The organism is Alteromonas sp. ABE4_545, from assembly GCF_056161325.1.
This window is the reverse complement of record NZ_JBSWYY010000005.1, coordinates 1-57,671: the sequence shown is the minus strand read 5'-3', so window position 1 is coordinate 57,671 and position 57,671 is coordinate 1. Positions and strand designations below refer to the sequence as shown.

Annotated in this window: 44 protein-coding genes (1 of these 44 running past the window's edge); 21 read left to right on the top strand and 23 right to left on the bottom strand. The window is 45.9% G+C overall.

The genetic code is table 11. From position 1 onward, the window contains the following. Positions 1–302, bottom strand: the beginning of a protein-coding gene (ccoG, locus tag ACXAH6_RS06635) for a cytochrome c oxidase accessory protein CcoG (protein WP_474875860.1). Its footprint begins 1,138 nt before the window's first position; the window shows 302 of its 1,440 coding nt (coding positions 1–302); it begins with the start codon at positions 300–302; the stop codon falls past the left edge of the window. A gap of 220 nt (positions 303–522) precedes the next feature. Here ccoG and ACXAH6_RS06630 point away from each other — a divergent pair, with 220 nt between their 5' ends. Both ACXAH6_RS06630 and ACXAH6_RS06625 read left to right on the top strand, forming a co-directional pair. After that, positions 523–897, top strand: coding sequence for a hypothetical protein (locus ACXAH6_RS06630; protein ID WP_474875859.1), 375 nt, complete (start codon positions 523–525; stop codon positions 895–897). 147 nt (positions 898–1,044) lie between these two features. Beyond that, positions 1,045–1,569 carry a DUF3016 domain-containing protein gene (locus ACXAH6_RS06625; RefSeq protein ID WP_474875858.1) on the top strand — a complete coding sequence of 175 codons (525 nt, stop codon included), beginning with the start codon at positions 1,045–1,047 and terminating at the stop codon, positions 1,567–1,569. A gap of 68 nt (positions 1,570–1,637) precedes the next feature. On the opposite strand, the gene ACXAH6_RS06620 is transcribed toward ACXAH6_RS06625, so the two are convergent. Next, positions 1,638–3,398, bottom strand: a complete 1,761-nt coding sequence (locus tag ACXAH6_RS06620; protein ID WP_474875857.1) for an acyl-CoA dehydrogenase family protein — start codon at positions 3,396–3,398, stop codon at positions 1,638–1,640. A 128-nt stretch (positions 3,399–3,526) separates the two neighbouring features. Further along, positions 3,527–4,129, bottom strand: coding sequence for an NUDIX domain-containing protein (locus ACXAH6_RS06615; protein WP_474875856.1), 603 nt, complete (start codon positions 4,127–4,129; stop codon positions 3,527–3,529). A gap of 57 nt (positions 4,130–4,186) precedes the next feature. Between ACXAH6_RS06615 and ACXAH6_RS06610 the strand changes: the two genes are divergently transcribed. Both ACXAH6_RS06610 and ACXAH6_RS06605 read left to right on the top strand, forming a co-directional pair. After that, the gene (locus ACXAH6_RS06610) at positions 4,187–5,248 is read left to right on the top strand and encodes an efflux RND transporter periplasmic adaptor subunit (RefSeq protein ID WP_474875855.1); all 1,062 of its coding nucleotides are present in this window, start codon (positions 4,187–4,189) and stop codon (positions 5,246–5,248) included. Positions 5,249–5,251: 3 nt separating this feature from the next. Then, positions 5,252–8,359 carry an efflux RND transporter permease subunit gene (locus tag ACXAH6_RS06605; RefSeq protein WP_474875854.1) on the top strand — a complete coding sequence of 1,036 codons (3,108 nt, stop codon included), beginning with the start codon at positions 5,252–5,254 and terminating at the stop codon, positions 8,357–8,359. 111 nt (positions 8,360–8,470) lie between these two features. On the opposite strand, the gene ACXAH6_RS06600 is transcribed toward ACXAH6_RS06605, so the two are convergent. Then, positions 8,471–10,027: a sodium:solute symporter family transporter gene (locus tag ACXAH6_RS06600; RefSeq protein ID WP_474875853.1), complete on the bottom strand. Its 1,557-nt coding sequence runs from the start codon at positions 10,025–10,027 to the stop codon at positions 8,471–8,473. A gap of 289 nt (positions 10,028–10,316) precedes the next feature. Between ACXAH6_RS06600 and ACXAH6_RS06595 the strand changes: the two genes are divergently transcribed. Continuing rightward, positions 10,317–12,203: an RICIN domain-containing protein gene (locus ACXAH6_RS06595; protein WP_474875852.1), complete on the top strand. Its 1,887-nt coding sequence runs from the start codon at positions 10,317–10,319 to the stop codon at positions 12,201–12,203. A 63-nt stretch (positions 12,204–12,266) separates the two neighbouring features. On the opposite strand, the gene rpoD is transcribed toward ACXAH6_RS06595, so the two are convergent. The 4 genes from rpoD to rpsU all read right to left on the bottom strand — a co-directional run bounded on the left by rpoD (position 12,267) and on the right by rpsU (position 16,959). Continuing rightward, entirely contained in the window at positions 12,267–14,102 is a 1,836-nt protein-coding gene (gene rpoD / locus ACXAH6_RS06590; protein WP_474875851.1) for an RNA polymerase sigma factor RpoD, read from the bottom strand. A 252-nt stretch (positions 14,103–14,354) separates the two neighbouring features. Continuing rightward, positions 14,355–16,130, bottom strand: coding sequence for a DNA primase (gene dnaG, locus ACXAH6_RS06585; protein ID WP_474875850.1), 1,776 nt, complete (start codon positions 16,128–16,130; stop codon positions 14,355–14,357). 83 nt (positions 16,131–16,213) lie between these two features. After that, a complete protein-coding gene (locus tag ACXAH6_RS06580; protein ID WP_474875849.1) occupies positions 16,214–16,660 on the bottom strand; it encodes a GatB/YqeY domain-containing protein in 447 nt (148 codons plus the stop codon). Positions 16,661–16,743: 83 nt separating this feature from the next. After that, positions 16,744–16,959 (bottom strand): 30S ribosomal protein S21, encoded by a 216-nt coding sequence (rpsU, locus tag ACXAH6_RS06575; protein WP_012517258.1) that lies wholly within the window; start codon positions 16,957–16,959, stop codon positions 16,744–16,746. Positions 16,960–17,190: 231 nt separating this feature from the next. Here rpsU and tsaD point away from each other — a divergent pair, with 231 nt between their 5' ends. Next, positions 17,191–18,204 carry a tRNA (adenosine(37)-N6)-threonylcarbamoyltransferase complex transferase subunit TsaD gene (gene tsaD / locus ACXAH6_RS06570; RefSeq protein WP_474875848.1) on the top strand — a complete coding sequence of 338 codons (1,014 nt, stop codon included), beginning with the start codon at positions 17,191–17,193 and terminating at the stop codon, positions 18,202–18,204. Between the two features lie 120 nt (positions 18,205–18,324). Continuing rightward, positions 18,325–19,548 carry an alkaline phosphatase family protein gene (locus ACXAH6_RS06565; RefSeq protein WP_474876043.1) on the top strand — a complete coding sequence of 408 codons (1,224 nt, stop codon included), beginning with the start codon at positions 18,325–18,327 and terminating at the stop codon, positions 19,546–19,548. Here the strand turns inward: ACXAH6_RS06565 and ACXAH6_RS06560 are convergent. After that, on the bottom strand, positions 19,545–20,018 hold the full coding sequence (locus tag ACXAH6_RS06560) for a hypothetical protein (RefSeq protein ID WP_474875847.1): 474 nt from the start codon (positions 20,016–20,018) through the stop codon (positions 19,545–19,547). The two genes, ACXAH6_RS06565 and ACXAH6_RS06560, sit on opposite strands and share 4 nt — an antisense overlap. Further along, complete coding sequence (locus ACXAH6_RS06555) at positions 20,018–21,181, bottom strand: PepSY-associated TM helix domain-containing protein (protein WP_474875846.1); 1,164 nt, start codon at positions 21,179–21,181, stop codon at positions 20,018–20,020. Before ACXAH6_RS06555 ends, ACXAH6_RS06560 begins: the two co-directional genes overlap by 1 nt. A 306-nt stretch (positions 21,182–21,487) precedes the next feature. On the opposite strand from ACXAH6_RS06555, the gene ACXAH6_RS06550 reads away from it, so the two are divergent. Further along, positions 21,488–23,626 carry a TonB-dependent siderophore receptor gene (locus ACXAH6_RS06550; RefSeq protein ID WP_474875845.1) on the top strand — a complete coding sequence of 713 codons (2,139 nt, stop codon included), beginning with the start codon at positions 21,488–21,490 and terminating at the stop codon, positions 23,624–23,626. Positions 23,627–23,698: 72 nt separating this feature from the next. Here the strand turns inward: ACXAH6_RS06550 and plsY are convergent, their stop codons facing one another. Then, on the bottom strand, positions 23,699–24,301 hold the full coding sequence (gene plsY / locus ACXAH6_RS06545; RefSeq protein ID WP_474876042.1) for a glycerol-3-phosphate 1-O-acyltransferase PlsY: 603 nt from the start codon (positions 24,299–24,301) through the stop codon (positions 23,699–23,701). Between the two features lie 127 nt (positions 24,302–24,428). Here plsY and folB point away from each other — a divergent pair, with 127 nt between their 5' ends. From folB to ACXAH6_RS06525, 4 genes are all read left to right on the top strand, one after another. Then, positions 24,429–24,779 (top strand): dihydroneopterin aldolase, encoded by a 351-nt coding sequence (folB, locus tag ACXAH6_RS06540; RefSeq protein ID WP_474875844.1) that lies wholly within the window; start codon positions 24,429–24,431, stop codon positions 24,777–24,779. Positions 24,780–24,908: 129 nt separating this feature from the next. Beyond that, on the top strand, positions 24,909–25,709 hold the full coding sequence (locus tag ACXAH6_RS06535) for an undecaprenyl-diphosphate phosphatase (RefSeq protein WP_474875843.1): 801 nt from the start codon (positions 24,909–24,911) through the stop codon (positions 25,707–25,709). A 39-nt stretch (positions 25,710–25,748) separates the two neighbouring features. Continuing rightward, positions 25,749–26,117 (top strand): histidine triad nucleotide-binding protein, encoded by a 369-nt coding sequence (locus tag ACXAH6_RS06530; RefSeq protein WP_474875842.1) that lies wholly within the window; start codon positions 25,749–25,751, stop codon positions 26,115–26,117. A 686-nt stretch (positions 26,118–26,803) separates the two neighbouring features. Continuing rightward, on the top strand, positions 26,804–29,461 hold the full coding sequence (locus ACXAH6_RS06525) for a TonB-dependent receptor plug domain-containing protein (RefSeq protein ID WP_474875841.1): 2,658 nt from the start codon (positions 26,804–26,806) through the stop codon (positions 29,459–29,461). 245 nt (positions 29,462–29,706) lie between these two features. On the opposite strand, the gene ACXAH6_RS06520 is transcribed toward ACXAH6_RS06525, so the two are convergent. The 9 genes from ACXAH6_RS06520 to ACXAH6_RS06480 all read right to left on the bottom strand — a co-directional run bounded on the left by ACXAH6_RS06520 (position 29,707) and on the right by ACXAH6_RS06480 (position 40,195). Next, complete coding sequence (locus ACXAH6_RS06520; RefSeq protein WP_474875840.1) at positions 29,707–30,633, bottom strand: AraC family transcriptional regulator; 927 nt, start codon at positions 30,631–30,633, stop codon at positions 29,707–29,709. Between the two features lie 93 nt (positions 30,634–30,726). Beyond that, positions 30,727–32,088, bottom strand: a complete 1,362-nt coding sequence (locus tag ACXAH6_RS06515; RefSeq protein ID WP_474875839.1) for a tetratricopeptide repeat protein — start codon at positions 32,086–32,088, stop codon at positions 30,727–30,729. After that, the gene (locus tag ACXAH6_RS06510; protein WP_474875838.1) at positions 32,085–32,759 is read right to left on the bottom strand and encodes an energy transducer TonB; all 675 of its coding nucleotides are present in this window, start codon (positions 32,757–32,759) and stop codon (positions 32,085–32,087) included. The genes ACXAH6_RS06515 and ACXAH6_RS06510 overlap by 4 nt, the downstream gene beginning before the upstream one ends. 2 nt (positions 32,760–32,761) lie before the next feature. After that, on the bottom strand, positions 32,762–33,169 hold the full coding sequence (locus ACXAH6_RS06505) for an ExbD/TolR family protein (RefSeq protein WP_474875837.1): 408 nt from the start codon (positions 33,167–33,169) through the stop codon (positions 32,762–32,764). Continuing rightward, a complete protein-coding gene (locus tag ACXAH6_RS06500; protein WP_474875836.1) occupies positions 33,169–33,576 on the bottom strand; it encodes a MotA/TolQ/ExbB proton channel family protein in 408 nt (135 codons plus the stop codon). The genes ACXAH6_RS06505 and ACXAH6_RS06500 overlap by 1 nt, the downstream gene beginning before the upstream one ends. Then, positions 33,576–34,922: a MotA/TolQ/ExbB proton channel family protein gene (locus ACXAH6_RS06495; protein ID WP_474875835.1), complete on the bottom strand. Its 1,347-nt coding sequence runs from the start codon at positions 34,920–34,922 to the stop codon at positions 33,576–33,578. The genes ACXAH6_RS06500 and ACXAH6_RS06495 overlap by 1 nt, the downstream gene beginning before the upstream one ends. Continuing rightward, the gene (locus ACXAH6_RS06490) at positions 34,922–35,758 is read right to left on the bottom strand and encodes a DUF3450 family protein (RefSeq protein ID WP_474875834.1); all 837 of its coding nucleotides are present in this window, start codon (positions 35,756–35,758) and stop codon (positions 34,922–34,924) included. Before ACXAH6_RS06490 ends, ACXAH6_RS06495 begins: the two co-directional genes overlap by 1 nt. A gap of 100 nt (positions 35,759–35,858) precedes the next feature. Next, positions 35,859–38,204, bottom strand: a complete 2,346-nt coding sequence (locus tag ACXAH6_RS06485; protein WP_474875833.1) for a TonB-dependent hemoglobin/transferrin/lactoferrin family receptor — start codon at positions 38,202–38,204, stop codon at positions 35,859–35,861. A gap of 302 nt (positions 38,205–38,506) precedes the next feature. Further along, on the bottom strand, positions 38,507–40,195 hold the full coding sequence (locus tag ACXAH6_RS06480; RefSeq protein WP_474875832.1) for a dipeptidyl-peptidase 3 family protein: 1,689 nt from the start codon (positions 40,193–40,195) through the stop codon (positions 38,507–38,509). Positions 40,196–40,576: 381 nt separating this feature from the next. Here ACXAH6_RS06480 and ACXAH6_RS06475 point away from each other — a divergent pair, with 381 nt between their 5' ends. Beyond that, positions 40,577–41,413: an HDOD domain-containing protein gene (locus ACXAH6_RS06475; protein ID WP_474875831.1), complete on the top strand. Its 837-nt coding sequence runs from the start codon at positions 40,577–40,579 to the stop codon at positions 41,411–41,413. Positions 41,414–41,468: 55 nt separating this feature from the next. On the opposite strand, the gene ACXAH6_RS06470 is transcribed toward ACXAH6_RS06475, so the two are convergent. After that, positions 41,469–42,656: a benzoate/H(+) symporter BenE family transporter gene (locus ACXAH6_RS06470; RefSeq protein WP_474876041.1), complete on the bottom strand. Its 1,188-nt coding sequence runs from the start codon at positions 42,654–42,656 to the stop codon at positions 41,469–41,471. Between the two features lie 85 nt (positions 42,657–42,741). Here ACXAH6_RS06470 and ACXAH6_RS06465 point away from each other — a divergent pair, with 85 nt between their 5' ends. Both ACXAH6_RS06465 and ACXAH6_RS06460 read left to right on the top strand, forming a co-directional pair. Continuing rightward, the gene (locus ACXAH6_RS06465; protein WP_474875830.1) at positions 42,742–43,272 is read left to right on the top strand and encodes a helix-turn-helix domain-containing protein; all 531 of its coding nucleotides are present in this window, start codon (positions 42,742–42,744) and stop codon (positions 43,270–43,272) included. Between the two features lie 59 nt (positions 43,273–43,331). Continuing rightward, complete coding sequence (locus ACXAH6_RS06460; protein WP_474875829.1) at positions 43,332–44,564, top strand: DUF418 domain-containing protein; 1,233 nt, start codon at positions 43,332–43,334, stop codon at positions 44,562–44,564. 59 nt (positions 44,565–44,623) lie between these two features. Here ACXAH6_RS06460 and rdgC read toward each other — a convergent pair whose 3' ends face one another. Continuing rightward, complete coding sequence (gene rdgC, locus ACXAH6_RS06455; RefSeq protein ID WP_474876040.1) at positions 44,624–45,529, bottom strand: recombination-associated protein RdgC; 906 nt, start codon at positions 45,527–45,529, stop codon at positions 44,624–44,626. A gap of 283 nt (positions 45,530–45,812) precedes the next feature. On the opposite strand from rdgC, the gene ACXAH6_RS06450 reads away from it, so the two are divergent. Beyond that, entirely contained in the window at positions 45,813–47,735 is a 1,923-nt protein-coding gene (locus tag ACXAH6_RS06450; protein WP_474875828.1) for a methyl-accepting chemotaxis protein, read from the top strand. Positions 47,736–47,741: 6 nt separating this feature from the next. Here ACXAH6_RS06450 and ACXAH6_RS06445 read toward each other — a convergent pair whose 3' ends face one another. After that, entirely contained in the window at positions 47,742–49,466 is a 1,725-nt protein-coding gene (locus tag ACXAH6_RS06445; protein WP_474875827.1) for a sensor histidine kinase, read from the bottom strand. Positions 49,467–49,937: 471 nt separating this feature from the next. On the opposite strand from ACXAH6_RS06445, the gene phoB reads away from it, so the two are divergent. From phoB to ACXAH6_RS06420, 5 genes are all read left to right on the top strand, one after another. Further along, entirely contained in the window at positions 49,938–50,627 is a 690-nt protein-coding gene (gene phoB, locus ACXAH6_RS06440; RefSeq protein WP_474875826.1) for a phosphate regulon transcriptional regulator PhoB, read from the top strand. Positions 50,628–50,703: 76 nt separating this feature from the next. After that, a complete protein-coding gene (phoR, locus tag ACXAH6_RS06435; RefSeq protein ID WP_474875825.1) occupies positions 50,704–52,005 on the top strand; it encodes a phosphate regulon sensor histidine kinase PhoR in 1,302 nt (433 codons plus the stop codon). Positions 52,006–52,025: 20 nt separating this feature from the next. Next, complete coding sequence (locus ACXAH6_RS06430; protein ID WP_474875824.1) at positions 52,026–52,982, top strand: PstS family phosphate ABC transporter substrate-binding protein; 957 nt, start codon at positions 52,026–52,028, stop codon at positions 52,980–52,982. Positions 52,983–53,184: 202 nt separating this feature from the next. Then, the gene (locus tag ACXAH6_RS06425) at positions 53,185–54,786 is read left to right on the top strand and encodes a hypothetical protein (protein WP_474875823.1); all 1,602 of its coding nucleotides are present in this window, start codon (positions 53,185–53,187) and stop codon (positions 54,784–54,786) included. Positions 54,787–54,853: 67 nt separating this feature from the next. Then, the gene (locus tag ACXAH6_RS06420; protein ID WP_474875822.1) at positions 54,854–57,529 is read left to right on the top strand and encodes a TonB-dependent receptor domain-containing protein; all 2,676 of its coding nucleotides are present in this window, start codon (positions 54,854–54,856) and stop codon (positions 57,527–57,529) included. Positions 57,530–57,671: the final 142 nt, after the last annotated feature.

Genomic DNA, 57,671 nt, shown 5'->3' with positions numbered 1-57,671 from the left:
ACAATAAAAATATAGGCTAGCAGGGTTAAGTCTTGGGGCCACAAGGTCAGGCTAAAAATAGTAAAGCGCTGTTCCACTAAGTCGAGTAACACGGCTTGTTCGCCTTGATATTGAATCCAAGGAATACACACAAAAAGAGCAATAAAGAAAAAACCGAAGAATCGACGGAAGGTTTCCAGTGGGCCTTTTACCGCACGAACATAAATACTGTTGCGGGTGCCATCCTGCTTGTCGTTAGGTGACTTTCTCGGTTTGTGTACTTTCACCGGTGTTACATTTTTTACCGGAACTTGCTCATTCATTGCTTACCCTTAAGCAGACTAAAATGATACTGCGCTTTCTAGTATAGCAACCAAGCCGGTTCAAGTATTAATATGGATCAATCAAATATCGAGCGCTTAGACCAAAGTGTAACGAGCCAGCCGTGCTAGGGTTTTGTATAACTGAGTATAAATACGAACCTTGAGGCTGAAAAAAAAGCCAACTACATTCTACACATAAGCTGATGATCATGTGGTGGGTATGTTTCGTTCTTTCGCTGTGATTGCTGAGATATTGCTGTTAGTTTTTTTATTGCAATCACCTTTTGTTCATTATTTTTTGGCAGATGTGCATCACACGCTGTCTAATGCCATGTTGGCCTTGTCTCAGTGGGCCGACAAGCGCGAACTGGAGCAAGTGAAATTGCAGTTGGCGTCGACAAAAGCGGCGATGCGGCCGTATCAAAAAGACTATGTAGACAGCATTTTTTCATCGCAAGACAACGTGCGTCATTTTCATCAAACCTATTGTGAAGGTGGCGACAAAAACCCGTTTGTTTATGGCGCTACTCTGCGCTTGGTGTGTAATCAAATTTCCCAGTCGGATATTTTATCCCCTCGTGAGGCAAATAATTAGGCGGAGAGTCATAGCATTCAGCTGGTTCAGCATTCGTTCAGTTAAGGTTGTGTAGAACTAAAGTGTAACTTTGGGTGTAATAATGTATATTTATTGAACTCAGACACTGGCATTGGGTCTGAATAAAAAAGATGGAAGAGGTGAATTATGCGTAAAATTTTATTACTTTCGGCACTGTCTGTTGCCTTATTCGCAGGTCAGACTCATGCCAAAGCGACAGTTGAAGTAGAATGGAAAGACTCGGCGTCTTATTCTGATGTTCGTCCTACGAGTGAAACCCGCTCCAGCTTTAAAAAGCGCGTGTTTGGTGAGCTTGAAAAATATATGGGTAAACTTGCTGAAGACTTACCTGACGGACAGACGCTCAGCTTGACCGTGACCAATTTAGATTTAGCCGGGCAGGTTTGGCCGTCATCTTTTGTCGGCATGGGCAGCGGTGCACAAGACGTACGTTTGATTAAGCGCGTGGATATTCCGCGTATCTCGTTTTCTTATATTTTGAAAGATGCCGATGGCAAAGAGCTCAAATCAGCAGAAGTGAAACTGAAAGATATGAGTTTTATGGAGCGCTCTCGCAATCAGTTTAATACGTCAGATTCGTTCCGCTTTGAAAAATCGATGCTAAAAGATTGGTTTGACGAAGAAATGGGTGATCAGCTAGCAAAGCTATAGTTGATTATTCAAAAGAAATTTAACGATCAAAAAAGGCGCTCAAGGCGCCTTTTTGTATACCGATTTTCTTATTGGTAATCGAATTCACTACCAGAAATAGCCAGTAAACTATCGCTGCCCGCCATCATTGCGGCCTTATGAGCCTCTTTACGCGGCAATATTCGCTGCATGTAGAAGTGACAGGTTTTTTGTTTACTGCTGGCGAGCGTCGCATTACTCGAACGCGAGCCTGCGTCGGCCAAGCTGTACCACAACACGCCAATTAACGAATACGCTGAGTAATTGAGGTAGTCACAAGCAGCGCCCGCTGCATCAGTTGGAGTGAGTGACAGGCAGGCATCAGAATCGGTCTTCCATTCATCGAGTAACGTTTGAGCTAGCGCCTGCTGTTCAGGTTGTTCTATTGCCGCGACTAATTCATTAAATACCTGATAAGTGGCGTTAAGCATTTCGCCGCCATCACGAGTGAGTTTACGACCAATCAAATCTAGTGCTTGGATACCATTAGTGCCTTCGTACAATTGTGCAATGCGTACGTCGCGCATCAGTTGCTCCATACCCCACTCACGAATAAAGCCGTGACCACCGTACACTTGCACGCCTAGGCTGGTCACTTCCAACCCCATGTCGGTCATAAAGGCCTTACAAATTGGGGTGAGGAATTGTAATACCTGTTCAGCGTGATTCTTGGTTTCGCCGTCAGATAGTTTTTCGATGTCCATGTACTTGGCGTAAACCAAGGATAATGCGCGAGACCCTTCAGTTAAGGCTTTTTGGGTGAGCAACATACGAGCGACATCGGGTTGATAAACGATGGCGTCGGCTTTGTCGTTGGGCTGTTGCACACCTTGTGGGGCACGAGATTGCAAGCGGTCTCTGGCGTATTCCAACGCGCCTTGGTAAGACGCTTCTGCTGCCCCCAGGCCTTGTAAGCCTACTTGAAAGCGCGCATCGTTCATCATGGTAAACATGCAAGCCAAACCTTGGTTTGCTTCACCGACTAACCAACCTGTTGCGCCGTCGTAGTTCATCACACACGTCGGGCTGGCTTTAATGCCCATTTTTTTCTCGATACTGCCAACCGACACGGCATTTAACTCACCCGGTTCGCCATTTTCATCAAGTAAAAACTTAGGTACAACAAATAAACTGATACCTTTCACCCCTTTGGGCGCATCAGGTAGACGAGCCAGTACCATATGAATGATGTTACTGCTCCAGTCTTGATCGCCACCGGTAATGAAGATCTTGTTACCGGTAATGGCGTAACTGCCATCTTCGTTGGGTTCTGCTTTGGTTGAAAGCAAGCTTAAATCAGTACCCGCATGAGGTTCTGTCAGGTTCATTGTGCCTGTCCACTCACCGGTGATCAGCTTACTGAGGTATTGCTGCTTGAGTTCGTCACTGGCGTGCTTGGTTACTGCCAATACCGCGCTTTCGGTTAGCATGGTGGTTAATCGCCAGCTCAAATTGGCAGAATTGAGCATTTCGTGTACCGGCACGGCCATGGTGTAGGGCAGTTCTTGGCCTTCGTATTCGGCACTACCTAACATGGCATTCCAACCGTTGGCGACATATTCCTGATAAGCGTCAGCGAAACCGGCTGGAGTGGAGACCTTACCATCTACCAGCTTACAACCTTCTTCGTCGCCTTCTCTGTTGAGAGGGGCAACAACGTCTTCTGCAAATTTCCCGCCTTGAGCCACAATTTCGTTGGCCAACTCAGCGTCAAAATCTCCTATTCCCAGCCCTGCATAATGGGCATCGAGATTTAACCAATCTTGAAATAAAAACTGAAACTCGGCCAAAGGCGCACGATAGTTAGGCATGACTTGTCTCTCTTTAGTTTTTCAAACGGGTGTTTGAAAATAAGTATACGCGTAATCAAAGTAAAGGCGAAGCACCTCTGTTATAAAAGTGTAGAGTTTTTTTAACGACTCGCTAACAGAAAGCGGGATTATTGCGCAGCGACAAAGCCGTCGCGTATTGGGATGAGGTTATCTTTATGCTCAAGGGCCTTGGCATCCAGTTCAAAAGGCAGGATTTTTTCAAAACTAGACACATTAGGGGCGGCCCATTCTGGCGCAGGAATGACATCATTAAAAGACGCCAAGTCAGAAGATTGTTGGCAACGAAACAGCGGAGTACCATCAGCCAATGTGCTGACTTGCTGTTGTACTTCCACATTCATCCCGGTTAATTGCCACGTGTGGCGATGAGCTGCGCATTGCGCTGATTCGCCGCTTTCCACGCTTCCTTGAGGCAAAACCAACTGGTTCGACGAAGTGTGACGCAGTAACAAAACTTTGTTGTCTATTTTTATCAAGCATGCCGCTGAGCCTGCTTGCATTGCATTGGTCCCACTTGTTCTACAGCTCGGCGCAGTGTGCTTTTCTGCTGTACAGGAAAAAAGCGTTAAAGCTGCGAAAAATACTGACAAGTGAAATTTGAATGGCATGGGATTAGGTACAATGTAATCAATAACAACAGGTGAATACGGCGTTGAACGCGGTGAATCACCGAACGATAAGAATAATAACAGCGGTCTTTTATCGCTCATAGTACTCGCAGCAATTTTATTGTGCTAGCCAGTACCCGATTTACAACAGGAAAGTTTATGTCACTCAAATCCCTTGTATCACCTATGGTGATAGGTGCAGTCGCGCTCGCCAGTTTTTTAGTTTATCTCAATGTTTCAGAAACGGAAGCCACCGACACAGCGCCTCAGCGCGCGACCCCCGTTATGGTGTATACCGTTGTAGAGAAAGATTTTCCTATCACTATTGAAGGTTTAGGTACCGCAAACGCCAATGAATCGGTCACGCTTACCGCGCAAGACACCGACGTGATCACTGCGATTAATTTCGACGATGGCGACGTTGTAAAAGCGGGGCAATTATTGGTTCAGCTTAACAATACTGAAGAATTAGCGAATATGACCGAGTTACAAGTTAACTTGGATGAAGCAACGCGCCAGTTACGTCGGATTAAAAACTTAGCCAAAGAAAGTGCGGCGTCTGAACAATTGCTAACAGAACAAGAAGCCGTAGTGAAAACACTGGAAGCGCAAGTAGAGGTGGCACAATCTCAACTCGATGATTTGCAAATTCGCGCGCCTTTTAGTGGTCAATTAGGTATTCGTCAGGTGAGTTTAGGGGCGCTGGTGCAACCGTCGACTACCATCACCACCTTAGATGACATCAGTCGGGTAAAAGTAGACTTCAGCGTTGCAGAAAATCACTTAGCGAGCCTAGCGGTTGGGCAAAAAGTGTCGGCTCGTTCAGTGGCTTACCCTGATCAGGTATTTGAAGGCAGTATTCGCACGTTAGGTTCCCGTATTGACCCCGTCACTCGTTCTGTATTGGTGCGTGCTGTCATTGACAACGACTCTGCACAGTTACGCCCTGGCATGTTGTTACAAATCACATTGGAAAAACAGGTACTGAAAACACTGGTGTTACCTGAAAAAGCGTTGGTTCCTCATGATGACAAACAGTTTGTTTACGTTGTTGAGGGGGACCATGTTGTCGAAAAAGAAGTAAAAATTGGTGAGCGTCGTCCGGGATGGGTGCAAATTGTTTCTGGTGTGAATGCCAATGATAAGGTGGTAACAGAAGGCACATTGCGAGTTCGCGATTTGTCAAAAGTGAATGTGCTGAACAACGAGCAAGAGGGCTAAAATATGTGGCTTTCAGACGTTTCAGTAAAGCGGCCGGTATTCGCGTCGGTCGTAAACTTACTTTTGTTGATTTTTGGGATTGTTGCAGTGTCTATGTTGTCGCTGCGAGAGTACCCAGATATCGACCCACCCATAGTGTCCATCTCCACCACTTACGATGGCGCATCGGCGAATATCGTCGAAACCCGAATCACTCAGTTACTAGAAGACCGTATCAGTGGTATTGAAGGAATTAAAAATATCACTTCGACCAGTCGCAACGGACGTTCGGATATCACCATTGAATTTAATTTAAGCCGCGATATCGACGCTGCGTCTAATGATGTGCGTGAACGGGTGAGTCGTGCGCTGAACAACTTACCTGATCAAGCTGATCCGCCTGAAGTGTCAAAGTCTAACTCAGATGAAGATGCCATTGTTTGGTACAACCTACGCAGTACCAATTTAGATACCATGGAGCTAACCGATTACGCTGAACGTTATTTGGTTGACCAACTCTCTATTGTTGATGGGGTCGCGCGAATTCGCTTAGGCGGCGGGCGAACTTATGCCATGAAAGTCTTTCTCGACCGCAATGCGATGGCTGCGCGAGGCATTACGGTTACAGACGTAGAAAATGTCATTCAGTCTGAAAACGTAGAGTTGCCCGCAGGCGAAGTGGAGTCTGAATCTCGAGACTTTGAAGTGCGCGTTGCACGCAGCTTCTTAACGCCGGATGATTTTGCCGCGCTAACGGTTGCCGTTGGCGACGATGGCTATCTGGTTCGTTTAGGCGAAATTGCCCATGTGGAATTGGCCGCCGAAGACGATGAAACCGAGTTCCGTGGCGATGGTGTGAACATGATTGGCTTAGGGGTAATTAAGCAGTCGAAAGCCAATACCCTTGATGTGGCAAAAGCCGCCAAGAAAGCTATAGAGCGCATAGAAACGTCTTTACCAGATAATATTTTTATTGTGCCAAGTTACGACTCATCAGTGTTTATCGAAGAGTCGATCAATGAGGTGTACAACACGCTGGGTATTGCCATGTTGATGGTGGTGATCGTGATTTACTTGTTTCTGGGTAATATTCGCGCCACCCTTATTCCGGCCTTAACTGTACCTGTTTCGTTGGTGGCAGCGTTTATTGTGATGTACGCGCTGAATTTCTCAATTAACCTACTCACATTGCTCGCCATGGTGTTGGCGATTGGGCTGGTGGTTGACGATGCCATTGTGGTGCTAGAAAACATTTATCGTCGTATCGAAATGGGCGAGCGTCCCATTCTTGCCGCCTATCGTGGAACACGAGAAGTGGGGTTCGCGGTTATTGCGACAACCCTAGTTTTGATTGCGGTGTTTGTGCCTTTGGCATTTCTCGATGGCAATATAGGCCGGTTATTTACCGAATTCGCCTTGGCTATTGCCGCGGCAGTGGCTTTCTCAAGTTTTACCGCACTTACCTTATCTCCTATGTTGGGGTCGTTGATCTTGAAAAAGCGCGAGCGTGCATCGGGTTTTGGCAGCTGGATGGACCGCAACTTTAGCGTGCTTGAAGGTAAGTACTTCAACAGTTTAAGTAAGAGTATTCATCAACCTCTCGTGGTTATTGCTTTGTTGGCCATGGCGATCTTCGCCATTTATCAGCTCTATCAGAACATCCCCAGTGAACTTGTGCCGAAAGAAGATCGAGGTAACTTCTTTATTATTATGCAGTCGCAAGAAGGCGCGAGTTTTGAAAGCAACACAGAAAACCTGCGGAAAATAGAAGCAGTACTGATGCCTTATCGTGAGTCGGGCGAGGCCAGTCGTGTATTGGTTCGTTCACCTGGTTTTGGCGGCAATGCAGGTATTGCTATTATAGGTGCTGCGCCTTGGGATGAACGTGAGCGCAGTACGTTTGCGTTAATGGATGAGATTACCGCTCAGCTTTCTGATATTCCTGATGTACGCGCTTTTGGGGTGATGCGCTCTGGCATTGGCGGCGGTGGTTTAGGTCGCCCCGTGCAATTTGTGTTGAAAGGCGATACTTACGAAAACCTCGTCGCTTGGCGTGATACGCTGATGGAGAAGGCTGCAGAGAATCCGAATTTGATCCGGCTCGACTCAGACTACAAGGAAACGTCGCCGCAGCTTTTGGTGAATATCGACAGGGATCGCGCGGCTGACTTGGGTGTATCTATTAGTGATATCGGCCGTACGTTGGAAACCATGCTGGGCCAGCGTCGCGTGTCGACCTATCTGGATCGCGGTGAAGAGTACGATGTGATCATGGAAGGGATTGAATCGGATTTTCGCAGCCCGAGCAGTATCGACAACCTCTACGTACGCTCTGATCGCACCGGTGAACTCATTCCAATGGATAACTTGCTCACTGTGACGGAGCAGGCCACATCGGCACGCCTGAATCGGTATAACCGCATGCGGGCGATAACGATTTCTGCCAACTTGGCAGACGGCTACACCTTAGGTGAAGCCTTGGCATATCTAGAGGATATTGTGCATACGGAACTGCCCGAGAGTGCGACTATTGATTATAAAGGCGAAAGCCAACTTTATCAGGAGTCAGGTAGTTCATTTATCTTTGTGTTCTTATTAGCGCTCGCGATCACTTATTTGATATTGGCGGCGCAGTTTGAAAGCTGGATTCACCCATTGGTGATCATGTTAACCGTGCCACTAGCCCTTGTTGGCGCTTTTATTGGCTTGTACCTCGCCGGCATGACCATCAATATCTACAGCCAAATTGGCTTAGTGATGTTGATTGGTTTGGCGGCGAAGAACGGTATATTGATTGTCGAGTTTGCCAACCAACTTCGCGATGATGGAATGGACTTCGAGCAAGCCTTGAAGCAAGCGGCCTCACTGCGTTTACGGCCCATTGTTATGACCGCTTTTACCACGGTATTTAGCTCGATCCCGCTGGTGGTTGCCGCTGGTCCGGGGTCAGAAAGTCGAATGGCGATTGGTATGGTGATTTTCGCTGGGGTATTGGTGTCTACTTTCTTAACTTTGTATATCGTCCCTACGGCATACTATTGGTTAGCACGCCACACAGGGTCGCCACTAAAACGTACTCAAGAAGTTGATACTCTCGATGCGAGTACGCCTTATCACAAAGGCGAAGGCTGATTGCCTGTTGTGTAGAGCTTAGAGCTTGTTGAAATAGAAAAATGCCTGTCATTTCTTTGGAAAGACAGGCATTTTTTGTATTAATTAGCGTGTTGCGTGTAGGGCTAGGTGTTATGACAACACGCTAGGCAACGCAATACAGAACGATGTCAGTACGACACTCCAACCTATCAAAACGCCGGCTGATTTTGCGGTAATAATACGCACCGATGGTAAGTAATGCTTGTCAGCCGTTTGATTCCGGCTCAGTAGCCAGCCAACAACAATGGTGATGGCAAAACCAATTAGATTCCACCAGAACCAAAATATCGGGCTTTCAAATAACCACATAGCCATATTGGTGAGTACGCCAGCTGCCAATGCGATATTAGCGGCAAACGCGTGAACTTTACGGCTGTGGATACCCAACATGAAAGTCGCGAGTACAGGGCCGTAAAATACCGAACCAATCTTGTTGATGGCTTCAATGATCGTAGGCGCAATATCCCCGGCATAGAATGATAAAAGAAGGGTGATCACTCCCCACACTACGCCGGCTATCCTCGCATATCGCATGTAACTTTCGTTGTCGGGCTCATGGCCTTTTGCACGGCAAATATCTTCAACAGAAACTGCGGATAAACTATTGATGGCAGAACTAAGCGATGACATGGCAGCGGCCATAATCGCCACCACAAGTAAACCTATGACGCCATTAGGGAGGTAGTTAATAATAAAAATTGGCATCATCCAATCGGGAGAGTCGGCTGGAATTTGCGCCTGTAATGACGGTGTTTGCATCACGAGAGTACCAATGGCTATCCCTGCAAAACAATAGATAAGCGTAATGGGGAAGCGGCTAAAGGCGACGGTGAGCATTAGCTTCTTTAAGTGTTGTTGGTCGTGAGCTGAGAGCGAACGCTGGGCTTCAGATTGGTCGCAACCGTAATAAGACGCATAGAGAAACAAGCCACCTAAAAGCATAGGCAACAAACCAAAGTCACTGCCTGCTAAGCCTAGTCCAGTGAGGTTTGTTGCATTTAGTCGCTCTGGTGAGACCATGGTTAACATGGCACTAAACCCTCCGAGTTGATCTAGTGCTACCCACAAACAGGTAGCGGCTCCTGCAACAATCAAAATCATTTGCGCCGCGTCGCCGTAAACCACGGCTTTCATTCCACCAATGGCAGAGTAAATGAGCGTAATCACGCCGATTAATACAATGCTGTGCCACTGTGCTAGGCCAAGTGTGCCTTGTAATATCAGCGAGATAGCATAAATCATGATGGCGGTAGCAAAAGAGCGACTGAGTTGAAATACAAAGCTGATCAATAGCCGAGTCGAACGGGAAAAGCGTTGTTCTAAGTAATCGTAAACGCTAACAACGCCTGCATTGTGCAGTGAGGGCAACAGCCGCCACAGCATGATAATCACGGCAAGGGGTAAGGCGAGCTCGTAAGATAACCAGATCAGTCCGCCGCCTTCTCTTAGGCCGACAAACGCAGGGGCAGAGATAAAGCTCACCGCTGACAATTGGGTTGCCATCACAGAGAGGGCGAGGGCTTGCCAAGGCAAGGTCCGGCCGCCGAGGAAAAAGTCGTTGCGGTCTTTTTGTTGGCGAAAGTGTAATCCCATTGCGAGTAGGCCAATCAAATAAATCGCGATAATGCTGTAATCAAGCCAAGACATAGTCTTCCTTCCCTGTATTTATTGTTTGATTACTATCTAAACAGGTTCGGGCTGGATAAGCAAAGCATCTGCCGCAACAAGGGGTTACCTTACCCTAATGATAAAATAGAAAATTAACCCTTGATTAACAATATTAATATATTATTGTAATATCATTGCTTCGCTGTTGTAGTTTAACTCAAGGTGTTTGACTGAAGTTGTTTGGGGAGTACCGCGAGGTAATACAGGTATACATTCAACTTGTGGCAGATGCTGTTTGTTGTCACACCCGTTAACAAGGACACACACTATGCGAAGCACAATACACCGCGCTTTCGGCGGTATTCTCTTACTCATACTATTCCAAGGGCAAAGCTATGCCATCGACAATGGCATTTATACCATCACCTCGCGGGTGAGTAACCAAGTGGTTGAAGTGGGGAGCGCGGATACTGCCGATGCGGCAAACATTAATCAATGGCCGCTCAATGGTCATGCCACACAGCAGTGGTTAATTCAGCAAGTCAGTGGGAACGACTATGCGGTTATCAACGCTCACAGTGGTAAGGCGATGGAAGTCTATGCTTTTGACAACAGTGATGGTGCGAACATCGTGCAATACAGTTACTGGGGCGGCGATCCTCAGTTGTGGACCATTACAGATTTAGGCAATGGGTATTTTAGTTTTATAAATAAATTCTCCGGCAAAAGTTTGGATTTACTCGCCAGTGACACCTCATCTGGTGCAAATATTGGCCAATGGACTTACTGGGGCGGTGAACCCCAGCAATGGGCTTTATCGTCAGTATCAGATATTAACTACCTCACTCCTTCGTTTACCAATATTGCGGTACATGACCCGTCGGTGATCGCTACTAACAACCAGTATTACGTATTTGGGTCGCATTTGAGTGCAGCGAGTAGCCCTGACTTTATGCATTGGTCGCGTATTGCCGATGGTGTGAGTGCCAGTAACCCATTGTTTAACGACGTAACAAGCGAGTTATCTGAAGCGTTAACATGGGCACAAACATCGACATTGTGGGCGCCTGATGTGGCGTATATAAATGGTCAGTATTTGATGTATTACAACGCTTGTGAGGGGTCTTCACCCCGTTCAGCAATGGGAATTGCCACGGCGTCATCAATTGAAGGGCCCTATGTTAATCAAGGCTTGTTGCTCAAGTCGGGTATGTGGGGAGAAGCCAGTGAAGACGGGACGATTTACGATGCCACTGTTCATCCTAATGCGGTTGATCCTGCGGTGTTTTATGCGCAAAACGGAACGCTTTGGATGATTTATGGCTCGTATTCAGGTGGGATTTTTATTATGCAGTTGAATCCTTCTACGGGGCAGCCTTATGCGAATCAAGGTTACGGTACGCATTTGTTAGGCGGTAATCACGCGCGTATTGAAGGGGCCTACGTGATCTATGCACCTGATACCGGTTACTACTACATGTTTGTGAGCTATGGCGGGCTATCGGCAGATGGCGGCTATAATGTGCGAGTGTCACGCTCAACCAACCCTAACGGGCCATACTATGACGCTAATGGCACCAATATGGCAACTGTAAAATCTGATCCTTCACAGCCCTTGTTTGATGATGCCAGCATTGCCCCGCATGGCGTTAAATTAATGGGCAATCACGTGTTTACCGGTACTAATAATTCGTTAGGGTATGTTTCTCCGGGCCACAATTCAGCGTGGTATAACGCGGCGACCGGGCAGTATTTCTTGGTCTTTCACTCGCGGTTTCCTGGCCGTGGAGAAGAACACGAAGTGCGAGTTCATGAATTTTTCTTCAACAGTGCAGGATGGCCAGTTGTTTCGCCGCTGCGTTATGCCGATAAAGTGGATGTGAATAATAGCGCTCGACCTCTATCTGAACTTGATGCTGTGAGCCATGCAAACGTAGTTGGGAATTATCAATATGTGAATCATGGCAAAGCGATTTCTGCTGCTATCACTTCGTCTACCGATATTGTGCTGGCGATGGGCGGTAGCGTTACGGGGGCAAGCAGTGGGACTTGGCAGTATGATGCAAGTTCTCAATCTATCACGCTAACGTTAAACGGTGTGGTGTACGAAGGAAAAGCGACACGTCAGTGGAATCAAAGTCGTCAACGATTTGAAGTGGCGCTTACAGCGTTGTCTGCAGATGGTACTGCGGTATGGGCTATTAAGTCGAACTAACAGACAAAAAAAGAGCCGGCATGCCGGCTCCTCTCTGTATTTAGTTGTCACTCAAATGGGCGACTACTCGTCCAAGAAGCTACGTAGCTGCTCTGAACGGCTTGGATGACGTAGTTTACGCAAGGCTTTCGCTTCAATCTGACGAATACGCTCACGTGTTACGTCAAACTGCTTACCTACTTCTTCCAACGTGTGATCGGTGTTCATGTCGATACCGAAACGCATACGCAATACTTTGGCTTCACGGGCTGTTAGGCCAGCAAGTACTTCTTGTGTTGCGCCTTTCAAGCTACCGCCAGTGGCTGAATCGAGGGGCTGCACAATGGTGCTGTCCTCGATAAAGTCGCCAAGATGCGAATCTTCATCATCACCGATGGGCGTTTCCATCGAGATTGGCTCTTTCGCGATCTTCAGTACTTTGCGGATCTTGTCTTCAGGCATAAGCATGCGTTCTGACAATTCTTCCGGCGTAGGTTCACGACCCATTTCCTGAAGCATTTGACGAGAGATACGATTTAGCTTGTTGATGGTTTCAATCATGTGAACAGGGATACGAATCGTACGTGCCTGGTCAGCGATTGAACGCGTGATAGCCTGACGGATCCACCATGTTGCATAAGTTGAGAACTTATAACCACGACGGTATTCAAACTTATCTACTGCTTTCATTAAGCCAATGTTACCTTCTTGGATTAAGTCCAAGAACTGCAAACCACGGTTGGTGTATTTCTTCGCAATTGAAATAACCAAACGCAAGTTAGCTTCAACCATTTCTTTCTTCGCGCGACGCGCTTTTGCTTCACCAATAGACATACGACGGTTGATGTCTTTGATGTCTGAAATCACAAGGCCAGTTTCTTGCTCAACCTGAGTGATTTTAGAAACGCTACGCTCAACTTCTTCACGCACGTTTGCCAGGCCGTTTGCGTAAGCTGCGCCTGAAGCAATAGCTTTGTCTAGCCATTCAGTGGTTGTTTCGTTGCCAGCGAAAGCTTTGATAAAGTCTTTCTTTGGCATTTTCGCGTTAACCACACAGTTTTTCATTACTAAGCGTTCTTGAACACGTACACGGTCCATCATGTCGCGCATGTTTTTCACCATGCGGTCGAACTGCTTAGGTACGAGGCGGAATTCTTTGAAGATTTCGCTTAGTACTTCGATTTGTGCACGAGAATCTTTGTGTGTACGACCTTTCTTCTCGATGACATCACGAGTTTTACCGTATTGATCGCGAAGTGCTGCGAATTTTTCGCGTGCCAACTCCGGATCTACACCGCTATCATCTTCGTCTTCCGAGTCGTCGTCATCGCCGTCATCATCTTCGTCGTCGAGCTCTTCTTCAGAAAGCTCAGAACCGATGTGGGTTGCCGTAGGAGCGATGTCGTCTACTTCGTTCGGGTCGACAAAACCAGAAATAATATCGCTTAAGCGAATTTCTTCTGCTTCGTAGAGATCCCATTGATCAAGTAGGTAAGTGATGGCTTCTGGATATTCAGCCACCGAACATTGAACTTGGTTAATCCCTTCTTCGATACGTTTGGCGATTTCAATTTCGCCCTCGCGGGTTAACAGTTCAACGGTACCCATTTCACGCATGTACATGCGTACTGGGTCGGTTGTACGACCAATTTCACTTTCTACTGTTGCAAGTGCCTGCGCCGCCGCTTCAGCTGCATCTTCGTCAGCTGTGGTTTCTTGCATGAGTAGTTCGTCTGAATCTGGAGCAGATTCAGCAACTTGAATACCCATGTCATTGATCATGCGAATGATATCTTCGATCTGATCTGAATCGACGATATCTTGCGGCAGGTGGTCATTTACTTCGGCAAAAGTCAAATAACCTTGTTCTTTACCTTTTGCAATCAGGAGCTTAATCTGAGACTGCTTGCTTTGCGCCATATACCCTACACTTCTCACATTAAATAAAATTAACAATCAACACTCACGATTGCCTTAGACAATAAAGAGCATGTTATGTTCGTTTAAGTTGCTGCGCGCTGTTTTGAACCAACACTTTGTTGGCGACGCGGCATGGTTTTGTTGCCGATAGCTGCATCTGCAGCGAATTAGCCAGTATAGCAGAATAAACGTGTTTTTAATACTGCTTAGCGGCTTCTTTTTAGACAAAAAGTCCTTTGTCTGGATGGGGGTTTATCCCCGCTGACGTTCCTTCATCAGCAGATTCAGTTCTTGTTTCTCTTCACTGCTCAAAGGTTGTACCCGAGAACGTGAAATCAAGGTCTCGATGCGGCTGTCAAAATGCCAGTCGAGGAGTTTTGCGAAACTGTCGCTGTAAACGCGTTTAGCGTCTTCATCGGCAACCAGTAATTCGTCCTTGAGTACTTTCGCTATAGCCTTACCATGGGGATGATCGCGATAATATTCAATTACCATGGCCTTAGATGCTCGGGTGTTTTGCTGGCAATATTGATGTACATCTATCAAAATATTCATGCCGGGTACGGCTGAGCCTGTTAACGCTTGAGGCATAACGTCTTCGCATTCATTGGCTAATTGCGGATGTTCTATCAACAGGCGTACCATCATTTTAACCGGCGAAACGGTAGACTTTGCCACCGGTTGCCATTGCACTGCTCGGGGCTTTTGCATGCCGTTTGCTGCGCGAATGTCTTGTTGTAAACGGTAGCGGTCGTATTCGCCGGTATGTTTACTTAGCTCTTCTTGCATTAGCGCTTTTTGGCTATCCCCCAAAATCTGGTCGATTAGCGGCTGCGCGGCAGTTTTAAGTGCCATTTTCCCTTCTGGAGTCCCCACTTGGTGCTGTTGCAGTAAGTGGTCAAAGAAAAAACGCGATAGCGGCATGGCGTTTTTCAGCATGGTTTCAAACTCTGCTTTGCCGGTTTGACGAACCATGGTGTCTGGGTCTTCGCCGTCGGGCAAAAATAAGAACTTGAGTTGTACGCCGTCTTTCAATACGGGTAGGGCGTTTTCTACTGCCCGCCATGCGGCGTCTCTACCAGCGCGGTCACCGTCGTAGCAGCACAATATTTCATTACTTGCGCGCATGAGCATCGTAAGGTGCTCGCCTGTAGTGGCTGTTCCCAAAGCCGCAGTAGCGTATTGAATGTCGAACTGGCTAAGTGCCACTACATCCATGTAGCCTTCTACGATCATCACTTGGTCGAGGTGGCGGTTAACCTGTTTGGCTTGATAAAAGCCAAATAACTCGTGACCTTTATGAAAAATACGGGTTTCGGGCGAGTTGAGATATTTAGGGCCGCCGCCGTCTAATATTCGTCCGCCAAAACCAACAACGCGACCACGTTTATCGCGTATAGGGAACATAATGCGGTCGCGGAAAAAGTCGTACTGGCGCCCATTGTCGTTGCGGTTGACTAACTTTAAATCGATGAGTTGTTGAATGCGGTGTTTATCTGTACCGAAGGCTTTAAGCAAGCCATCCCACTCCGGCGGCGCGTACCCGATTTCCCAGCGCTTAACAATTTCACCCGACAAGCCACGATTTTTCAGGTAGTCGATAGCACGCTGGCCTTGGGCATGACCTTTTAATTGGTTTTGGAAAAAGCGGGTGACTTTTTCCATTAGGTCATAATCGCTTTGTAATTGTTGTTTTTTTGCGTCGCTCATGCCGGGGCGACTGCCTTGTTCACGCGGAACTTCTAGTCCGTGAACCTTGGCGAGTTCTTCAATGGCTTCGACAAACTCTAAGCGGTCGAATTCCATAATAAAAGAAATGGCGTTACCGTGAGCGCCACAACCAAAACAATGATAAAACTGTTTGTCTTGGCTAACGGTAAAAGAAGGCGTTTTTTCACTGTGGAAAGGGCAGCAAGCGGAGTAGTTTTTACCTGCTTTTTTGAGTTTTACGCGTGAGTCAACCACATCGACAACGTCGGTTCGAGCCAACAGGTCGTCAATAAAATCACGAGGGATCTTTCCAGCCATAAAGAGGTGAATTCGCTATGATAAAACGTCCACTTTAAACAGGCTAACCCGTTTGGGCAACCTCTGAAAACGGCGTAACAGATTTAGGCGTTTAAGCGCGCCTTAATTTTGCCACTGAGTGCGCCCATGTCTGCACGGCCTTGCACTTGTGGTTTAAGCACTCCCATCACTTTACCCATGTCTTGCATGCCAGACGCACCAGTAGAAGCCATTGCTTCGTCAATGAGTGCAGCCAACTCGTCTTCGGTAAGTGGTTGGGGTAGGAAAGACTCTAATACAACAATCTCTTCGCGCTCTTGGGTAGCCAAGTCGTCACGTCCAGCAGAGTCGTATTGAGTAGCGGCATCCTGGCGCTGTTTAACCATTTTGGTCAGCACCGCCAGAATGTCGGCATCATTCAATGTGATTTTTTCGTCAATTTCACGCTGTTTGATTGCGGCAAGCGCCATACGAATCGTACCAAGGCGAAGTTTCTCTTTGGCGCGCATCGCGTCTTTCTGCGCTGATTTTAAATCATCAATCAATGGCATTGAAATTTCCACACAACAGTTGAATGAAAAAAGTAGGTCGTCGATTTATGGAGAACCGAAGTCCTCCATGGGCTGACTGTCCCTTAGTAAAGCTTAACGCGACGTGCGTTTTCGCGAGCCAACTTCTTCAGATGACGTTTTTTCGCTGCAGCTTTCTTACGCTTGCGTTCCCAAGTAGGCTTCTCGAAGAACTCACGACGACGAACTTCAGACAGAACACCGGCTTTTTCACAAGAACGTTTAAAGCGACGTAGCGCTACGTCAAATGGTTCGTTTTCTCTAACTTTAACGATGGGCATTTAAATCTCACCTCAAAAAACTAACAGATTACCGGGCATATTTACTGGGGTTTTCAGACCGCCCGGGTTAAAAATGGTGCGAAATTCTAATCATATCTGGAGAGTTTGTAAAGGGAGAATTGTTAAAAAATAGCCAAATTCGCCTTTTTCATGCCCGATTCCATTGGCGTACCGAGCTTGAAAGAGTACACTAGCGCCTTTCTTTAGCAACAAAAGAGTGTGCACACGCCAATGCGAATTTTGGGTATTGAAACATCGTGCGACGAAACCGGTGTAGCGGTTTACGACGATGAACAAGGGTTATTATCACATGCTTTATATAGCCAAGTAAAACTTCATGCCGATTATGGTGGTGTTGTACCCGAACTCGCGTCTCGTGATCACGTACGCAAAATCGTGCCGCTTATCCAGCAGGCGTTAAAAGACGCCGATACCACACAAGCGCAACTCGATGGCATCGCTTTTACTCAGGGGCCGGGCTTAGTCGGTGCTTTGTTGGTTGGCGCTTCCGTTGGCCGCTCTCTGGCGTATTCTTGGGGTATCCCAGCGGTGGGGGTGCATCACATGGAAGGGCACTTACTTGCGCCAATGCTGGAAGACGAAGCGCCTGAATTCCCTTTTATTGCATTGCTGGTTTCTGGTGGTCACTCCATGCTGGTAAAAGTTGAAGGAATTGGCCAATACGAAATGTTAGGCGAATCTATTGACGATGCGGCCGGTGAAGCCTTTGATAAAACCGCCAAGCTATTAGGGCTAGATTATCCCGGAGGCCCATTATTGGCAAAACTGGCGGATAAAGGCGAAGGTGGTCATTATAAATTTCCTCGCCCGATGACAGACCGCCCAGGGTTAGATTTTAGCTTTAGCGGATTAAAAACGTTTGCTGCGAATACGATTCGCGATAGTGATGGCAGTGATGAAAGTAAAGCTAATATTGCCTTTGCTTTCCAAGAAGCCGTCATTGATACCTTGATGATCAAATGTCGCCGTGCGCTCAAGCAAACAGGTTTAAAGCGCCTTGTTATTGCTGGCGGTGTTAGTGCGAATACAGCGTTACGTGCAGCCATGAAAACCATGATGGATGACATTCGCGGAGAAGTTTTCTACCCAAGTCTAGCGTTTTGTACCGACAATGGCGCCATGATTGCCTACGCTGGGATGCAGCGTTTGAAGGCAGGGCAAGTGTGTGAACTGTCAGCCAAAGCCAAACCGCGTTGGCCGCTAGACACGCTTTCGGCGGTCTAGCCAGCCTAGTTTTATTTGAGTCATAACGCACAGTGTGTCATGGTGGTTTCATCTTACCGTGGCACATTTTCTTCTCTAAGATATGCCAATAAATAAAACAAAGGACGTGTTATGACTCTGATGCGACGTTTCGTTACGCTGCTTTTTATCCTTGTTATATCTGCTTGCCAATCAACGCCTACCGAAACAACCCATACTGAACGCCCACAATATGTGGTACTCATTTCTCTCGATGGTTTTCGTCATGATTACATCGACAAGCACGATGCCAAGCACTTACAAGCCATTGCAGACAAAGGTGTGCGGGCAGAGCGCATGAACCCCGTGTATCCGGCAAACACATTTCCTAATCATTTATCGATAATTACAGGGTTAAGGCCGATCAATCACGGTATTGTTGCTAACCATTTTTATGACAAGTCTCGCCATGCCAGCTATGACATGGGTAAAGGTTACGGCGATAGTACCTGGTTAAGTGGTACGCCATTGTGGAATTTAGTAGAACAGCATGGTTTTAAAGCTGCGACCTACTTTTGGCCTGAATCGGATGCGCGTATTAATGGCATGCTACCCACTTATCATTACCACTATTCCAAATACGCTGATTACGGTAAACGAGTTGACCAAATCATTGATTGGCTGGCTTTGCCAGAAGCGCAACGTCCGAGGTTTGTGGCGGGATATTTTTCCTTAACCGATACCCAAGGGCATGAGTATGGCCCTGACGCCAAAGAAACCTATGAAGCAGTGCAAGTGGTTGACGCTTATATCGGTGAACTCTACGAGCGATTACAGGCCTTGCCCATCGATGTGAATTTGGTGGTGGTGTCTGATCACGGTATGACAAGCACAGGCCGCGATGCCGCAATAGATGTGGGAGCCTTGCCGATTAGTGATAAATTTCATTACGAGATTCAGGGAGCGCAAGTGCTGCTCTATGCGAAAGATGGCGCCACCGATGCTGATATTGCAGAACAAAAGCGCGCACTAGGGGCCGTTGCAGCCAATGCCTATACGGTACTCAGCGATGCTCAACGCGCAGCGCGGTATTATTCGGTGAATGATCGTACGGGCGATATTGTTATACAGGCCCAAGCACCAGCTTGGTTTGCTAAGCCAAACAGTGACTACATTAGCAATGGCGGGCATGGGTACGAACCGACTAGCGCTGATATGGGAGCAACATTTGTGGCAATAGGCCCTGCATTTAAACAGGGCCTGCGCTTACCAGCAATCGACAATTTAGCGGTGTATCCAACACTGGCTAAAGTGTTGGGGCTAACCTTACTAACGCCAGTTGATGGTAAAGTGGGTGTGTTAGCACAAGGGTTAGTTAATCCCTAACTTTTAGACAGCAAGTTAGCGGGCACATCCCAACTCATTGTATGGATTTGCCCGTCCCAACGCTGCAATGTCAGCCATATTTTATCGTCTTGAGAAAGACTGGCTTTGGCTAAAGCGTGCACGTGTTGGCCGTGTCGCGTACCGTGAAGAATGCCCAATTCTTCCTGTTCTAATGACGTCAGCGACATAGGCTCAGTGCCAATGTTTAAATACGCTTGACGTACTGTCGCAACATCACCTGTTTTAAACATGAGTAAAAAGTCTTTTACGAACAAGCCGTCGTGATGATAGGGCGCGTTTTCATCGTAAGGCATAGGCGTGATCTCGTACTCCCCCACTTTTTTTGTTTCCAGTACCGGTGGAAACTCAGGGTGTAGCGACTGATAAAAGTACCAAACGGGTAAGACCAAAATGACTGCGTGAATAATGTATTGGTATTTTTTACGTAAGGTTATTTTTCTGCGGCTCATTAATGGGCCTCCTTCAACTCAGGTATTACAGACGCATTTGCTGTGCGCGAGGGCTTCTTAATGACACGCAGATACCACATGTAAAAGCCGGTAATCGACATGGCGGTTAATACCAAACCAAATAAAAACCAAATGATTTTGGTCCAAATGCCGCCGATAGTACCAAAGTGCAGCGGGTCAGTGATGTGCATAAGGGTTTGTAACGCCCCCATGCTTTCGGGAGTAAATTTATCTTCTACCTTGCCATTCCACGGGTTAATGGCAACACGGCTACTGTAGTCATCAAATAAAATGGTTTGACTGTGACCTGAAAACTTATAGGTATCTCGGTTGTGTTCAGGTAGCGCAATATAAGTTGGGGTAAAGTTTGGCACGGTCTGGTTGGCAATATTGAGTGCCTGAGTAAAGTTAACCGTGGGAGTTGTTGCTGCGGCTTGATTGAGCGGCACATCTTGAATTGCAATGGGCGCGGGATAAGGTTCAAATTCTGTTTCTGTGTGCCACAACACAGCTTGAATTAAATACCATAAGCCAGTTAGCCCCATTACCGCTAAAAACCAAATTGACCACACGCCACCTAAACGATGTAAATCGCTCAGTAAGGTACGGGTACCTTGTGTAACGCGCAGTTTGGGGCGGAAGAACGCGAGCCAGAACTTCTTGTAGACCATTAATCCGGTAACGAGCGCACCTATGACCACAATCGACATAATACTCACTAAATAATAACCAATACTGTAGCCCTGTTGCCAAGGAAACAATAACCAGCCGTGCAGAGAGCGCATAAAGCCGATAAATGTGGTGCCGGTGACAATTTCTTGTATTTCGCCGGTGTATTGGTTCACGTAAGCCTGTGCATAGGGTTTATCGCTGTCAGTGAAATTGATCACGTGAGTAAGGTATGACTCTCGTGTCATTACCCCAGTAACATGAGCAGAAGGGTGTTGAGCCGTGAGGTTGGCAACTAACTCGTCAATCGGCTTTGGTGGCATGTTGTCGGGGTTAGTTGCACGAGATTGTGCATTAGTGAGCCAGGTTAACTCATGGCTGATTACAGAAATGGTACCGGTTAAACAAATAAAACTGAAGAGCACCCAAATCGGCAGCGAGAACCAACCGTGAAGCTGGAACCACATGCGATTGCTGATCTTTTTCTTGGCCATCTTGATGAATACTCCTGACGCTTAATTGTTATATTTGCCCTGATTGGTCATGGGTTGTGAGATTGACGTTAGGACGGGCATTGAGTGCGAAAACGAAAAGTATTCGCATTATAAACGAGCGCAGTAAAAAAACAGGTGGCTTTATAAAAACTGATTATCTTAAAAGGGCCATTCTTTGTCGAGGTTGGGACAAAATGGTGCATTTGCACATTTAGTGAACATAAGCGACGTATACAAAGAAACTAATATTAATGATAATAGTTCTCAATGACGAACAATAACAACTCGTAATAGGACTAATTAGTAATGAAACACACAATGAGTCGTTTAGCGCTAGCTGTCGCGGTTGCAAGTAGCGGCCTTTCTTTGAATGCGTTAGCTCAAGACGCTGACACTGAAAAAGATGATGTTGAAACCGTAACCGTGGTTGGTAAGTACTCGGTTAACGAAAAGGTTGATACAGCAACGGGTCTAGGATTGTTGATTAGCGAAACGCCTCAATCTGTGAGTGTGATCACCGCTGAACGTATTCAAGACCAAGCTTTAGACACTATCGTTGATACGGTTGCCAACACCATTGGTGTGTCTTCTATCAAACTTGATAACGTACGTAATACTCTTCAAGCGCGTGGTTTTGATATTACGAATTACCAAATTGACGGTGTTCCTCTGTCATGGAGCCTAGGTGCTGACTCGGGTGAAACCATCGCCGATGTTGCGATTTACGAGCGTGTGGAATTCGTACGAGGCTCCACCGGCCTTCTAACTGGAGCGGGTGATCCTTCAGCGTCAATTAACTTGGTAAGAAAAACTGCGTCAGCGACTGAGCTCGAAGGCTTTGTTAGCGCAGCCTATGGTAGCTGGGACACCACCGAGTTTACTGGTGATGTAGCGACAGGCCTGAATGAAGATGGAACAGTAAGAGGCCGCGTGGTCGCGAAGTATCGCGAAGGCGACTCATTTATTGATTACTACTCATCTTCAACCAAAGTACTTTATGGTGTGCTTGAAGGCGACATTACAGATAACACCTTATTACGTGTTGGTATGAGCTACCAAAATGATACCCCTAAAGCTAACTTCTGGGGGGGGATCCCTGGTGTCTTCGCGGATGGTACGGCTACAGATTTTGATGTGTCTACGACCACTGCGGCAAAATGGACTCGTTGGGAAACTACGTCTAAGAACGTGTTCGCGAACTTAAGTCACTTTTTCGCTAACGGCTGGGAGTTGTCGGCTAACTACAACAAACTCAATTACGAGAGTGCTACCAAGTTGCTTTATCTCTATGGTTCTCTTGATGAAGAGACCGGTGCAGGCCTAGTGACTTGGCCGTATAAGAGCCAAGGTGAGAGTGATCAAGACAGTTTCGACTTACAATTAAAAGGTACGTACGAGCTGTTGGGTAACGCACATGAATTCGTTTTAGGCGCACTGTACAGCAAACAAGAAGCTGACGCGGCAAACCATACGGCTTCTGGAGACGGCGCATTTGGGGCAGTAGATAATTTCTACGAATGGGACGCAACTTACCCAGAACCAACGTGGAGTGAAGACCTGACTATTGCACAGGATATGGACACCGAACAGAAAGGGTTTTACGCAGCAACACGCTTCCATGTGACCGACGAATTGAAAGTGATTGCCGGTGGCCGAATTTCAAGCTGGGAGCGCACTGGTGTCAGTTATGATGTTGTAACCGATTTTGGTGAAAATGGCGTATTTGTTCCTTATTTGGGTGCGTTGTACGATGTTACTGATCAACATCGCGTTTACGCTAGCTACACTGAAATTTTCCAACCACAGAATGCACAAGACCGCAACGGCGACTTCTTGGACTCAGTGGAAGGTAAAACTTACGAAATTGGTTTGAAGAGCCGTTTCTTGGACGACATGCTTCACACGTCTTTCGCGATCTTTAAGATCGACCAAGACAACCTTGCACAAGACGACATAGACGAAGATGGAACGGTATATTATGTGCCTGGCTCAGATATGTTGACGGTTGCACAACGCGGCGCGCAAGGTGTAGAGAGCTATGGTTTTGAATTTGAGGTGGTAGGTAACCCTGTTGAAGGCTGGGATATCACAGCGGGTTATTCGCAGTTTGAAGCCGAAGATGCAGCAGACAATAAAGTGAACACAGCGCATCCACGTAAGCAAGCTCAGGTATTTACGACTTACAACTTCGTTAAGACAATGCCAGAACTTACTGTTGGTGGTGGTGTTAACTGGCAGAGTAAAACGACGGAAGGTTCTGTAGCACAAGACAGTTACACACTGGTTAACTTGATGGCTCGTTATCAAGTAACCGATAACTTTAACGTGCAGTTGAATGCCAACAACTTGTTTGATGAAAAATACTACGCGTATATTTCATCAAATAACCAAGTACAGTTTGGTAATCCTCGTAACGTGACGTTAAGTGTGAAGTACAACTTCTAACTACTGTTACATACGAAAAAGGGGCGTTTTCACGCCCCTTTTTGCTATCTGACCCTCGATACGGCCAAACGTTTATTCGTTGGTTTTCCCTTTGTCCCAGACTTTACTTTCTTCACCGGCCAACAAGCGTTTAATGTTGTCTTTGTGACGCAGAATAATTAGCAGCGATAACATGGCAACAGGCAATGTATACAGTGGCTTTATCAAAAAAGTAAACACTGGCGCTAGTGCAACAGCAACAATTGCTGCAAGTGAAGAGTAGCCCCAAATAAACACTACCACTGCCCAAGTTAAAATAAGCAAGCCTGCGAGATCTAACCCAATAGGCAGCATAGCGCCAAAAGCAGTGGCAACGGCCTTGCCACCTTTAAAACCAAAATAAAGTGGAAAGATATGCCCTAAACAGGCGGCTATCGCGATAAAACCTAAATAAAGCGGCTCGATCCCCATGAAATAGGCGGAATACACGGGAATAGTCCCTTTGAGAATATCCATGACCAATACGAGCAAAGCTGGAAAGCGCCCGCCAATTCGATAAACGTTGGTTGCGCCGGGGTTTCCAGAACCTGTTGTTCTAGGGTCTGGTAAACGAAATAGCTGACAGATCACCACGGCGCTGGCAAGAGAGCCAAACAGGTAAGCAACGCTAATCATTAAAATTATTGCGGCAATCATGTTATCAGGTGTGGGTTCGCGGTAAACTTGCCACACAGTACTAAAAACTCGCAATCAGTACCAGAGTCCTGTGATGTTTGGTAAAAAATAGTGCGATTGTGAGTGAGCAAAGAAGATGTAGGTGTTTATGCAACAAATTATTATCGAAGGCCTGGCGGTTGAAACATTAATTGGCGTTTACGATTGGGAACGTACTCGCACTACCACGCTGTTATTGGACGTGGTGCTACACGCAGACTTAAAACAAGCCATGTTGTCAGATAACGTCGACGATACCGTTGACTATGCAAAAGTTGCAGAACACATTCAGCAGGTTGGCAAAACAAGCCAGTTTGAATTACTCGAAGCACTGGGCAATGCCATTATTAACAGTGTGCTTGCACATTTCCCGATTAGTAAAATTCAGTTAACTATTGTCAAACCCGGTATTTTACCGGATGCTAAACGTGTTGCTGTAAAATTCACACATCAGCGCTAATGGGCCTTTAGGCTATATCAATCACTCATGTTGTTTTTCTGCTCATCGGCTTGTATGCCGAAGGGAGCGATTTGTCATATCGGTCCATTGAGAGTAGGGAAGCTGGAGTAAAAGGGAGCACCTCCACCTATGACGCTTTTTGAAATTATCGTTCTTGCTATTATTCAAGGATTGACCGAGTTTTTGCCTATCAGTAGCTCAGCCCATTTGATCTTACCTGCGGAGTTATTGGGATGGGTTAACCAAGGGTTGGCCTTCGATGTTGCTGTGCATGTGGGGAGCTTGCTGGCAGTGATGATATATTTCCGCAACGATATTGGCCGAATGGCCGTTGCGTGGCTGACCCAAGGATTTAGCAAGCAGCAGTCGACTGACAGTCGCTTAGCATGGTGGGTTATTTTGGCGACAATCCCAGCGATTATCGTAGGGTTTTTATTAAAAGATTTTATTGAACATTACGCTCGTAGCGCAGCGGTGATCGCTTTTACCACTATTGGGTTTGGGTTACTACTTTGGTACGCCGATGTGAAAGCCAAGCAAATACAAAAACTGGACGTGCTATCCGGTAAACAGGCGATGATAATCGGTCTAGCCCAAGTCTTGGCGTTAATTCCCGGTACTTCTCGTTCTGGTATTACCATGACCGCAGGGCTTATGCTCGGGCTGGATAGAGAGAGTGCGGCAAGGTTTTCTTTTTTGCTGTCTATCCCAGTTATTTTGGGGGCAGGTACGTTAGCTATACTCGATTTACTCGCGATGCAGGAAGCCGTAGATTGGAATGCACTTTTGTATGGCGCTGCTTTTTCGTTTGTTAGTGCGTATTTATGTATATTCTTGTTTTTGAATTGGATTTCTCGCATTGGTATGCTGCCATTTGTGATTTATCGTTTGCTTCTCGGTGTTGTGCTACTCTGGTTTGTATTTGGTTAATCACCGTATTCAACGCTCTACAAAAGGTTAAGTAAAATTATGTCTGAGACCATTTTTACTAAAATTATCGCAAAAGAAATTCCGGCAGATATTCTCTATGAGGATGAGCTGGCATTGGCATTTCGCGATATTAATCCACAAGCCCCTGTGCACTTTCTGGTTATTCCGAAAAAGCCGATCGCGACTATTAACGACATTGCTGAAGCAGATCGCGAAGTAGTAGGGCATCTGTACTATGTGGCAGCTAAAATTGCAGCAGAACACGGCTTTGCAGAAGAAGGTTACCGTGCAGTGATGAATTGCAACGAATTTGGTGGGCAAACGGTTTATCACATTCACTTACATGTGTTAGCAGGTAAACCTATGGGGTGGCCGCCTTACACCGATAAACTGAAATCACTCGACTAACCCTTCCTGCTTCTAGGGATAACAAAGAACGGCCTGTATTGGCCGTTTTTTATTATCTGTCTCGCCATTGCTTGTCTTTACACTCCCTTCTTTACATTCCGTCGTTTTATCGTCTTTACGCATACTGACTTTACAATTTGTTAGTGCCGTAAGCTGACTATCGATCACCACAAAAGGGTTGTCTGTCAAAGATATATCAATTTTTGTGCATATTGTGTAATTAACCAGCGCTTTTCGTTCTGGCTTGTAAAATTGGGTAATGAATAAAATGTAAATGTCAATAGCATTTCATCTCTGATATCAGCCATTTGGTGCTCATGCACTGTTTGATTAATCAACTAATTGAAATTCTTGGTGAATAAACAGGTGTATTGCACCATGCTGGAAACTTTACGTTAGTGTTTACTATCGATTTTCAATATATATGCTGGGAGCTATGTTTTCTTTTGATTGATTGTTGTTCAAGTTGGTGCAAATTTTTTCAGTTTCATTTTGCAAAGTGTAAAGTTTGCGTAAAGGTTGCAGTTGTTGGGCGAAACATCACCATTTATTTTTGCTTTTTTAGACTAAAGTATGTTTTATTCCCCCGCCGCGATATTTCAATCGCTCAAAAATAATCATCAAAAAAATTGACTGACACAGATCGCCGGCTAACGGTGACACTGATCAGTTCAGGGGACTCATAAATGAACGTAAATCCTAAAATTGCCAATTCAATTCGAATTGCGCTTGCAATGGGAGCCGCTTCAACTCTTCTAACGACAACTCATGCATTTGCTCAAGATTCAAATGCAGCTCAAGAGCCAATGGTAGAAAAAGTTCAAGTAACTGGTTCACGTATCAAACGTACAGACATGGAAACAGCAAGCCCTGTTACCGTGATCAGTGCTGAAGATATTTCTCTAGGTAGCTACACATCTGTTGAGCAAGTATTGCAACAAAGCCCTGCTTCTAGCGGTATGGCGACTGGTGCAGCTTCAAACAACGGTGGTGTTGGTGCAGCGCGTATCAACCTTCGTGGACTTGGTTCAAACCGTACATTGGTATTGGTTAATGGCCGTCGTATGGTTAACTCTGGTACAGGTGCAGACTCATCTGTAGACCTAAACACCATTCCTCTTGCTGCAATTAAGCGTATTGAAGTACTGAAAGATGGCGCTTCTGCGGTTTACGGCTCAGACGCCGTTGCTGGTGTAGTTAACATTATCACCAAAACAGACTTCGAAGGTTTCCAAGTTGATGTGGGTTATGCTGGCAGTGATAAAGGCGATGCCAACACAGGTAACATCAGCATTGTAACGGGTGGCAGCAGCGACCGTGGTAACATCGTACTTGGCTTGAGCTATGTTGACCGTGGTTCTGCTATGCAAGGCGATCGTGACTTCTCTGCATGTCCAGACAACGATTTCGATGCCGACGGCAACTGTCTTGCAGGTAGTTCTTATATCCCAGGTGGTAACTACAACTCTGGTGACGGTTGGGGGACCTTGGACAGCGATAAAAACTTTACTGAAGGTTATGACCCTTATAACTATTCAGAACGTTCATACCTTTACACGCCACAAGAGCGTCTTGGTTTGTTCGCTAATGGTACTTATCAGTTAACTGATGACACCACAGCATACATGGAATACGTTTACACTAAGCGTACTTCAACACAGCAAATGGCACCATCTCCAATCAGCGCAACATTGACCGCTGATGCTACTGGCAACCCTTTTGGCGTAGCTACATCAATGCGTCGTCGTATGACAGAAGTGGGTGACCGTGTATTCGACCAAACAACTGATACCATTCGTACTGTTGTAGGCGTACAAGGTTTTGTTGATGTGGGCACAGATCTAGATTGGGACTTGTCTTACACTTACGGTCGTAACGATGCGACTGACCGTTCTTCAAACTACATTAACCTGACTAAGCTATATCAAACTATGGATATGGAAGTGTGTGACAACGTTTCTATTCCTTGTCAGGATTGGTTTGTTAACGAAGGTGAAATTTCTCAAGATACCCTTGATTACATCACTTACACAGACCAAGCATCAGGTGGTAACCAGTTTACTTCTGTAAACTTTAACCTGTCTGGTGAATTATTCGACCTACCTGCTGGTTCAGTAGGCTTTGCGAGTGGTGCAGAATACCGTCGTGAAAAAGGTTGGTATCAGCCTGACGCAGTAACTGTTGCAGGCGATGGCAGTGCATCAGCACAAGATCCTACATCTGGTGATTACGACACGACTCAGGTTTACGCAGAATTGGCGATCCCACTTCTAGCTGACCTGCCAGGCGTTCAAGAGTTATCTCTTGATGCTGCGGTACGTTGGTTCGACTACAGCACGTTCGACTCTGACGTAACGTGGAAACTAGGCCTTAGCTGGCGTGTAAACGACGACCTTATGCTTCGTGGTGTGGCGTCAACCGCATTCCGTGCACCTACGGTTGACGAACTTTACGGCGGTAACGTAGGTTCATTCGATTACCTAGTTGATCCTTGTTCTGGTTACGGTTCACTTGACGCAAGCTCAAACGTTTATCAAGCGTGTGACGCGCAAATCGGTAACACAGCGTACGAGTACACAGATTCTCAAATCGAAAACACGTACACGACTATCGATGAGCTAGGTCCAGAAGAAGCGGATACATTCACTTTGGGTGTTGTATACAATCCTTCATTCCTAGACGGTTTCTCAATGACAGTTGACTACTTCTCAATTGAATTGAGCAACGCGATTTCTCGTATCGATACTCAGTCTTACCTAGACAACTGTTACGCAGGTGACGAAGCGTCTTGTAACGTGCTTAGTATCGTTCGTGACGATATCACAGGTAACATCGACTACATGGAGTCTCCACTAACTAACGTGGGTACACTGAAAACTCGTGGTGTTGATACTAACTTCACTTATGCGTTTGAAGGTTTAGGCCTAGACTGGCGTTTGAACTGGGACACGACGCGTCTTCTTGAATACACAGAAGATAACGTTGAGTACACAGGTAAAATCGACGGTAACAATGGTGGTTTCGCTGAGTGGAAATCTAACATTGGCTTGAAAGTGGGTACTGACGAGTGGACTGTTAGCTGGAAAACTCGCTACATCGGCGGTATGACTGACGACTACTACCTAGAGTCTTACGGTCTAACTAAGGACGTAGGCGGTGTGGTTTACCACGATATCTCTGGTGAATACTTCATCAATGATCGTTGGTCAGTATCTGCAGGTGTAGATAACTTGTTTGATAAAACACCTCCTTACTTGTACTCGTACAACGACATGAACACCGTGCCTGAAGTTTACGACGTAATGGGTCGCTACCTACACGCTCGTATCACAGCACGCTTCTAAACCGAAAAGTTTAGTGCAATAAGGGTGAAGCAAGTGCGTAAACATGCTTGCTTTACCCCATTGAACAGCGCATTCGATCGTCTCCCTGGTATCGCTCTGCGCTTTTTTCTTTTTTAACCTGTTAGTTTTTCTGCGCTTTTACCACCGCTTGGTGGTACTCATCATCACTCACTTAGGTGTGGCTATATTTTAACCACTGAGAGGGGAGGCTATGTTGCTTAATAAAAGGTGATGTTTGCCTAAAGCTACGGGCTTGCGATTACCTGTGGCTTACTCTGTAGATGAGCACTAACGTCGCGTTTTGGAGATACACCAAACAGACGAGAGTATTCTCGGGAAAATTGCGACGGACTTTCATACCCTACTTCATAGGCGGCGGCAGAAGCGTCAAAATCTTCGCCAATCATCAGACGACGAGCTTCGGTTAAGCGCAGTCGTTTTTGGTATTGTAATGGGCTCATTGATGTCAGCTGTCTGAAGTGATGGTGGAAGGTTGATTTACTCATATTGGCAATTTCTGCTAAGTGATCAATGCTGACATTTTCATCAAAATGGTGTTTCAGCCATTTCAGCGCATCGGCAATACGTACACTTTGACTACCGTGAGTCACTAGTTCTCTAAGACGAGCACCTTGATCGCTGGTCAATACTCGCCAAAAGATTTCTCGCTTGATAGAAGGGGCGAGGACATCTCTAGATGCTGTGTCATCAGCTAGGCTCACTAAGCGCAGCACGGCGTGTAGCAATTCGGTAGTGACGTTGCCCAACATCATGCCATGCTCTGGTGCTGCTACTGTAGGTGTATCGTCTGGCATCTGAGTGATCAATTCACTTAATACCGCCATATCGAGTTTTAAAACAATACCCAAGTAAGGTGTTGTTGATGTAGCCGAGAGGACCTGCATTTTGGCCGGTAAATCTACCGATGTGATAAGAAAGCGGCTTTTATCATAGTGAAAGGTACTCTCGCTTAATGTCATGCTTTTAGCACCTTGAACCACCAACGCAATACTGGGTTCTACTACGCAACCTGTACAAGGTGTGGTGGAGTCTCTACGGTAATAATCTAGTTCATTGATCCCTGATTGTGCCCATTCAACACCCTGTGTTTTCGCGTTAACTAACTCACTTAACACAGCGCATAAACTGTCAATGGAATAGAGGTTGTGCATGACCAATGATACCTGTAGCAAAAATGATTACAGGTGAAGTATGAACCGGATTGCCTAATCATGTGAATAGGTGATGCGACAACCCGTCATGAATTATTGCTGTGCAACTAAAATACGTTTGATAGTTGCAATATTTTGCAAAATCTCTTTGTTGTGTGGATCTAATTTACTCAAAGATACCAAGCTGTCTAAAGCTGCGTCGTAGTTTTGTTGATCTAAATAGGTTTGTGATAATCCCAAAAACGCATTTCTTTTTACTGACTCTAAAGCAGTTGCACGACCGTAATACTGTTCAGCGGCAGTGTAGTTTTGTGCTAAACGATAAATATTCCCCAGCGTCATTAACGCTTGACCGTTAGTGGGGTCAGCTTTTAACGCCATGGTAAGCGCTTGCTTTTCTTGTTCGCTCTGGCCATTAACCTTAGCCAATTGTGCTTTATACAGGTGATAGCGGCTTTTCTTGATACCTGTTAGTGTGTCGAGTTGTGGCTTATATTTCTTCAATAGACTGGCAAGCAGTGTCCATTGAGATTCTTGCGACAGTAAGGGAAGTAGTGCTGTAATTTGTTCCTGACTAAATGCCACGTCGCTTTCTAATAGTGTTTTTACGCGAGCGTAGTTGTGTTTTTGCATATGCAATTGGGCGGCAATAATGTAATTACTCGCTTTGGTATCACCTAATCTTATCGCGGTTTCTAAGCTTGATAAGGCCATGTCGGTGTCGTTAATGCTCATAGCGAGGTTTGCGCGTTGAAGCCACAAGCTGCCATTGTCAGGCTCTGCTTGCAATAAGCTCTCTATCAAGTTGATGGCGCTATTGGTTTGTTTCGTTTTAATTAATGCCGAGAGTAAGCCGAATCGCAGAGAGGTATTTTTGGGGTTTAGCATCAGTGCTTGTTGAAAGGCGCCAATTGCACTCCATGCGTCATCTGTTTGCAAATTGATATAGGCGAGCTGGGTATACGCATCAGCATCGTGTAAGCCATATTCAATGGCTTTTGACAATGACGCTTGCGCTTCGGGGTAACGTTTTTGTAGCAGCAAAATAATCGCTTTACCTTGATGCGCTTTTACTAGCTGTGGCATCGCTTCTAACGCTAAATCATAGGAGTGTAGCGCTTTATCAAAGTCATGATTTTGAGATTCTAGTTGGGCTTTAATTTGCAACAGCGCAGGGCTTAATGTGGCTTGCTTATTCAGCAGTTGTAATGCTGATGCGTAATTTCCTTGATCCAGCAAAGGTCGCAGTTCCTGAGCGACAGCAAACTCTTCAGGCAAGGGTTTGGCATCTCTTTGTTCCATGGCATTAACCACTGGAGGTAAAGTAACTTTTAACTCTGGTAGCTCAAGTGCTATCTGCTGTTGCACAGGCGTTGCCGCCAATGCTGAGATATGAACGAAAGCCGATGCCAATAGGCTGGTTATGCATGTTTTGTGGAGGGAAAACTTTATCATTGTGAAAATTCCAACGGCCAAATAAATGCGGCGCGAACCGCAACCCCGTCTTTTGTTGGCGCGGAGAATCGCGCTCGATTAATCATTTTTTTTATGGGTTCGACAATTTCTTGTGGCGGCGATCCAATAATTTGTCTGAGGAATACACGCCCTGTTTCGTCGATCATCACATCTACTTCTAATGCCACCTGTTTTACACCTTGGCTAATCAAGGCTTTGGGGTAGTCAATTTTTAGATCAACCAGCAAGCGTGGCGGCGCATCTAGCTGGTCTAATCCCACTGTGTTCCAGTCGGGCTGAAGCATTGAATCCCATTCAGGTGTAAGCGCTTTGGGTTCTGGTGGTTTTATTTCTTCTACTTCTATTGCCCCTTCTATGGTCAGGGGCACCGTAGACAAACTCGGACCATCTCCGGTTACTGAAATATCCAACGATGGCGCTTCTACCGCCTGCTGAACTTGCGCTGGCGGTGGAGGGGGCGGAGGTGGAGGCGCAGCAAAGCTTATCGACCGAACCATGGTTTTTTCCGGCTTCGCCAATTCACTGTCAGACACCCAAATCATAAATAACAGCAGCGCACAGGCCAGCACAATTGCAATTGCAATGGTGTAAAGGCGATGGAGCCACAATCGTTTGGGCTGACGTAAACGATGAGCTAAAGCGAGTGACATTGTTAAGCCCCTGTGGTGGCAATACTCACCTGTTCAGCGCCAGCTATTTTGGCCTGATCGAGTACCTTTACCAACATGTCGGTAGAAACGCGCTTATCGGCCTGTATGACTACTGGCTTCATCTGCTGTTTTAAAAGTTGTGACACGGTAGAGCGCACACCCACAATACCAATATTGGTGCTGTCGTACATAACTTCGCCGCTTTGGGTAATGGCGATAATGATGACATTGCGTTCAAGTTGTTGTGTTGACACCGCTTGTGGCTTTTTAACGTCGACACCGCTTTCACGTACAAACACCGTGGTAACAATAAAGAAGATCAACAAAATAAACACCACATCGAGCAGGGGCGATAAATCAATGCCTTCGTTGTGCTGCTGCTCGAATCGCTGCTCTAAATTATGTCGCATCAGGCCGCCTCAGCAGGAGAGGTGAGTGAACTTTTCATCTGTGCTTTTTGTACAGAGCGACGTTGCTGATAAAGTAGTAGCCAGCCGGGAATGACCATCAGTAAGCCCATTTCCGTGGTATACATAGCGTCGGCTATACCCGCACTCATTAATTCAGCTTGATTACCAATACCTTGGGCCATTGCCGCAAAGGTTTGAAGCAAGCCGATAATGGTACCCAATAGGCCGAGCAGTGGCAGGCTACTTAACAAGGTTTGCGTATTGTTGAGTTGTAGCACGCGTTCTTGCTTGTCAGCTGATTCGAGAGAAGCAAAAAAACCTTTGACCAAATTGGCATAACACACAACAGACATGAGCAAGATAACCCAAATCACCGGGTTGTTGAGTAAAGTGAGAGTATCAGGCATTAGGCGGCTCGCTCCTTGGTAGATTCAAGGCTAGTTTCGGGAGAACTTCCTAGCTGGCTTAACTGAATGGCTTGTGCTTCAAGTGCCAAACAGCGCGTTTTTACACGGCGGTTTAATGCCGCATGAATGATCAGCGCGGGAATAGCTACGATTAATCCTAATTCGGTTGTCACGAGTGCTTCTGAAATACCACCAGATACCGCAGCAGGGTCGCCGGCACCAAATAGAGTCATCATTCTGAATGTTTCGATCATCCCTGAAACTGTACCGAGCAACCCCAGTAATGGAGACACGGAAGCGACAAGAGCGATAGCACCAATGCCGCGTTCTAGTCGATGGCGGTAACCCATGAGGTAGGCAAATAGCTGATCATCGCGTTGCTGAGACACACCGTGTTCGAGTGTAATATTGATAAGCGCGTGTTGGGCGTCTTTCACTTGTGATTGCAACGCCGTGAGCTCTTGTTTGACCGCGCCTTTTTTCTCGATTAGAGATAATCTTTCACTAAACAATGGCAATAACTTCGGTAGGCGAAGCAGCATCACACTTTTGATAAGCCCTATTATTAATGCGAACAGCGCAAACAGGATAATAGGGATCGCCCAAGTTCCGCCCTTTTTAAGATGGTCGGCGACTGATTCTGTGTTTTGCTCGATTTTAAATAGCTTTTCTAACGTCGGGTCAAAAAATAATGTTGCTGGTTGGCCGCTAAATACCTGCTGCAGTTGCTGGTGTTGAGCGTCGGTTGCTTTAAGCATCACAGACGGTAAATCGGTTGTCGTATCGACTAAACCTGACGCGTTTTTGTCGGCAGATAAAAACCAAGTCACAGGCCCTAATTGCAATGTTTCAGCGTTAACCACTTCGCCATTAGTTAGAACAATCGAGCCTTGCTCCACTGAGGGGTAAAGAGCGCTTCGTTGTGCGCTAATATAGTCATTGAGCTCTTTCATGCTCTGTACTGCAGAAAACTGACTATCAAAGGTCGCTTGCTTGTTTGGGTTTAGCATTTGTTGCAGTTCAAGCAGAACTTGTTGCTGATAATTGGCTTGTGCCTGCCATTCGCTCAAACGTTCTGACAATTGCTTGATGTCTAACAGTTGGTCGTCTTGTTGCCTTGTGGCAGCCGCCGCCTCGGCGCGGAGCTGGGTGACTTGGCTGACATTTTTGTGCACGCGATCCACGAGTTTGCTTTGTTGCTGGGTGATTGTGGCTTGCTCTTGAGCTAACTTTTTCTTGGCTTGTTGAATATCAGCAACTAAAGACTGAGCAACATCATCCAGTGTTGCAGCACTTGAAAAACAAGAGAAAAAGAACAGAGTGAATACAAAATAACGGGCTTTCATTAGTTAAGCTCTTTGGAAGTCGTCGTTGCCTGTGGCAATACGTAAGGTAAATCAGCCCACTTGGCTTTTGCTGGCTGCTCTAAAGACACCACGAGAGTAGTGAGTTCGTCTGCGAGTTCGGGGTTACTTTGTTCTAACGAATGCCACTGCCAGCCGTCTGGCGTAGGTTGTCCTGTTCCCCACAGTGTATGATCTGCGCTGATGTACCACGCTTTCGATGCACCCAAGAATATCTGCTTCACCTGAATTTGTTTGCTTGAACCAGCAACCTCTAAATTCATTACGGTTTGGTGCAACACAATGCGTTGGTTAAATGCATGCAGTTTTTTCAACGCTTCAGCTATGTGGTTGAGCGTTTCAGACTCGGTTTGGCTGTCGAGCGAGAGGTATTCAATATCGGGTTGCCAACTTGTTTGTAGTACCGGTGGCAACTGAGAGTACACCGCCATAATCTGTGACTTGGCTTTGCTCAGCAAATGTTGCAAGTCAGCCTGTTGCGCCTCTAAGCTAGATTGTTGTTCTAATAATTGTTGGCGTTCAGTTTCGGCTTCGGTGTTGGCGCTGCCTTTTTCATTGAGCAGTCGCGTTAATTCAGTACGCTCACTCTCCACCAATTGTAATTGTTGTTCGAGCACGTTTTTTCGCACTTGCCATTGCTGTTGTATTTGATGGCGCTGGGCTTCTATTTGCTCCCATTGAAGCAATAAGTTGTCGACGGTTTCTGTTTTAGTTTCAGCGAGACAAACAGACATAGGAAGGCTCGCACAAAAGAGCAGTATGAGTCTGCTAAGGCGATTTTTTAAAACTCTAGGAATAGCAAAGAAAGAGTAGGACATATCGGAATACGGAATATTTTTGCTAATGTTAATGCAAATGGTTCGCATAAGCAATTATCAACTCGGATAGATTATCCGAGTTGATAATGAGGAGAGCGGTTTAGAAAGTATAAGTAAGGTAAGCGCTGAACGAGCGTCCTGGCTCAGAGAAACGCTGATAACCATTACCTGTTACGCTTGTTGCAAAACCGCCGGTGCCGTTTGAGTTGTTTACACTATAGACAGATTCCCACATGTAATATTCTTTGTCTGTCAGGTTGTAGATAGCTGCAGTCAAAGACAGGTTTTCTGTTAGGTCATAATAACCTGTTAAATCAAACACAGTGAAAGAGTCAGGGTAGTAAATAATGCCACCACGGTTTGCATTTGAATAGCTTAACTGGTCGCTGTTGTCTTCAACTGCTGCACGGTGAATGGCAAACAGCTGAACGCCCCAATCAGCATCATCTGAGCGGTAAGCAAGGCCTAACGTTGTGGTGTCAGGTGAAGCTGTAACCAGTGAATCGCCGATGTCATTGTTACTAGAGGCAGTTTTATATTCTCCGTCAATGGCAGAGTAGCTTAGGTTTGCCATGATATTTTTGGTGAACATGTAGTTCGCATCAATCTCAACACCGGTAACTTCAATTTCACCCGCATTAGTTGCTTGCTGGTACACGTCTTCGGAAACGACAGTTTCTGTACACTGCCCAGTCCATGCAGAACAAGACTCGTAAGTGACGTCTGTGCCATAAGACATGGCATAGCTTGCGTCTTGGATCATATCTTTGTAATCAGTTCTAAATAGGGCAATGTTGACACTACCGTTTTCGAACTGGGCGTTGTACGCGATTTCGTAGTTTGTTGATTGCTCAGCATCCAATTCAGGGTTCGCAATTTTACTTAAATCGTCATAAACCACGCCGGTATTGACGTCGGTCAGTTCGCTACCAGAGTTGGTATCTAAATAGAGGTCTTGTAATGTTGGCGCTTGGTAACCTTGTGCCACTTTCACCATGATGGTGTGGCCTTCGGCAAACTCATAGCTCACACCAATTTCACCCACTACTGAGCTAAAGTCAGATGAACTTACACTCTTTCCTGTTGGGTCTGTGAATGTGTCGTCAATGGTTGGGTCGTATTCTGTCGTGTCGTAACGCACACCAATATTTGCAGAGAATGCCTCGTTAAATTGGATATTGTCTGCTACGTAAAGGCTGGTGGCTGTTTTATCCGATTCAGGGATAAAAGCAGGGTCACGTACTGGATAGTTATCGCGATAGCCCGAATCTTTTGAAGTCGTGTTATAACGACGGTCATACATCACATTCAAGAATGACGAGGTAACGTAGCTACCGCCGTATACTAATTCGTGAATGATGTCGTCTCCAATCACCTTACTAAAATCAACAGTCAATGACGTAGATTCTTGTGTTAGGTTGCGATCTTCAACGCGTAAAAATGGATCTGCACCACCTGAGCTGTATGAGAACTCAGTGACACCTGACGTGTAAAGTTCTTGGTAGTTAAGTGCCACTTCAACGGAGTCATAAAAGCTGTTGTTGGCGTTTTCTTGCTTGAAGAATACGCCATAACGGTCTTTGTCGTTGTCGTCATGTGTATAAAAGTCGAAGTAGGTTGCGCTACCTTCTCGTGAAAGCGGTGTACCTTCGTTGAAGCGATCGCTTTTCTCGTAAACCACACCCATTTGAGTATCGTCAGACAAGTTGTAAGCTATTTTGAACAATACAGCATCAACCGATGAGTCCATTAGGTCGGCTTGTCCACGCTCAGAACCAGTAATGTCAGCGCCATTGCTGTGAGCTTCTGTTTCGTGCCCTTCGCGTTTGGTATATTGTAACAAGGTTTCCCAATCACCGGTGCGGTTGGCAATTGTGCCGTTGAATAACCACTCGTCAGAGCGAGAATCGAATCCAGCTTTTACGCGACCACCAAATGCATCGCCGTCTGCGGGCAAAAAGTCTGCTGCATCATTAGTGACATAGGCTACAGAGCCTGCCAATGCACTTGCGCCACGGGTAACACTGCTTGGGCCTTTTGTAATGGTTACGGTTTTAACGTGTTCTAACTCTACCTGACCACGGCTAGAACCATACATACCATAGGCGGCGTAAGTGTCAGGGTTGAGTGTTTCACCTTGAGAAATGCCGTCTACGGTTACTGCAACAGCGTCACCATTCAGGCCTCGAATGTTAAAGCCATCGTCACTGAAGCGAGTACCATTATTGTTAACTTGAACGCCTGAAATGTAACGGGCAGTATCTTCAATGTTGGTAATGGATAAGTCTTGCAATTTCTCGGCGTCAAGCACAACTTCATTTTTGTTTGACACTTTAATGTCGTCATTCGCGACCTTAGTGGCTTCTAATCGAGTTTGTTGGGCGGTTGCGGTTGCACATAGGGCAGAAGAAAGTGCAATGAAAAGTGCTGATTGTTTAAAAGTCATTTTATTACCTTAGGGTAAGTCGATGTTACTTATTATCATTTGGTAATGATAACGGTTATCATTAGCGATTGCCGCAGTATGGTATTGATAATAGTTTTTATTTGCAATAGTAAGGCACACATTTTCGCGATTTATTTGAACTTGTTTACAGTACTAGTGTCAGCGCGAGAGACTTTTATGCTGACCTTTATGTGTAAGAGGGATGAATGGTGAAGGCAATGGAACGCGTTATAGGGGGAATAAGCGCAACAGATGATCTGCTGCGCAGTACGTTGGTCAATTAAGCCAAAAGGGAGGCGAAATTACTTTAAGCCGAGTACGTGTTTACCTTGCTCAAAATGAATATCAACAGGAATGTTAGCGCTCTCAAGGCGAGCAAGGTCAGTTGCTAGCGTCGCTTTAATCACGCCTTTCTCTGCAACTAACTGGCTTACGCCATCGTAGTCACCGTTACCTTGCAAGGTGAGGATCAAATTTGAAAGAGAGGCGATCGCCGTTGCCATTTTCTCCATGTCTACACTGTAAAAGCCATTTTCGTCACGGGTGAAAGCGCCATTTTCAGCGAAGTAATTAAAGCGAATCATGTTGGCTCTGCCATGAGCACTTGACGCGCCAAAACGCACAGAGCGGAAAATACCAGCCATAAAAGTGACGTAGTAGTCTTTCAGCTCGCCGGTATCAATTTCGCCTTTTTCTAACAAGCTTTGTACCATATACAAGCCGAGAATATCCGCTTTACCTTCTTCAAGGGCTGATGCGTGTTCTTTTAACGAACTGCGAACAGTACCTTTGCCGTCAATGGTATTTTTAATGCCTAAACCGTGAGCAACTTCATGGAACATGGTGTTGGCAAAAAACGCGTCGAATGTAACGTGTTTGCGTTGCTCAGGAGCGATCAGCACGTCTGAGATAGGCATCATGATGTGGTCGAACTTTGCACGCATAGCATTTTTTAATTGCAAACGGCGAGTGCCCTTTTCCAGTTGTACTTGCTCATCATTCGGTAGGTTAATGGCAATGGTTTTGCTGCCCGCGTTTGAATGGCCTGCGTAATACACCACATCGTAAGCGTTGAGGTCTGAGTCTGACCCTGGGGTTTCTTGTTTATAAGCCTCGTCTACCGGTAAGCCCTTTTGCAATTCTGGCAAAAACTGTGCGTATTTTGCGAGTTTTTCGCTCCACGCCATGTCTTTGATTAATACGTAGGCTTCGAACGCGGCACGATAACCAAATAACTGATCTTCATAGGTTTCAATAGGACCTAACACCAATTCGATCGGGTTGTCTTTCATGTCCATCCACGCCATGTCTGACGCAAAGTAATCATTAGACAGCAGGGCTTTCGCTCTGAGTGACAAGTAATTCGCAAACGCTGCGTTATCTGCCAGCGCCGAGGCTTGGTCAAGTAGCGCTGCTGCTTGCTGTAATTCAGAAGCATATACCTCAGAATAGGGTTTTGCTGATAATTTGCCATCAGCGGTGCGCTCGACAACAGAATATAACCCGCGCATATCGGCAAAGTCAGCACTTTCAAATTCTGCTTTAGTCATATCATGAGGATAAAACTCGGCGCCTAAGGGTTTTTCTTCATAACCAGATAAAAACGCTGAATCACTGTTCAAACGATCCCAAGGACCATAGTTAATTGTAGCGAAATGACGTACTTTTTCGTCTGACAATTTGCCTAAAAAGCTTGCTTTGTCCTCTCCAAAAGCTTGTTTCCAGAACAGATCATCCATAATTTTCGCTGCGTCAATCAGTAAACTCAGCATCTGCTTTTGGTTGTCTGACAGCGTAGATAAGTCTGCCCCTAGCGTGACTGGCTGATAAATAGAGAGTCGGTCACGATCTATGGTTAATGTTGGTGCGCTTGGTGTCTCTGAGGCGCGTTCTTTGGCGGCTTCAGGTGCTTGACCGCAGCCTGTCATTAGTACTGCACTGGTGATAACGGCAAGGGAAAACTGTCGCACTGTTTTTGTTTTTTTTATCATCTTAATCATTCCGATCAGGTGGAAAACTGCAGTGAGCCGCCTACACTAAACGAGAGCAGCCCAGTTGCGGGATTACAGAAAATGTGTGCTACAGCATACCGAACAATTCCGATGCAATCCAATGCCCTTGCGCGGTGAGTGACAGATGATATCAATCAACAAAAACCGCGTTATCAGATGCAGTTTTTTGATTTGACTGATATATTTTAACTTAAGAGCTTGGTGTCGGTGTGGGCGGCCCTTTTGTTGGCCCATATATCGAGCTTAGACCTGTTAGTGTAGTAGTACGGGGTGCGCCCCGAATGGGTTATGCGAATTGGAATGCGGCCAATTATGTTCATTGGCAATCACTGCTTTGCAGTCAGAGAATAAGGTAGGAATATGTCTACACAGAACGCGCTACTTACGATATTGGTAGAAAAAATCAATAATGACACACTAGTTTTGCCCACCTTGCCAGCGATTGCACTGAAAGTGCGAAAAGCGGCAGATGATCCCAATGTTAATCTCAATGCCATGGGCGATATTATCGGCCAAGACGCGTCATTGAGCGCCCGAATCATAAAAATTGCCAATAGTGCCTATTTGGGGCGATCGGTTAAAGTTGAGTCTATCGGACAAGCGGTTACTCGCATCGGCTTACGACAAATTAAAAATATCTCAACTGCGTTAGCAATGGAGCAATTGTTTGTTTCTAAAAACGAAGTGGTTAGCCAATACCTAAAACGTGAATGGGATCAAACGATTGAAGTTGTTGCGTGTGCGATGGCAGTGATGCAACTGTACGTCAGCCGTACCAAGAGACGAGAAATGAGTTTGGATACCATGACATTGGCAGCGCTAGTGCACGATATTGGTGTACTGCCTATTCTGACAGAGGCTGAACGTCATGAAGAAGTATTCGCTAGCCCAACGTTTTTGGAAGACGCTATTGATAAACTGTCAACACGTATCGGGGGCAGTATTATGCGTTCTTGGTCGTTTGGCGATACCTTCATTGGCATTACAGAAAACTGGCGTGATTTGAGTATTCAACCCGAACAGGTTGGCTATATTGACTTTGTGCGTATTGGTGCTGCCATGGCGGGTCAAATGAACAACCAGAAAGACGCGGTACTTAATCTCGCGATTCAGCGTGGCGTGGTGGACGACATTAAAACACTGTCGTCAGACGAGTTTGAAGAAATGCGCGGCGCGGCACGTACGATTTTTGCTTAAGTAGGCATTCTAAAGTACGCCAAAAGGCATCCACTTTAAAAGGTGGATGCCTTTTTTAATGGTGACGAAGTTTGATAATAGCAACGACAATTAACCCTAGTACCAGCCCCCAAACAGGTGCGCCTAACCCCAACAAGGTAAATCCAGACGCGCTACACAATAAGGTAAGTAAACCCGCCTGCCGATAATGGGTATCGTCCATTGCTCGCACTATACTACCTTGAAGCGTGCCAATTAACGCAAGTCCTGCAAGCAGATGGGTAATAAGTGTTGGTAGCTGAGTAAAGATAACCACTATATTCGTGGCCAATAGGCCGGCAATTAGATAAAACACCCCAGCCATTATTGCGGCCCAATAGCGCTGCTTTTTATCTGGATCAACATTGTCGCCCATACAAATAGCAGCGGTGATGGCTGCAAGGTTGAAAGTAAATCCGCCAAAAGGTGCGCCGACTAAAGTGGTTGTGTTCACAGTATTTAATAACACGCGTGAATTTGGGTGATACCCATGACTGTGCAAAATGGCGAGTCCCGGCAAGTTTTGAGAGAGCATGGTGATCAGGCTTAATGGCAATGCTAGGCTCAATGTAGCAGACAGCGAAAAGCTGGGCATTACCCATGATAGTGTTGGAGCAGACAGACTAATATCGGCAAAGCCGCTGTCACTTTGTAGCGTGCCCGTGGCAACAGCAACGGCGAGTAATACCAGCATGACATAGCGAGGAAAATAAAAGCTACCGATAAGGTAAATTGCCACAAACCCTGCAACAAAAAGGGGCGCATCTTGACCATGACCAAACACTTTCAAGCAAAATGGCAACAGAATACCCGCTAGCATGCCTGACGAAAGCGCGGGAGGAATGCGCTCAATGGCTTTTATCAGCGGTTTAACTTGGGTGATGGCAATGCTAATTAAAGCCGATGAAATAAAGGCTCCTGTGACTTCGGCTAATGAAAACCCAGGGACTGAAATGATCAGAAACGCAGCGCCTGGAGTCGACCATGCCGAAACAACAGGCATGCGATAATACAAGCTTAAGCCAATACATGTTACCCCCATACCAATCCCGAGTATAAATAGCCAACTGATGATCTGTTCTGCATTGGCACCAGCAGCGCTGGCGGCTTGCATCACTAACACAACAGCACTGCTGTAACCGACAATAACGGCAGTTAACCCTGCGGCAATGTGGCTAATTTTCAGTGACATGGAGAGAGTCCTCGCGTTATCTAGTAAAACTATGGTGGTTTGGGTACACTTTATGTTGTGCGTTATAGCGCACAAACAGACTATAGCATTGTGCGTTATAACGCACAACGGGAATCATATGGCAGAAAAAATCTCATATCACATTGCAATGCACTTAAAAGCCCGCCGAAAGGCAAAAGGCTGGAGCTTAGATAAAGCCGCCCAAGCAACAGGGGTGTCTAAAGCGATGCTGGGGCAAATTGAGCGTGAGGAATCAAGCCCCACCATTGCAACGCTATGGAAGATCGCCACAGGGTTAGAGTGTTCTTTTTCTTCGTTTTTACAGGCAGCCCCCGGTCAAGTCGGCGAACATAAATTCGATAATGACACCTGTATGGCAGTAGAAACCTTATTTCCTTTTTCAGAAACAACCCGGTTTGAAATGTTTGCGATTACGCTGACAGATAATCATCGACAGCTATCCGACCCTCATACCAGTGGCGTAACTGAGCATATTCATGTACTCCAAGGTGAGCTTGCCGTGCTGAGTAATGGCGAATGGCAGTACATTAAAGAAAACCAACAGTTTTTGTTACATGCCGACCAACCTCACGGCTATGAAGCGGTGAGCGACTATTGCAAATTTATCGATGTTATTTATTATCCTTAGTGAAACAAAAACCTGTAGCAAACAACAGGGAAGAAAAAGAATCACACTAAGGAAAACGGATGCACTATTCGGCGAAGGATGACCGTACCTCAACGCGCTTGCCTACCATCGATATTCTCAGAGGGATTGCCATTTTAGGGATTATAGCAATGAATATTGTTGCTTATGCCTTCCCACAAGACCTCTATCTACTGCCTAATGCCCTGAATGATCTAAGTGAACAAAGTATACTGATCTGGTTTACCAAATTTATCCTGATAGACGGCAAATGCTATGCGATTTTGTCTACGTTATTTGGTGTTGGTATTTATTTGTTCACCCAACACAAAGCGAATGACGATACCGTAGGGCGTTTACATTTCCGCCGCATGGCTGCATTGATGTTAATTGGTGTTATTCATGCGTATTTATTGTGGTATGGCGATGTACTTTTTGCGTATGGGTTGTGCGGTTGCATTATTTTTCTGATGCGCGAGTTGAGCGGAAAAATAATGGTAGCGGGCTTTCTGGTCGCGACCTTAATTGCTTTTGCATTTATGTGGTTGTTGTTTAATCTCTTCCTGAATATTGATGAAGAATTTGCCACAACAATGATCGCTGAGTTATTGCACGACAGCGACCAATTACAGGAGCAAATCGCGAATGCCCAAGTGGCCAATTTAGCCCATTGGAAAGACAACGCGATGACCGCTTTTGAAGCTCAAATTTCTAATGCCACCTACTATATATTCGCTGTCGGACGTTATGTATTGCTCGGTTTTTGGATGGGCAAAATTGGCTTGTTTGAAAAGCGATATCCTACCTACGTATTGGCTTTAGCGGGAGCGGTGCTTTTCAGCATAGGCGTGTATTTCGATTGGCAAATGGGCGAGTCTCTTATTGCAGTAAATTGGGAGCCAACAACAGTGCTTGCCAGCATGTGGCGTTATGAAATTATTACCCCATTTTCGGCGTTGGGTTTTCTATTGCTAGTTACTGCATTATTGCAAACAGGCTTTATAGGCCTACATTGGCTCAAACCGGTAGGGAAGTTGGCGCTTACTCACTATATTACTCAGTCGCTTGTGTGTACGTTTATCTTTTATGGTTGGGGTTTAGGGCAGTTTGCTACGTGGGAATACGAGGAGCTTGCGTATCTAGTATTGGCCATTTGGGTTTGGCAAATTGGCATTTCTCAAGTGTACTTCAAATGCTTTTCTGTTGGGCCAATGGAGTGGGTATGGCGGCAGCTGTACTATTGGCGTTGGAATCCTGCGGCGGTTGTGAAAAATTCGGTATCCAATCAATCTTAATTAAAATGGGAAGCGAGCACAAAATGGCTCGCTTCTATCATTTTGGGAGAGTGAAAAGGCTATTCTGCGTCGAGGTTTAACTCTTGAGACAGGTAGTTAATAAATTGGCACAGCTCTGCAGAATTCAATGCAAATTCTGCGTCTAGTCGCGCCGCAATTTGATCCTTTGGAATGTCTTCACACTCTTCTTTGATGCGGTCGGTAAACTTGATGCGTTTAATTGACCCATCTTCAGCAATAACCCCAGTGAGTACTTCTGCATATTCAAATGCCACTTTTTGTACCAGCTTACCAGAATCAAGGTGTAGGTTAATTTCTTCTGAATCCAGAGGTTGATTCTTACAGCGAATAATACTGCCGCTATCGTCTACGGCTTTAAATTCGGCTTCTTCTAATAATGTAATGTGTTCCGGTGCGCGATCTGTCAGCCAGTGAGTCAGTTCGCTCTGTAAGCTATGACGAGCAAGAGGTACCACAGGCAAAGAACCTAACGCTTTGCGAACCAATGCCAAAAAGGCTTCGGCTTTGCCATCTGAGGCGGCGTCTACGACCACGAGGTTATCTGGTAAAGAGATAAAACCATGGGTAAAGCTGTTTTTAGTAAAGGCTTTCGGCAACAGATTTACAATAATTTCTTGCTTGAGGTCTGACTGGGCTTTTTTGCCAACAGGCGAGCCGGTTTCTTCTTCAATCTTCGCGACTTTTTCTGCCAGCTCGGCATTGACTACAGAAGCGGGCAGTAACTTCTCTTGTTTTTTCACTGTTAGCCAGTAGCGCTCAGTCACCTTGTGAAACATCACACCATCTTTTCCGGCAGAAGAGAACGGTGAGGCAAAGCCCATGGTTGCCGTGTCTTGGTTGCCGCACGGACGAAATGCTTGGTCACTCAATGCATGTTCTAGCGCTTTGTCATCAAGTGATAACCGTTGGGTGAGCTTATAAGCTCGAATATTTTTAAAAAACATCGTAATCGACACGTCTTCGTAAAGTAGGAGGGCAAGGTTAGCAGTATGGAGAATGCTCTGCAATCAAGTCCCGCCAAGCAGTTTGATTAAGCACAATTGAGTGATGATAAAACATTCAAAAAGCAGGAATTATTCCTGCGCAAAAGAAATTTTGGTCTACATTTAAATAGGTGCATACGTGGCGATGCTAGGTAGCCTAAACAAGTTCAAATATTCAATCAGTACAATACATTGTTTCCGAAGCAGGGATGGACGGGGCAATACCATCTGGAGTTCAATGGGTATGTCAATTCAACGCAAATTTTTGTTTGCTGTTTCCGCAGTGATAGCGGGCTTTACGATTCTTATTGCGGGCGTCACAATTTGGTCTACATCCAATGATATTAATCAACGTGTCATTGATGAAGAGCAGCAAGTCGCATCACGCTTGCTGAATATTCTCAGAATCACAGACGATATGACAATGGACCGCGTGCGTAGCAGCATGCAACTGTTGCAACAACGTGGGCTAGCGTTAGGTACGCCTCGACAAGGCGGAAACGTGTTGGTAAAGGAAACCCAATCAACCGAGTTGCTGCTGGGCGGGCAAGCGCAAGCGAATAACTTTGCCTTGGTTGACGGGCTCACTGATATCATGGGGGGCACGGCGACACTATTTAGCAAAACGGGCGACGATTACATTCGGGTTTCAACCAATGTGATAAAAAATGGTAAACGGGCCATCGGCACAAAGCTAGCGCCATCAGGCAAAGCCATTGCACAAATCAATAAAAAGCAAGCCTACTACGGTGAGGTTGATATTTTAGGCAGCCCTTATATCACAGGCTATGAGCCAATGTTTGATGCCAATAATAATGTAGTGGGCATTTGGTACGTTGGGTACTCGGCAGACATGGCAGTATTGGAAACCGCCATCGCTGATAGTCGAATTCTAACCGACGGTTTTGTCGCTTTGCGAGATGGCAAAGGCAATATTCGTCTGCACTCATCTAACGTTGATGAAAAACTAGCTGGGGAAGTTATTAACCGCAATGATGGTGATTGGCGCGTTACTGTCGTGCCTTTTGATGAATGGGGTTACGATATTATTTTAGCGTCGTCGACATCAACGAAAAGCGGCATGCTCGCCAGTGCGGTGTTGGCCTTATTGGCCAAAATTATTGTTGCTGCTGGCGTTGTTTTGGCAACTTTGATTTTCTTGATTCGACGTATTGTTGGTCAGCCATTGGCGCACTTTATTCACGTGGTTGATGATTTAACCAAAGGAGAAGGCGACCTAACGTTTAGATTCAATCTGAAAAGCAACGACGAATTCGGTCGAATGGCTCAAAGCTTCAACCGGTTATTAGCGCAATTACAGTCGACAATTAATTCGGTTTCTACCTGCACGAATAAACTTATCGAAAAGTCATCTGAGTTGGAATCGAGCGTTATCGGTGCCAACCAATCGGTTGAGTCGCTTGGCCAAGAAACCAATCTTATCTCTTCGGCGATCAGTGAACTCAGCAGTAACTCGCTCACTGTGGCAGAAAACACCTCCAAAGCGAGTGAAGCCGCAGAGCAAGCCGACAGAGACACGCGTGAGTCGTCTTCGGTACTCACCGCAACCATTGCCAATATTAAGCAACAAGCAGACGAAGTTGACAGTTCGGTACAAGTTATTAATGAGCTAGCGCGTTCAAGTGAAGCCATTAGTGGCGTGATGGAAGTAATTCGTAATATTGCAGAGCAGACTAACTTGCTAGCGTTGAATGCAGCGATTGAAGCAGCGCGTGCTGGCGAGCAAGGGCGCGGGTTTGCGGTAGTGGCAGATGAAGTTCGCTCGCTAGCGAGCCGCACGCAAACATCAACCGAAGAAATTCGCAATATGATCGAACGTTTGCAACAGGGAAGCCGAGAAGCGTCGACCCGTATGCAGAGTAATAAAGAAAACGCGTTTGCAACGGTAGAAGTGACACAGAAAGCCGGAACTTCTCTCGATCAAGCCCTCACCGCCGTAGCGCGGATCAGCGAGTTAAACCAGCGCAATGCTGTGATGGCAGAGAAGCAACGAACGGTTTCTGAAGAAGTAGCGAAGCGGTTAGAGCTTATTCATCACAAAGGCGCTGAAAACGTGAAGAACTCGGAAAAGCTAACCGAGTCTACGCGCAAGATAAGCCAAGATATTCAATTAATGCAAAACGAACTGGCTCGCTACAAATTCTAGTCGAGCTTATTTTTTAGGAAAGCGGATCAGGTATTGTAAGCCTTTACCTGGTTCGCTGAACGCTTCAATACTGCCTTCCAGCGCTTGCGTTACCAAGTTATACATAATGTGTGTGCCAAGACCGCTGCCTCCTTGACTGCGTTTTGTCGTGAAGAAAGCGTCGAACAACTGAGCCAAGCTGTCTGACTCTAGTCCTTTTCCGTTATCGCGATAGTCAATTACAATTTCTTCGTCTTCTTCAGTCACGGTCAGTGAAATCTTGCCTTTTCGCGTGTCTTCAAAACCGTGAATAATCGAGTTCACGATCATATTTGTCGTAATTTGGGCAATAACACCAGGAGCACAGCGAATTTCGAGGTATTCAGGGCATTGAATGGTCACACTGTGTTGCGTTTGCTTAAAGCTCGGTTGCAGTGACTGCAGTATTTCATGTAAATAGCTATTGAGGTTAAATACGCGTTCGGCTTCGCTGGTTTGGTCTACCGCAACTTGTTTGAAACTGGCAATGAGGTCAGACGCGCGGTTCAAGTTAGTTAGCAGCAACTGAGTTGTTTGCTCAGCTTCGTTAATAAACCCCGCCATAGACTTATTGGTAAGCGTTTTATCACTGAATGCGGCATTAATACTGTTGATTCGTTCTTGTAAAAAACTCGCAGCTGTTACGCCCACACCAAGAGGCGTGTTAACGTCATGAGCGATACCGGCAACCAAGCCACCTAACGAAGCCATGCGCTCAGACTCTACCAATTGGTCTTTGGCTAATTTGAGGGTTTCCATCGACTTCGCCAATTCGTCGTTGCGTTTACGCAGTTCGTTTTCAATATACTGCCGGTTTTCAATTTCCTGACGAAGCTCTCTTTGGTTGGCAATGAGTTCATCTTTTTGTTTTTCCAAATCCAGCATAATTTGGCTCAGTGAAGCCGTTTTCTTGGCGACTTCCTGTTCCAGCAGCAGGTTTTGGTCATCGAGTTTCTTATTCGCTTGCTTGAGCGCAGATTGCGTACCGCGCAAGTTTTCTTGCGACAGCATTAAGTCGTTGATGACCTGATTGTAGGAATGCTGAAGCTGGCGTAGCTCATTGTCATCTTCAATGGTTACGGCAATCTTTGAGTCTTCAGGGTGTTCGGGATCGAAAGCACTCATTTGTTGAGTGATATCGGCGAGCGGTTCTGACAGCATGCGTCGAAAAGCGGTCATAAACAGAAACACAAGAAAGCCGGTTTTTACTATCGCGTTACCAATGAGGAAGAATATACCGACTTCGATGCGGCCGAAAATAATATCGAAGCTCGAATAAAGCGTCACATCGCCTACGTTAGACGTACGTCCTGAAAACTCAAAAATCAGAGGGAAGCTGTAACCGAAAATACCGCCGGTGTGATCTTGCATCACGCCTGTTTTTACCGGTTCCCGGGTTTGTGCAATGGTTTGCCCTAGGTCGGCAATATAGTCGCCATTTTCGTCTCGGATCTGTACGCCTTCAACAATGGGTAATTCCATGAGTCCTTCGGCAATAGATATTGCTTGGGGCGTATTTAATTCCCAAATGGCGCGCGTTAGGCTGGTAGAAAAGGTGTTCTTGAGAGTTTGAAGCTCACCTTCAATATGATTTTTAGTACTTAAATACTCTGTAAAGATTTGGCCTACGGTAACGATCAACGTCAAAATAAAGTACACGGATAACACCCGTGTGAGCAATTTTCTCGACAATCCTGTCTTAACGGTCGTCATTCAAAAACCTTACGTTCACCGAAAAAGTACCTTCTTGAATCAAGAATATGCACAATTACCTGAATAGACAAGCAATTGATGGTCGGATGGCGTTTCTTTTTGCTGTTTATGTGTACAACATTCAGCAAGTGTAAAGCCTGTAATGACACGCCCTCTGTGGGCTGCGTCGAAGGTAACAATAAAAGTGTCGGTATTTTGCGGGCTGCGTAGTGAAATGAAACTAGACTAAAGTGTATTGAGACTGAGTGTCATTTCACCAGAAAAATTAACCATTGGTCATAATTTGTTGCTTTATGACAGTGTAGGTTTGTTGATGAAATGATATAAGTAATATTATTTATTCAGTAAACTAGAGTGATGCAGGGGAAAATACCCCGATGTCACCTTGACACATTAATGTCATCGTTTTAATAAAAATGTCATACAGCACATCAATAATAGCGGCGATTTGTTATGAGCAGGAATAAAAATATGTCACGAAGGGTCTTGCTGGTAGAGGACGAAGCGCCGATCCGCGAAATGCTAAAATTTGTGCTAGAGCAATCTGGTTTTGAAACAATCGAAGCCGAGGATTTTGATGTTGCACAGCAGCTGATTGCGGAACCCTATCCCGATCTTATTTTACTGGATTGGATGTTGCCTGGGGGCAGTGGTGTTCAGTTGGCAAAAAGTTTAAAACAGCACGAGTTCACCCGTGATATTCCGGTGATCATGCTTACCGCGCGCGGTGAAGAAGAAGACAAAATCCGCGGCCTAGATGCGGGCGCCGACGATTACGTGACCAAGCCTTTTTCTCCCAAAGAGTTAATTGCGCGTATTAAAGCTGTTATGCGTCGTGTTACCCCAACCAGTAACGAGCAGCCCATTGAATTTAATGGCTTAGTACTCGAACCCATTTCCCATCGTGTTATGGCAAATGAAGCGCCACTTGATATGGGGCCGACAGAGTTTAAGTTACTGCATTTCTTTATGACTCATCCAGAGCGCGTGTACAGTCGTGAGCAATTGCTAGACAACGTGTGGGGCACTAACGTGTATGTTGAAGACCGCACGGTAGATGTACACATTCGTCGATTGCGAAAAGCCATTTCACGCCATGGGCACGATGCCATGATCCAAACCGTACGTGGTGCAGGTTATCGTTTTTCAACTAAGCTGTAATTTTACCGCGAAAGGCGTATCATCGCGCCTTTCAAACCCGTTTGGTTGAGCATGACAAAAAGGACGCTCAAACACCATGTATTATCCATTTTCTTGGCTGAGTAGCATAACCAGATTAGGGCTTTACCTACTGGTTTTCGCCGCAGTGGGCTGGTATCTGGATGACATGGTACTTGCGGTGGCGATAGGCACAATTGGGTTGCTGATGTTTAATTATTGGCACCTTTACAAGCTTAATCGTTGGTTGTGGCATAGCCGCAAAATGTCTCCTCCGTCTGTAAAAGGCGTGTGGGAGCACATTTACGAAGGGATCTATTACTTACAAAGGCGCAATCGAAATAAGCGCAAAGAACTCGGCGAGTTAGTAAAGCGTTTTCGCGAAGGTTCTGAAGCCTTGCCCGATGCTGCGGTAGTGGTTGACGAGAATGCCTGCATTATCTGGTGTAACCGACTTGCGCGTTTAGAATTAGGCCTGCGTTGGCCAAGCGATGCGGGTCGTCGGTTAGACAACTTAATTCGCCACCCACGCTTTATCGAATATTTTCACGAAGGCAATTATCACCATCCCATTGAAGTGGCATCGCCGGTAAACCCGCAAAAGACCTTTGAATACCGAATTATGCCCTATGGCGAAGACCATTTATTGCTTATAGCCCGAGACGTAACACGGGTTTCTCAATTAGAAGAAATGCGCAAAGACTTCGTCGCCAACGTTTCTCATGAATTGCGCACCCCGTTAACAGTGATCAACGGTTACCTAGAAATTATGCCGGTTGACGAAGACACCGACCCATTTCAGGCCAAAGCGCTCAATGAAATGAGCGCCCAGACACAACGCATGCAGAGTTTGATCGAAGATTTGTTAGTGCTCTCAAGAATTGAAGCCAGCTCAGAACGCATTTATGAAAAGATTGTAGATGTGCCCGCAATGCTCAAACAAATTCATATTGAAGCCTTGGCATTGAACAAAGAAAAAGGCCATGAGATAACTTTTGAGCTTGAAGATGATCTCAGTGTGTTTGGTGTAGAAACTGAGCTGAGAAGCGCGAGTTCCAACCTGATTTTTAACGCGATACATTACACTCCACCGGGCGGAAAAATTACCGTGCGCTGGCATCGGAGCGATTATGGCGCACGCTTCTCGGTACAAGACAATGGTGACGGAATTGAGCAAAAACACCTAACGCGCTTAACCGAGCGTTTTTATCGTGTTGATAAAGCAAGGTCGAGAAAAACCGGCGGCTCAGGGTTGGGCTTGTCTATTGTGAAGCATGTGCTTAACCATCATAATTCACAATTGGATATCACCAGTACCGTGGGTGAGGGCAGTGTGTTTTCTTTTGAATTTGGCCACGAAATGATCGCAGAAATAGAATGAGTTGTTCTTGGTTTAAGCGCATGAATATCACGCGAAGTATGCTTGTCGTTGTTGTTGTGAGCCTCTCACTTTTTCGAGTTGCCGTGGCAAGTGAAGATTACGAGCGACAGCCAGGAGTGGCGGGAAAGATCACGTCGGTGGGGTCTGATACCTTGGCGAACCTGATGACATTGTGGTCTCAAGAGTTCAAGCAGTTGTATCCGCAAGTCAAATTTCAAATTCAAGCGTCTGGCTCATCAACAGCGCCACCGGCTCTCACCGAAGGCACTGCCACCATTGGCCCTATGAGCCGAGAATTAAAGCCCAGTGAAATCAGTGCTTTTGAGCGCGAGCACGGCTACCCTCCGACGGTGCTGAAAGTGGCTCTGGATGCTATTGCTATTTTTGTGGAACGACGCAACCAGCTTACCGGCCTGACTTTTGATGAAGTAGACGCGATCTTTTCTTCAACACGCTATTGCGGAGCGCCTGAACCTATCGAGTATTGGCAGCAGTTAGGCGTGTCGTTTACCTCTCATCAAGATCCAATTCGCACCTTTGGTCGAAATTCAGTTTCAGGTACCTATGGCCTGTTTAAAGTGATGGCTATGTGTGATGGCGATTTTAAAAACACTGTGAATGAGCAACCTGGCTCTGCTTCAGTGGTATTGTCGGTCGCGTCCAGTAAAGGGGCGATGGGGTATGCCGCCTATGGTTACAAAACAGCAGGCGTTCGCGCTTTGCCCATTGGCCCGTCACAAGACAAGTTGGTGCCACTTACGCTCGACACCGTGCGCAGTGAAACCTATCCCTATGCTCGATTTCTCTATTTGGTGGTAAACAAAAAGCCGGGTGAGCCTCTCCCTACATTGGAGCGGGAATTTTTGCGTTTTGTACTGTCAACCCAAGGCCAGCAATTGGTGTTAAGAGACGGTTACTTCCCTGTGCGAGATGAAATGGCGGCCCGCCAACGGCGCTTGATTGAGAATCAAAAGTAATGAAATCGTCACAAAAGTGACTTAAATAATTACTATATAAATCAAAGCGATTCTACTGCCTTTCAATTAATGCATAGAAAGTTCAGTTTTCCATATTAAAGTTTTGTGACAGCGTCAGACTGTAACAAATGTGTCATTTACTTCCAGTAGCCTACTCGCGTTCTGAAAAATTGTTCCAGTCTAAAGTCTATTGGAGAAGCACATGAAACTTAAAGGTCTATTTAATGTATCAACCATCGCTCTTGCGCTAGCGTTGGCTGGTTGTGGCGGTGACATCAATATTACACCAACAACAATTGATAACAGCACCACCAACACTGAAAACTCAAACAATACTACCAACAACAATGGTAGCGGTGATTCGTCTGACACAAACATCTGTGCTTCATACGACAAAGACGGCGAGACACTTCAAGGTACTTACGATAGCGCAACAGAAATTTGTACGTACAGCACGTCATTTGCTAGCGCATCAAACGTTATTACTTCAGACCTTACTCTTGACGGTGACGCAGTACACTACTTCAAGAGCTCACTTATCATGGGTGAGAGCTGTGACACAACTCAAGGTTGTACAGTAGAAGCTGACGGCCCTACATTGACTGTTGAAGCTGGTGCAACGGTTGTTTTTGACAACGCTGCTTCTCGCGTTCAAATCAACCGCGGTGCAAACATTGAAGCTGTGGGTACTTTAGCTAACCCTATCATGTTTACTTCAGCTAACGCTATCGAAGCACTTGATTCAGTAGGCGCTGGTCCTTCTCCACAAGACTGGGGTGGTATCATGATCGATGGTTTCGGTATCACTGACCAATGTTCTGACGCAGAACGTGCAGCGGGTACTTGTAACGCTGAGTCTGAAGGTGCGGTAACTTACTACGGTGGTAACGACAACACTGACGACAGCGGTTCATTGAAATTCGTTAAAATTCATTATGCTGGTGGTCTTCCAGCGGGTGCTGAAGTAGGTAACGACCTTAACTCTCTAAGCTTGTTTGCAGTAGGTTCTGGTACTGAAATCGACTACATCGACATCTACGCTGGCTACGACGACGGTATCGAGTTGTTCGGTGGTGCAGTAGACCTTAAGCACATCGTTGTTACTGACACTCAGGATGACTCAATCGACATCGACGCAGGTTGGCAAGGTAACGCTCAGTTCCTTTACATCAAGCACGGTACGGTTGTAAACGCGGCTGGCGAAACTATCGCAATGGGTAACGGCGGTTTTGAGTCTGACGGTGAAAAAGGTGACACAACGGCAGAAGCACCAGCATCTGCACCACACATCGCTAACGTGACTGTGGTAACAACAGACGCAAACTCTGTACGTGATGACGACCCTTCAATTGCTATCAAACTTGACGATTCAATCGCTGCAACTTGGTATAACACCATCCTTAAGAAAGGTACTGCTACACAAACTTGGTGTATCAACTACTCAAGCGATGCGGCTGACAACGTAGTAACTAACACGGTTTCTATCAAGTCTTCTATCGCAGCGTGTGAAATGCTAGCGGCTTCAGGTTCAGATACAGTAACAACCGACAGCGGTTCAGTGACTGTGGAAGGCTGGTTCACTCAAGACGGCGTAAGCCAGGTAGTGAACGGTTCTGACACTGTTCTAGCAAGCAATGGTTTCTCTACTTCTTCTGAAGTTGCAATCACTGCTACAGACATGACAACAATTGATGCTGACTTCTTTGAAGCAACTGACTTCATCGGTGCAGTATCACCTACAGACACTTCTTCAGATTGGTACAACTGGGTAAACAACGCGTTCGATAACGCGGACGACGAGTAACCAATTTGAACCGAATGAAATAGGCGCCCTAGTAGCGCCTATTTGTTCTTAGTCTGTGAGAAAAAAAATGATGACTCCTTTTAAAGCGAATAAAATTTCACTGGCCGTTGGCGCCTGTTTGCTGACTGGCTCTATGCTGGCGCAAGCGCAGGAAGACAATGCCATTGAAGAAGTTGTTGCTACGGGTACGCGACTACAAGGCACTGCTGCGGCGGTCATTGAAGAGCGTAAAAACCAAGCATTCGTTGCCGATATTCTTGGAGCTGAGCAGATTTCTCGTACAGGTGACAGTGACGCGGCGTCAGCGCTACGTCGTGTGACTGGTTTGACGTTAGTTGACGGAAAGTTCATTTACGTACGTGGTTTGGGTGAGCGATATTCAAGTGCTCGTCTGAATGGCGCTAGTATTCCTAGCCCTGATTTAACACGTAACGTTATTCCGTTGGATATTTTCCCGTCTAACGTTATCGAGAGTCTATCGGTACAAAAAGCCTTTTCACCTAATATGCCAGCGGCATTCGGTGGTGGTAACGTTGATATTCGTACTAAGTCGCTGCCTAGCCAGTTCGTTGCAGGTTTCCAACTTGGCGGTGAATACAACACAAATAACTCAGACGGTTATACTTACAATCGCAATGACAGTGGCCAGCCTGCTGCATTGAGTAGCGCAATTTTGCATTATCGCGGTGACTTTTCTCTGCGAAACATCATTGAGCGCGATGCTTTGGTCGCCACAGATACAGCCACTGTTGCTCAGCAAGCGAAGGCTATCAATAACGAGTTATTGCAGAGTTTACCGCGTAACATCAGTGTGAAAGACGAATCGTTAGATCCGAATTTGTCCGCGCAAGCGTTTATTGGTAACAGCTTTGACGAAGAGTACTTCGGCGGTACGTTCGGTTTTATTGCGTCAGTAGCCTACGACAATCGTTGGACCTACACTGATCGCCGCAATGCGGTGGTAAGTGCAGACTTGATCGATGGTTGTTCTGAACAGCTAGATACAGCAGAAGACGTTGTTATTAGCTGTTTCGACAGCATGGTTGATTCACAAGTAACCAACCAAAACGAACGTTTGAACGGTTTGTTTACTGCGGGTTATCGTCTTGGTACACACAATATCAGCTATACCAAGATTTATATTCAAGACAATGAAGATGAATCACAAATTTCACTGTCTCAAAACCCAACGCAAAACATAACTATCGCCCAAGACGGTACAGCGGATTACGAGCAGCAATTCACCTATGAAGAGCGCACGTTAGAAGTAGACCAGTTCCGTGGTCAGCACACGTTCCTAGATTACTGGGGTGTGGGCGTTGATTGGCATTATACCCAGTCACAAGCCGAGACGGATATTCCACTTGATGCGACATTTAGTTTCAACAATGACTACGATGAAGATGGCAATTTCCTAAATGCCAGCATCAACGGTGGTAACGGCCAAGCTGAATATGCTTTTGTTACCATGGACGACCATATGAAAAACTATGGTGGTAACGTTAACTTGCCTTTCACTGTTGGTAAATTCGACATTGAATTAAAAGGTGGTTGGGACTTTATTGACCGTGCGCGTTACTACACCACGTCGAGTTTCTTCGTTAACAACAGTGGTGCAGCGGTAGAAATTACCACCGACGAAAGTGATTTGTTGAATTTGCCTTCGTATTTAACCGACGGTTTTATCGAAGACTCAAACTTACTCGTGGCGTTTAACGAGCCAGAAGCCCCAGAAGCAGATGACTATCTAGCCGCACAGAAAATTGAGGCTGGTTACGGTTCATTCGACATCTTCTACGACAATACATGGCGTATTAGTGGTGGTTTGCGTTATGAGTCGTTTAAGCAAGTGGCACTTGAAACCTCTAGCTTGATCTTCGATGGCGACGATTTAGAAGTGTTCTTCAATGAAGACGACATTTTAAACCGTACAATCAACCAAGATGACGTTTATCCGTCATTGAGCTTGACTTACATCGGCGGTGAAGACTATCAGCTTCGCTTTGGTTACGGTGAAACCGTGGTTCGCCCAGACTTGCGTGAAGTGGTACCGGTTGGTTATTTCGACCCATTAACAGACATTCGTACAACGGGTAGCATCGCGCTTGTATCAAGCTCGCTGAAAAACTATGACGTGCGTTACGAATTGTATGGTACAGGTGGCGATAACTTAGCATTGTCATTGTTCTACAAAGACATTACTAACCCAATCGAAACGGTTTTAAGTGTTGGTGACTCAACGTATACCGCAAGCTTTACCAATGGTTCACAAGCTGAACTCTATGGTATCGAAGCGGAATGGTTGTACGACCTTGGTTGGCTGGCAAACGGCTTCTTTACTTCAGGTAACATCACCTTGAGTGATTCTGAAGTGAAAATCGACGCTGCCGACGCGGGAAGCTTAACGAACACCTCTAAGCGTATGAATGGTCACTCACAATACGTGGCTAACTTCCAGTTGAGCTATGACTCAGCAGGTGGTGAGCACAGTGCATCATTGGTGTACAACGTATTCGGTGAGCGTATTCTTGCATCGGGTATCAACGGTCGTCAGGATGCTTACGAGCAACCTTTCCACTCAGTGGACTTTGTTTACTCGTACTACCCAGACTTCAACACAACAATCAAACTGCGTTTGAGAAACTTGTTGGGTGAAGATCAGGAAGTAACCCAAGACGGTATTACCGTGCGTAGCCGTACCATCGGCACTGGCATTAAATTGTCTTACCAATACGAATTCTAATATTCCAATTGGTTTGAGAAAGGCTCCCTCGGGCTGTCTCTTATACACAAATCCCCGCTAAGAAATTAGTGGGGATTTTTTTTGAACATTATCTCTTCACTCTGATCAGATCTTGTAACTTGGTTGTGAGAGTAAATGATGA

Bases quoted from the DNA above. Each gene is read 5' to 3' on its own strand.
- ACXAH6_RS06605 (WP_474875854.1), top strand. From the start codon at position 5,252: ATGTGGCTTTCAGACGTTTCAGTAAAGCGGCCGGTATTCGCGTCGGTC.
- ACXAH6_RS06595 (WP_474875852.1), top strand. From the start codon at position 10,317: ATGCGAAGCACAATACACCGCGCTTTCGGCGGTATTCTCTTACTCATA.
- ACXAH6_RS06480 (WP_474875832.1), bottom strand. From the start codon at position 40,195: ATGATAAAAAAAACAAAAACAGTGCGACAGTTTTCCCTTGCCGTTATC.
- ACXAH6_RS06560 (WP_474875847.1), bottom strand. From the start codon at position 20,018: ATGAGCCGCAGAAAAATAACCTTACGTAAAAAATACCAATACATTATT.
- rpsU (WP_012517258.1), bottom strand. From the start codon at position 16,959: ATGCCCATCGTTAAAGTTAGAGAAAACGAACCATTTGACGTAGCGCTA.
- tsaD (WP_474875848.1), top strand. From the start codon at position 17,191: ATGCGAATTTTGGGTATTGAAACATCGTGCGACGAAACCGGTGTAGCG.
- folB (WP_474875844.1), top strand. From the start codon at position 24,429: ATGCAACAAATTATTATCGAAGGCCTGGCGGTTGAAACATTAATTGGC.
- ACXAH6_RS06610 (WP_474875855.1), top strand. From the start codon at position 4,187: ATGTCACTCAAATCCCTTGTATCACCTATGGTGATAGGTGCAGTCGCG.
- ACXAH6_RS06420 (WP_474875822.1), top strand. From the start codon at position 54,854: ATGATGACTCCTTTTAAAGCGAATAAAATTTCACTGGCCGTTGGCGCC.
- ACXAH6_RS06510 (WP_474875838.1), bottom strand. From the start codon at position 32,759: ATGTCACTCGCTTTAGCTCATCGTTTACGTCAGCCCAAACGATTGTGG.
- ACXAH6_RS06465 (WP_474875830.1), top strand. From the start codon at position 42,742: ATGGCAGAAAAAATCTCATATCACATTGCAATGCACTTAAAAGCCCGC.
- dnaG (WP_474875850.1), bottom strand. From the start codon at position 16,130: ATGGCTGGAAAGATCCCTCGTGATTTTATTGACGACCTGTTGGCTCGA.
- ACXAH6_RS06445 (WP_474875827.1), bottom strand. From the start codon at position 49,466: ATGACGACCGTTAAGACAGGATTGTCGAGAAAATTGCTCACACGGGTG.
- ACXAH6_RS06505 (WP_474875837.1), bottom strand. From the start codon at position 33,169: ATGCGACATAATTTAGAGCAGCGATTCGAGCAGCAGCACAACGAAGGC.
- ACXAH6_RS06485 (WP_474875833.1), bottom strand. From the start codon at position 38,204: ATGACTTTTAAACAATCAGCACTTTTCATTGCACTTTCTTCTGCCCTA.
- ACXAH6_RS06615 (WP_474875856.1), bottom strand. From the start codon at position 4,129: ATGAGCGATAAAAGACCGCTGTTATTATTCTTATCGTTCGGTGATTCA.
- ACXAH6_RS06535 (WP_474875843.1), top strand. From the start codon at position 24,909: ATGACGCTTTTTGAAATTATCGTTCTTGCTATTATTCAAGGATTGACC.
- ACXAH6_RS06555 (WP_474875846.1), bottom strand. From the start codon at position 21,181: ATGGCCAAGAAAAAGATCAGCAATCGCATGTGGTTCCAGCTTCACGGT.
- ACXAH6_RS06530 (WP_474875842.1), top strand. From the start codon at position 25,749: ATGTCTGAGACCATTTTTACTAAAATTATCGCAAAAGAAATTCCGGCA.
- ACXAH6_RS06430 (WP_474875824.1), top strand. From the start codon at position 52,026: ATGAATATCACGCGAAGTATGCTTGTCGTTGTTGTTGTGAGCCTCTCA.
- ACXAH6_RS06515 (WP_474875839.1), bottom strand. From the start codon at position 32,088: ATGATAAAGTTTTCCCTCCACAAAACATGCATAACCAGCCTATTGGCA.
- rdgC (WP_474876040.1), bottom strand. From the start codon at position 45,529: ATGTTTTTTAAAAATATTCGAGCTTATAAGCTCACCCAACGGTTATCA.
- ACXAH6_RS06600 (WP_474875853.1), bottom strand. From the start codon at position 10,027: ATGTCTTGGCTTGATTACAGCATTATCGCGATTTATTTGATTGGCCTA.
- ACXAH6_RS06565 (WP_474876043.1), top strand. From the start codon at position 18,325: ATGCGACGTTTCGTTACGCTGCTTTTTATCCTTGTTATATCTGCTTGC.
- phoB (WP_474875826.1), top strand. From the start codon at position 49,938: ATGTCACGAAGGGTCTTGCTGGTAGAGGACGAAGCGCCGATCCGCGAA.
- ACXAH6_RS06580 (WP_474875849.1), bottom strand. From the start codon at position 16,660: ATGCCATTGATTGATGATTTAAAATCAGCGCAGAAAGACGCGATGCGC.
- ACXAH6_RS06490 (WP_474875834.1), bottom strand. From the start codon at position 35,758: ATGTCCTACTCTTTCTTTGCTATTCCTAGAGTTTTAAAAAATCGCCTT.
- phoR (WP_474875825.1), top strand. From the start codon at position 50,704: ATGTATTATCCATTTTCTTGGCTGAGTAGCATAACCAGATTAGGGCTT.
- ACXAH6_RS06450 (WP_474875828.1), top strand. From the start codon at position 45,813: ATGTCAATTCAACGCAAATTTTTGTTTGCTGTTTCCGCAGTGATAGCG.
- ACXAH6_RS06550 (WP_474875845.1), top strand. From the start codon at position 21,488: ATGAAACACACAATGAGTCGTTTAGCGCTAGCTGTCGCGGTTGCAAGT.
- ACXAH6_RS06500 (WP_474875836.1), bottom strand. From the start codon at position 33,576: ATGCCTGATACTCTCACTTTACTCAACAACCCGGTGATTTGGGTTATC.
- ACXAH6_RS06425 (WP_474875823.1), top strand. From the start codon at position 53,185: ATGAAACTTAAAGGTCTATTTAATGTATCAACCATCGCTCTTGCGCTA.
- rpoD (WP_474875851.1), bottom strand. From the start codon at position 14,102: ATGGCGCAAAGCAAGCAGTCTCAGATTAAGCTCCTGATTGCAAAAGGT.
- ACXAH6_RS06620 (WP_474875857.1), bottom strand. From the start codon at position 3,398: ATGCCTAACTATCGTGCGCCTTTGGCCGAGTTTCAGTTTTTATTTCAA.
- ACXAH6_RS06475 (WP_474875831.1), top strand. From the start codon at position 40,577: ATGTCTACACAGAACGCGCTACTTACGATATTGGTAGAAAAAATCAAT.
- ACXAH6_RS06520 (WP_474875840.1), bottom strand. From the start codon at position 30,633: ATGCACAACCTCTATTCCATTGACAGTTTATGCGCTGTGTTAAGTGAG.
- ACXAH6_RS06460 (WP_474875829.1), top strand. From the start codon at position 43,332: ATGCACTATTCGGCGAAGGATGACCGTACCTCAACGCGCTTGCCTACC.
- ACXAH6_RS06625 (WP_474875858.1), top strand. From the start codon at position 1,045: ATGCGTAAAATTTTATTACTTTCGGCACTGTCTGTTGCCTTATTCGCA.
- ACXAH6_RS06525 (WP_474875841.1), top strand. From the start codon at position 26,804: ATGAACGTAAATCCTAAAATTGCCAATTCAATTCGAATTGCGCTTGCA.
- ACXAH6_RS06630 (WP_474875859.1), top strand. From the start codon at position 523: ATGTTTCGTTCTTTCGCTGTGATTGCTGAGATATTGCTGTTAGTTTTT.
- plsY (WP_474876042.1), bottom strand. From the start codon at position 24,301: ATGATTGCCGCAATAATTTTAATGATTAGCGTTGCTTACCTGTTTGGC.
- ACXAH6_RS06495 (WP_474875835.1), bottom strand. From the start codon at position 34,922: ATGAAAGCCCGTTATTTTGTATTCACTCTGTTCTTTTTCTCTTGTTTT.